A 57,671-nucleotide genomic window follows, 5' to 3' on the forward strand; every position below is an offset into this window, starting at 1 on the left:
CAGGCGGCCATGTTGCGGTTCTGAGTGACGGCGCGCACGTTCAGACCCAGACGGGTCTTGTTCAGCAGCAGCCAGGTCAGGGCCACCACGAACAGCGCGAAGGCGATGATCACAATCCGGTTGTAGGGCAGCACCAGGTTGGGCAGTACTTGAATCCCGCCCGATAGCCATTCGGGGTTGGCGACTTCAACGTTCTGCGCGCCGAATACCAGGCGAACCATCTGGATCAGCATCAGGCTGATACCCCAGGTGGCGAGCAGGGTTTCCAAAGGTCGGCCATACAGATGGCGAATCACCGTGCGCTCTAGCGCCATGCCGATAACCGCCGTGACGAAGAACGCCACCGGCAGCGCGACCACTGGATAGAACTCCAATGCTCCTGGCGCATAACGCTGGAACATCAGCTGCACGACATAAGTGGAATAGGCCCCGAGCATCAGCATCTCGCCGTGAGCCATGTTGATCACGCCCAGCAGGCCGAAGGTGATCGCCAGTCCCAGCGCGGCCAACAACAGAATCGAGCCCAGCGACAGACCGCTGAATGCCTGACCGAGGATCTCGCCGATCAGCAGTTTGCGTTTGACTTGCGCCAGGCTGGTTTCGGCCGCCGTGCGCACACCCGCATCGGTTTCGACGGCGGGGTCGAGCAGGGTTTCCAAGCGTGTGCGGGCCAATGGGTCGCCGGTTTCACCCAGTAAGCGGACGGCTGCCAAGCGTACGGCCGGGTCGCCATCGACCAGTTGCAGATTGGCCAGCGCCAGGCTCAAGGCGGTGTGTACGTCGGCGTTGGTTTCGCTCGCAAGCTGCCGATCCAGGAATTTCAGTTGCGCCGGTTTCGCGCTTTTTTGCAGGTGTTGCGCGGCGCCCAGACGCAGCTTGGCGTCTGCGGCGAGTAATTGGTGACTGGCGAGGGCGGTGTCGACCAGCCCGCGCAGTCGGTTATTCAGACGGAGGGTTTTGGTTTCACCGTCGACGGTAATCTGACCTTGTTGCAGGCTATTGATCAACTCGACACGTGCCGGATCGGGCTGTGCGGCCCACGCTTGAAGCAATTTGGCTTGTTGCCCGGAATCGGCCGCAACGAAGTCGCCAGCATCACTGGCATGGGCTGCAAAGGGCAGCAGCAGCGCCACAGCGAGAATGAAGCGGTAAAAGGCAGTGGGCATATTGGTGTCTCACGTTCATCCACGGACTTTGTAGGAGCGAACTTGTTCGCGAAGGCCAGACAACGCGGTCGGTCAGGCACTCCGCGCCGCATGGCCTTCGCAGACAAGTCAGCTCCTGCAAGGCGAGCTGAATCAGGAATCAAACCGACTTAGTTGCTCTTCACTGCATAGTCCGGCTTCTTGTCGTTGCCAGGGATGTACGGGCTCCACGGTTGCGCGCGGATCGGTTCCTTGGTCTGCCAGACCACGTTGAACTGACCGTCGTCCTGGATTTCGCCGATCATTACCGGTTTGTGCAGGTGATGGTTGGTCTTGTCCATGGTCAGGGTGAAGCCCGACGGTGCGGCGAAAGTCTGGCCGGCCATCGCTTCGCGGACCTTGTCGACGTCGGTCGATTTGGCTTTCTCGACCGCTTGCGCCCACATGTGGATGCCGACATAAGTGGCTTCCATCGGGTCGTTGGTCACCGCTTTGTCAGCGCCCGGCAGGTTTTTCTTCTTGGCGTAGGCTTTCCAGTCCGCGACAAACTTGGTGTTGACCGGGTTCTGTACGGATTCGAAGTAGTTCCAGGCCGCGAGGTTGCCCACCAACGGCTTGGTGTCGATACCGCGCAGTTCTTCTTCGCCGACCGAGAACGCAACAACCGGCACGTCGGTGGCTTTCAGGCCTTGGTTGGCCAGCTCTTTATAGAACGGCACGTTGGAGTCGCCGTTGACCGTGGAGATCACAGCGGTCTTGCCACCGGCAGAGAATTTTTTGATGTTCGACACGATGGTCTGGTAATCGCTGTGGCCGAACGGGGTGTAAACCTCTTCGATATCTTTGTCGGCAACGCCTTTGGACTTGAGGAACGACCGCAGAATTTTGTTGGTGGTGCGTGGGTAGACGTAGTCAGTGCCCAGTAGGAAGAAGCGCTTGGCGCTGCCGCCTTCTTCGCCCATCAGGTATTCAACGGCCGGAATGGCTTGCTGGTTAGGCGCCGCACCGGTGTAGAAGACGTTAGGCGACATTTCTTCGCCTTCGTATTGCACAGGGTAGAACAGCAGGCCGTTGAGTTCTTCGAACACCGGTAATACCGATTTACGCGAGACCGACGTCCAGCAGCCGAAGACCACCGCGACCTTGTCCTGGGTCAGCAACTGACGGCCCTTTTCAGCGAACAGTGGCCAGTTGGAGGCCGGGTCGACAACCACGGCTTCAAGCATTTTGCCGTTGACGCCGCCCTTGGCGTTGATTTCGTCGATGGTCATCAACGCCATGTCTTTGAGTGAGGTCTCAGAGATCGCCATGGTGCCGGACAGTGAATGCAGGATGCCGACTTTGATCGTTTCGGCTGCCTGGATAGTCCAGGTCATGCCCATTGCGGCAATCGAGGCGGACAGGGTGAAAGCTTTGATCAGACTGCGACGCTTCATAGGACCATCTCCATTCACTTGGAATTTTTAGTAGGGCGAATCAGAACACCTGAAAGCTTCTTAGCAAAGGCTATGCCCAGCTCGGGAAATGGAGCATATGCGGGGGGTATGTCGGCTGAATATGGCAGGAGCGCACCACGATGGTGCCGGGAAAAACCCTTGGTGCGCAGTTGCGGGTACAAACAGTGCGTGATCTGGAGGGGATCTGATGGCCCGATGCCAAGGGAGAGCAGCCTGCAACAAGTGTTGCCTGCCATAGCAAAGTGGGCCCTGAAACCGGGCGGGGGAGGAACTCATCAAAATCCCTCCCGCCAGGTATCAGGGCCCACACCTGCAATCTAAGCCGTAGCGACGGATTTGGCAAAGCGCGAAAGAACTATCCGATCGAATAGGCACACCCCCACTAACGAAGCCCCCACCAGTGGAAACGCCACCCCCACGCCAATCATGATGATAATCGCGGTTTTCCAGCGTGGGAGGTCATGGCGCAGCGGCGGCACACCCAGGCCACCTTGCGGACGACGCTGCCACCAGATCACCAGCCCGCTGATGGCGCTGAGCAGCACCATCAGGCAAATCAGGAAAATGATGAGCTGGTTGATCCAGCCAAAGAACTTCCCTTCATGCAGCATTACCCCCATTTCCGTGGCGCGGGAAACCGTGCTGTAGTCCTTCCAGCCCACATCGGCCAGCACCTTGCCGGTGTACTGATCAATGTGCAGGGTGGCATCGTTGCGCGGGTCGTCGGCGAACACTGAGACGGTGAACACGCCATCGGCGGTGGCGGGTTGTGTGATGCTGTAGCCCGGCTCTATGCGATGCTCGGTAGCGATGTCGACGACCTGTTGCAGCGACAGCGTGGGCGCAGCGGGTGCCGACATGCCGCCGCCGTGAGCCATGTGTTCGGCATGGTCAGCGGACCGTGGCATTGGCGTGTTTTCCAGAGCCCAAGGAACGGTCTGGCGGGTCGCGGTATTGAGCTCACCGGCCTGTTTGTCGGACTTGGGGATATCGTTCCACATCGCCGCCGGGAAGGTGTTCCAGACATCGGCGAATTGCTTGCCCCAAAAGCCGGTCCAGGTCATGCCGCTGAGCAGCATCAACAGGCAGCAACAGGGCGCCCCAAAAACCGGTCACCGCATGCACGTCTCGCCACAGCACGCGCCCGCGACTCTTGAACCGCGGCCACAGCACGCCTGACCCGGACTTGCCCCTTGGCCACCACAGGTACAGGCCCGACACCACCAGCAGAATGCCCCAGCCCGCGGCCAGTTCAATCAGCCGGTCACCGACTTTGCCGATCATGAGTTCGCCATGCAGAGCACGGGCGATGGCCTGCACGTTATTCCTGGCATCCTGCTCGCCAAGAATATCCCCGCTATACGGGTCGATAAACACGTTCAGTTCGCGGCCTTCCTGCTGCATCACGAATTGCGCGCTGCCTTGGGCGTTCAACGGTGGCAGGTACTTGCTGACATACGCCTGCGGATAATCGACTTGCACCCACTGTTGCAGTACATCGGCACTGAGTCGATGCTGGCCTGGCGTCACGTACAGCAGATCGCTGTACATCACGGTGTCCAGTTGAGGCTTGAACAGATAAATCATCCCGGTCAGGGACAGTAGAATCATGAACGGTGCGACGAACAGGCCGGCATAGAAATGCCAGCGCCATGCAAGGTTGTAGAAGGAGACGTTTGATTTATTCATGTGTAGCGCTCCCGGCGACATCATTTACAACACGGTTCAGATGGAACAAAGGAGCAGGCATGCCCGCTCCTCTGGAGGCGCAGTGGTCTAGAAGCTCATGTCGACTTTGGTCCACAGCGTGCGGCCCGGTTCGTTGATCGACTGCGGGTTGTCTGAAGGGAAGCCAAAACCGGCGTTGCCGGCCAGGTTCAGGTGCTCGGCATAAGCTTTGTCCAGGAGGTTGTCGACGCCGGCACTGACCTTCAGGTGCTTGTTGATCCGGTAGGCGCCATTCAGCGAGAACACGCCAAACCCTGAGCTGTCACCGAGGTCTTTGCCGACCACGTTGCCTTTGTTCAGGTCGACCCGGGTCTGCGCGCTGACCACTCGCCACAAAGCTCCGGCACTCCAGGCGTCGCGGCTGTAGCTGAGGCCCAGACGGGTCTCCAGTGGCGGCATTTGCGGCAGGGCCGTGCCGTCGCTACTGTTCTTGCCCCAGGCGTAGGCCAGGGTCGCATCGGTTTTCCAGTTGGAAGTCAGCTGGTACGCCGCGCCCAGTTCGCCGCCCATGATCCTGGCGTCGATGTTCTCGGCCTGAGAGGTCGTGCCCATCATGCCGGTGGTGTAGTTGAACAGAATGTAATCACGGACCTGACCGACATAACCCGACGCCCAGGCCTGCAAGTCGTCATGTTGGTATTGCACGCCGAAATCCAGTTGCGTGGTTTTTTCCGGCTTGATCGCATCGAAGGCATTGAGTGATCCGGCCGGGCCTGAGGAGGGGGAAAACAATTCCCAATAGTCCGGAAAGCGCTGCACATGGCCCAGGCCGACGTAGAGCGTGGCAGGCGCTGCGGCAAGGTCGTGCTCATAACGCACAAAGCCACTGGGCAGGGTGTCGGCGCGGGTTTCGTTGGCCGTGGGGTTCGCCTTGGCCGTCATTCCCGAACCGCTGCTTTTCCGGTAATCCTTGGCCGAGGCACGGTCCAGGCGCGCCCCTGTGATCAGTCGATTATCCTGCGCGACGTACCACGTCAGTTCGCTGAATACCCCGTAGTTGTGGAAGTCTGCATCCTTGGTCCACGGCAGCTCCTTATAGACGTCGATACCCATAGCGCTGCGCTGGCGGTGCTCGTTGGTCTGCGCATCAATGCCACTGATCAACTGCACGTCGGCCCAGCGCCACGTGGCCTTGATTCGCGCGCCCAGGGTTCGGCGATCCACGTTCGATGCCATTGGCCCGGCCATCATCCCGGTGCCAGACGGCGTGCGCAGGCTATAGTTGTCCATCACATGGTCGGCGTAGTTGTAGTAGACCTGCGCCTCAACCTTGTCCAGAACATCGCCGATATTGGACTTCTCGAAACGCAGCCCCAGGCTCTCGCGCTTGAACTGCGAACCGTCCATGCCGCGCCCAGCATAACGGGCTTCACCGTCACCTTTGCCCGCCGTCAACTCCACCAGCGTGTCAGCGTCCGGTGTCCAACCCAGCGCGACATCGCCGTTCCACTTGTCCCAGCGCGACGGCACGGTATTACCATTGCCGTCCTTGTAATCGTCGGAGTGGGACTGGTTGCCGATCACCCTCGCGTAACCCAATTCACCGCCGGCTGCGGCGTCTATCAGCTTGTCGAAACGGCCATTGGATCCGGCCAGTACGCTGGCGTTGACCCGGCTGCCCAGCTCACCGAATTTCTCGGGGTCACGTTCGAACAGCACTGTGCCCGCCGAAGCGCCTGGCCCCCAGAGCACGGTCTGCGGACCCTTGATCACGGTCAGGCGGTCAAAGGTTTCCGGGGAAATATACGACGTGGGCGCGTCCATCCGGTTTGGGCAGGCGCCCAGCATCATGCCGCCGTTGGTGAGGATGTTCAGGCGTGAGCCGAACATCCCGCGCAGCACCGGATCGCCATTGGTCCCGCCCGCACGAATGGCGGTAAAACCGGGAATGGTTTTCAGGTAATCCGCTCCGTCGCTGGCCGGAACCGGCTGCCGCGGATCTTTGGGGTTGGTCACTATCGTCAGCGGCGAGCTGGGGGCGATGGCCGTGATCACCGTCGGGCTGATCTCGGTGGCGTCTTGCTGAGGTTCATCAAGGGTCGGCAGTGCAAACGCCAGAGGTGTGAGCATGCAACCGCACAGTACGGCGACTGCGTGCTTCATGCGCAGTTGAGGTTCGTTCAGGGTAAAGCGGGGAGCCACTCGCATCGTAGACAGGCGAGTCTTGGCAGTGGAGCTGGACATAAGCGTTCCATCATCAATCAGTCAGGATCGTCACTCCCTGCAACCGCTTCAGGCGGTGCATGCAGGTGTGAACAATAAGGGTGTCAGAGCAGGACTGAAGAGGGTGGCGCGCGGGTGCGGGCGTTGGGGAAGGTGGTCTGCCGCGCATAACCCTGGCGGGCTGCAGCGGTAAAGAAGCCTGTCGGTTTTGGCGGGGTAGCGGCGATAAAGGCCAGAGCTTGCGGCAGTGCCGGGCAACTGAACAGCAGTGTGCAATAACCGCACTTGGCCCATATGACGTGATCGGTCGCGACCGAGGGTGTGGCCTGTTCTGCGCTGTGGCAGGCGGGGGTGTCTGCCGTCATGTCCATGGACGCGGACATCGGCATCGACATACCGGCGTGCGGATCCATCGGCATCGCTTGGGAGATCAGCGGGCCGATAAAGATCATCAACATGGCGAACAGGCTCAGCCATGCGCCTCGCGTCCCGTTGGGGCGAGGCTGCACGGAGGACCTGAAGCCTGGTGAGCGCCTGTGGTTCAACGCAGGTCAGTCAGTTACTGCATGTGCATATTCATGGGCATGGAGTCGGTATTCTCGTCCGGTGCGTGCTTTTGCACCGCAACCTCGACCGTTACGTCACCGGCTTTTTCGAAATGCAGCGTCAGCGGGAAACGTTGGCCGTCGACGAGCGTCGACTTATCTTTAAGCCCGAGCAGCATGACGTGATAGCCCATGGGCGCAAACGCCACCTCGCCACCAGCGGGGATGTCGACGCTCTGAACCTGCTGCATCTTCATCAAACCGTTCTGATGCTGGTGTTCATGCAGCTCGGCTTTGCCGGCCACGGGCGTGTCGACACTGAGCAGGCGATCGGGGTTTTTACCGTTGTTGTGCACGACGAAATACGCGGCCACGGTGGGTGCGTTGGGCGGTAATTCCATGGACCACGGATGAGCGATGTGCAATTCGCCGACGGCGTATTCGTGGGCATTGGCAAAGCAGGCAGGCAGCAACAGTGCGGCCACAACAAGGATCTTCTTGATCATGGTAATTCTCCAGCGGGATCGATTCCGATGCACCCAGCCTCATGAGGCTATGGCGCTGATTCAACGGCTCGGATCAAACCAGCGGAGAAGCACGCGGATTGAGGCTCGGCCATTGCTGGCGTGGGGACAGCGGGGCAGGGGAATGAATCGAAAGGGTTTTTCGCGTTTCAAGCTGAGAGGCATACCACGCGGCAAAGCTGGCAGGGATTGCCACCAGCGGTGCGGACCCACTGCAGCACCAGCAATGCGGCATGGTCGAGTGATCATCGTTGTGCGGCGCACTGTGATCGGCCTTGCCCAACGAAATCGCCACCAGCTTAGTGCCGCTGGCCGTACAGAAACTGCCCCACAACACTTGCTCGCTGGCCGTCTTTGGCGCCGCCCCGGAAAGCGGCATGGCAAGCATGTTGAACAGCACTGCAAAGCAGGCAATCCAGGCAAATGCCATCCGACGTTGGGACATGGGAGGTGCTTTCCGTGTCAGTAAGCGATTAATGGCGCTATTTAGCCTGAATGAACGGGATAAGTAAAAGAAGCGAGTGTGGTGTGATGCCGCAGTGACTGACATCGATCCTGCGACCCCTTCGCGGTCGATCGCAGGCAATAGAACCTTGGCGCCTCTCAAACTGTAGGCGCTGCCGAAGGCTGCGATAAGGTCGGAACGACCTTCAAATGCGCTCTAACCTTTACAAAAAATGGTGCTCATCCAACGCTGACAGCAATTGGCTGACATCTAAAAACTCCCGATCCACCCCCGGCAACTCCGGCCTGCGCAGTATCAACACCGGCACCCCTCGCTCCCGCGCCACCTCCAGCTTCGGCTCTGTGGCGCTGCTGCCGCTGTTTTTGCTGATCAGGACGTCGATATGCCGACGTTCGAACAAGGCGCGTTCGTCGTCCAGCACAAAGGGCCCGCGGGCGCCGATCACTTCGCAGCGTTCGTTGCCTGGGTAGTCGTCCAGGGCGCGCAAGGTCCAGAACTGGTGGCCGGGGATTTCGTGCAGGTGCTGCAAGGGTTCGCGACCGAGGGTGAATAGCGGCCGTGTGAAGGGTTCGAGAGCGGCGATCAGTTCGGCCCAGTCGCCGACTTCGCGCCAGTCATCGTCAGGTTGTGCCGCCCAGGCCGGGCGTCGCAATGCCCAGCAGGGGACTCCGCTGAGGTGCGCGGCGGTCACGGCATTTTGGCTGATTTGCGCCGCGTAGGGATGCGTCGCGTCCAGCAGCAAATCGATGCGTTCAGCGCGAATGAACTGCGCCAGACCATCAGCCCCGCCGTAGCCACCGACCCGCACCCGGCACGCCAGATCAGTCGGCACCCGACCCACGCCCGCCAGGCTGTAGATATGCTGCGGCCCCAGTCGACGCGCGATGGCAAGGGCCTCGGTGACGCCGCCGAGCAATAGCAGACGCTTCATTCGCAGCCTCCTGCCTGACCGACGATCCCGCCTTGGCGGTCGATGGCAAACACTTCCACGTGAACCTGTGCCGGCACCACACTGCGGGCAAACGCTCGGGCATGACGGCATACCTCATCGCCCAGGGCGATACCGGCCGCGCTGGCCATCGCCAACGCTTGCTGGCTGGTGTTGGCCTCGCGGATGGCCTGTTGCAGCGTCGCATCGGCACCGAGGGTCGCGGCCCACTTGGCCAGTTGTGGCAGGTCGATGCTGGAATGACGGCTGTGCAGGTCCATGTGGCCGGCCGCCAGCTTACTGATTTTGCCGAAGCCGCCGCAAATGCTCAATTTATCCACAGGCACCTTGCGCAGATGCTTGAGCACCGCGCCGACAAAGTCGCCCATCTCGATCAAGGCGATTTCCGGCAGGTTGTAGACCCGGCGCATGGTGTCTTCGCTGGCGTTGCCGGTGCAGGCGGCGATGTGCAGATAACCATTGGTTTTGGCGACGTCGATGCCTTGATGGATGGATGCGATATACGCCGCGCAGGAAAACGGTCGGACAATGCCGCTGGTGCCGAGGATCGACAGGCCACCGAGAATGCCCAAGCGCGGGTTCATGGTTTTCAACGCCAGTGCTTCGCCGCCTTCGACACACAGGGTGACTTCGAAACCACCGGTGTACCCGGTCTTATCAGCCAGCTGCAGCAAATGTTCGCTGATCATCTTGCGCGGCACCGGATTGATCGCGGGCTCACCCACATTCAACACCAGGCCGGGCCGGGTAACGGTGCCCACACCGGGGCCCGCGACGAATTGCACGCCGGTTTCGGTCGTCAGTCGCACCCGTGAAAATACCAGCGCGCCATGGGTGACATCCGGGTCGTCGCCGGCATCCTTGATCGTGCCCGCTTCAGCGCCATCGGCAAACGGTCGGCAGAACTCCAGGCGCATCTGCACCTGCCTGCCTTTGGGCAAGACGATTTCCACTGCGTCGCTCACCTCGCCGTCGAGTAATAAACGGGCCGCCGCCAGGCAGGTGGCTGTCGCGCAACTACCGGTGGTGTAGCCACTGCGCAAGGGAGCGGGCTGTTCGGCGGTTTCGGCGCGCATCAGGGTTTGATCGCTTCAAGCAGGGTGATGGGCAGGGCCTGGCGCCAGGTATCGAATTCGCCCAGTGGCTTGGCGTGGGCGATATGGATGCGGGTCAGTTCACCGCCGTGCTGTTCACGCCAGTTGATCAGCGCGGTCTCGCTTTGCAGGGTCACGGCGTTGGCCACCAGTCGTCCGCCAGAGCGCAGCTGTTGCCAGCAGGTGTCGAGTACGCCGGGACGCGTGACGCCGCCGCCAATGAAAATCGCATCGGGCGCTTCCAGACCTTGCAGCGCCTGAGGTGCCCGACCGCGAATCAATTGCAGGCCCGGCACGCCCAACGCGTCGCGGTTGTGCTCGATCAGTAACTGGCGACCCTCGTCGGCTTCGACCGCCAGAGCATGGCAGCTTGGGTGCGCGCGCATCCATTCGATGCCGATAGAGCCGCAACCCGCGCCCACGTCCCACAGCAGTTCACCGGGTGCCGGGGCCAGGCGGGCGAGGGTGATGGCGCGTACATCGCGTTTGGTCAGTTGACCGTCATGTTCAAAGGCACTGTCCGCCAGCCCGGCCAGCAGGGACAGGCGTGGCGCACCGGGTTCAGCACGGCATTCGATGGCGACCAGATTCAGCGCCGCAATCGGCAGGTCTACCCACTCACTGGCGATGCCTTCGACCCGGCGTTCAGCGTCTCCGCCCAAATGCTCCAGCACGGTCATCCGGCTCGGGCCGAAGCCACGGGCGCGCAACAGCTCGGCGATGGCGGCGGGGCTGCTGCCGTCGTTGCTCAGCACCAACAGGCGCAAACCGTTATGCAACTGCGCGTTCAACGCCGCCAGCGGTCGGGCGACCACCGACAAGGTGACCACATCCTGCAATGGCCAACCCAAGCACGCAGCGGCCAACGAATAAGACGAAGGCGCAGGCAGCACGCGCATTTCATCGACACTGACCTGTCGCGCCAGGCTGGCGCCCACGCCAAACAACATGGGGTCGCCACTGGCCAGCACGCAAATCGGCGTGCCGCGCTGCTCAAGCACCGGACTCAGGGAAAACGGGCTGGGCCACGGGCTGCGCTCGGCACGAATGCAGGCGGGCAGCAGATCAAGCTGGCGCTGCCCCCCAAACACCTGCCCAGCTTGCAGCAGTGCACGGCGAGCCGTCTTGCCCAAGCCTTTGAAGCCGTCCTCACCGATTCCCACGACTGTCAGCCACGGCGACATGTACATTCCTCAGCCCACTAATGAGTACTTCCGACAGACCGGCTTTTCATGCCTGCGGACAAAGCAGGCATAATACCGCGCCCAATGGGCTATAGCGCCTTTTCAAATTCTGCCGGGTGACCCATTGAACGAGCCAATGCCTGCTCGCACGACCTCAATCTCTTTACGCCCCTCGGCTTGTCCGGGGTTGTTGCGCATCGTCCCGGCGCTGGACGGCGGCATTTGCCGGATCAAGCTGGCGGGCGGGTCGATCACGGTCGCCCAGGCGTGCGCGGTGGCCGATGCGGCGCAGCGTTATGCCGGGGGCGTGATCGAGGCGACGAACCGCGCGAACCTGCAGATTCGCGGGGTCGGTGCCGATCAGGACGGTTTGATCGCGATCCTATTGGACGCAGGACTGGGGCCGACCACTGCCGCAAGCGACGATGTGCGCAACCTGATGCTCAGCCCGACGGCAGGCATCGACCCGCAGCAGTTGTTCGACAGCCGGCCGTTGGCCGCGCAGATTCTAGGCACCCTGGAGAACGCGCCTCGTTTCCATGACCTGTCGCCTAAATTTGCCCTGTCGCTGGATGGCGGCGAAGCACTGGCGATGCTCGAGCATCCCCATGATATGTGGTTGTCTGCACGGATGATCGACGACGACGTCTTGATGGCGTTCGGCCTGGCCGGTTGCCCTGCCGAGGATGCGCCGTTGGCCGCTGTGCCGCTGAGTCATGCTCATGAATTGGTGGTGGCGGTGCTGGACGCGTTCCTTGAGCTGGCGCGACCTGAGCAGACGCGCATGCGCCATCTGTTGGCTGAAATGTCGACCGAGGCGTTTCTTCAGGCGGTGGCCAAGCGCATGACTGTTGATTTCTGTAGGAGCCAACGTGTTGGCGAATGGCTTGACACGGTTTGCCTGACACACCGCCTCGCGAGCAAGCTCGCTCCTACAGGGGGCCAATTGCAGTCCCCTGCGAATCGGCATCTTGGCATTTATTCACAGGACGTGGCCGGTCTGGTGGCCGTCGGTGGTGCTGCGCCACTGGGGCGACTTGGCTCGTCGATGTTGCGCGCGGTCGCGCAATTGGCGGCCGAATGGGGCGACGGAACGTTGCGCCTGACACCCTGGCAGAGCCTGTTACTGCCTAACGTTCGCCGTGACCACGCGGCGAACGTGCTGACGGGGCTGCAGGCCGCCGGGTTGATCTGCTCGCCCGAACAACCGTTGGCCCACTTGATCGCCTGCACCGGCTCGGCGGGCTGTGGCAAAGGATTGGCCGACACCAAGGCAGATGCCCTGCTGCTGGCCGCCCGACTCGAACACCTCGACCTGAAACTGGCGGTGCACCTGACGGGCTGTTCGCGTTCATGCGCGGCAGCCCATGTCGCCCCGGTGACCTTGTTGGCGGTGTCCGCCGGCCATTACGACCTCTATTTTCGCGACGCGCAGCAACCGGGTTTCGGTAGCTTGCGCGCGCGTGACCTCACTATTGAAGCAGTCGGCACGCTGTTAGCCGCCGACTCACGGAGCAGCACCGATGATTGATTACATCCGCGACGGTCAGGAGATCTATCGCAACTCCTTCTCGATCATTCGCGCCGAGGCTCGGCTTGATCAAATCCCTGCCGACCTGGAAAAACTCGCGGTGCGGGTGATCCATGCGTGTGGGATGGTCGAGGTCATCGAAGACCTGCGCTTCTCCCCCGGTGCTGGCACGGCCGGGCGCAATGCGCTGGCCGCCGGTGCGCCGATTCTGTGCGATGCGCGCATGGTGTCCGAAGGCGTGACCCGCACGCGCTTGCCCGCCAACAATCAGGTGATTTGCACCCTTAAAGACGAAGGCGTGCCGGAGTTGGCCCGCGAGCTGGGCAATACTCGCTCTGCCGCCGCGCTGGAACTGTGGCGCCCGTACCTGGAAGGCAGCGTCGTGGTGATTGGCAATGCGCCAACTGCGTTGTTCTACCTGCTGGAAATGCTCGATGCCGGAGCACCTAAACCGGCATTGATCCTCGGCTTCCCGGTTGGTTTCGTTGGCGCTGCAGAGTCCAAGGCAATGCTCGCGGCGAACAGCCGGGGTGTGCCGTTTGTGATCATGCAGGGTCGTCGTGGCGGCAGCGCCATGGCTGCGGCTGCGGTCAATGCATTAGCGACGGAGATCGAATGATGCAGCAACCCGGTCGTTTGATTGGCTTGGGCGTCGGCCCCGGCGATCCTGAGCTGATTACTGTCAAAGCCCTGCGCCTGTTGCGTGAGTCGCCAGTGGTCGCGTACTTCGTCGCCAAGGGCAAGAAGGGCAACGCGTTCGGCATCATCGAAGCCCATTTGCAAGACGCGCAGACCCTGTTGCCGCTGGTGTACCCGGTGACCACCGAAGCCTTGCCTGCACCGTTGTCCTACGAGCAAGTGATCAGCGATTTCTACGATGACGCCAGTGAGGCACTGGCCGCGCATCTGGACGCGGGGCGCGATGTTGCGGTGATCTGTGAAGGCGATCCGTTCTTCTACGGCTCGTATATGTACCTGCACGACCGCCTCGCCGAGCGTTATGAAGCCGAAGTGGTGCCGGGCGTCTGCTCAATGCTCGGTGGTGCTTCGGTGCTGGGCGCGCCGCTGGTGTACCGCAATCAAAGCCTGTCGGTGCTGTCTGGTGTATTGCCCCACGACGAGCTCAAACGTCGTCTGGCCGATGCCGATGCGGCGGTGATCATGAAGCTGGGGCGCAACTTCCCCAAAGTCCGGCAAGTACTGGAAGAGCTGGGCATGGCGGACCGCGCGTTGTATGTCGAGCGCGCAACCATGTCCAATCAGAAGATCGTGGCGCTGGACCAGGTCGAGCCAATGTCTTCACCGTATTTCTCCCTGATCATTGTTCCGGGCGAAAGGTGGCAAGGCTGATGATTGTTAAAACACCCGCCATCGTCATTCTGGGCAATGGCAGCCTGGCGACGGCACGCCGCATTCAACAGCTTTTTCCGGATGCCTTGATCCATGGTCTGGCGGCACGGGTTGAAGGTGCCGATCTGACGTACACCGAGTTTGGCGCCACGTTGCGTCAGCTCTATCAGCAGGACACACCGATCATTGCCTTGTGTGCTGCCGGCATCGTGATCCGGACGCTAGCGCCCCTGCTCCTGGAAAAAGGCGTTGAGCCACCCGTGCTGGCCGTGGCTGAGGACGGCAGTGCAGTCGTGCCATTGTTGGGCGGGCTGGGCGGGGTCAACGTCATGGCCCGTGAGATTGCTGCAGGACTGGGGATCGCTGCAGCGATCACCACCAGCGGCGAGTTGCGTTTCGGCACCTGTCTGCTCAATCCACCGAGCGGTTACGCGCTAGGCGATCTGGAGTTGGGCAAACGATTTGTCTCCGACTTATTGTCCGGGCAACACGTGCGGATCGAAGGTGCCGCGCCATGGCTCGCGCAAGCGCAGTTGCCTGAAGATGAGCACGCACAGCTGGCGATTCATGTCGGTTGCGCCGAACGCGAGCCGGCGGCCAACGAGCTGCTGATCTACCCGCGCAGTGTATTGGTGGCTGTCAGCGCGACCGTGCCGGATCTGGTGAATGCTGTGCGCGCCGCTTTGCACAACGCCGGGATTGCCGTTCAGGCGCTGGCCTGCTTGCTGGCGTCCGACCGTGAGATGGCCAACCCTGCGCTACGTGAAGCCGCATGGGCGCTGGGCGTGCCGCTGCGGTTTGCTTCAACAGCAGCGGAGGCTGAAGTCAGCGAGTTGGCGCAACAGGCCGTGCCACAGCTACTGCCCCCCATCAGTGTGGGCAGTGGCATCGCCATTGCTGTCGCCGCGCAGCCGTTGGATGTGCAGCAGATCGGTCGTGGACGCGGGCGTCTGGCGGTTATCGGCCTTGGCCCTGGCGCTGCCGAACTGATGGTGCCAGCGGTCAAAGCCGAACTGGCGCGGGCCAACGATGTGCTGGGTTACGAAACCTACGTGCGCATGGCCGGGCCGTTCCGTGCCGATCAAGTGCTGCACTGCACCGACAATCGCGAAGAAATGCAGCGCGCCCGACACGCCTTCGAACTCGCGGCACAAGGACGCTCGGTGGTCGTGGTGTCGTCGGGTGATCCTGGCGTGTTCGCCATGGCCTCGGCCGTACTTGAAGCACTGCATGAGTCGAGCAACGCCAATTGGCACGCCGTTGAACTGGAAATACTGCCTGGGGTGTCCGCCTCGCTGGCCACTGCCGCCCAGGCGGGCGCACCGTTGGGCCATGACTTCTGCGTGATGTCGCTGTCGGACAACCTCAAGCCATGGGACGTGATTGAAAAACGTCTGGATCTGGCGTCTCAGGCCGATCTGGCGCTGGCGTTCTACAACCCCATTTCCCGCTCTCGCCCCTGGCAATTGGGGCGAGCGCTGGAAATCGTCCGCCAACATCGCACCCCGGAAACCCCTGTCACTCTGGGCCGTGATATCGGCCGTCCAGGGCAAACACTGCGTGTCATCACCTTGGGCGAATTGACCCCGGACCAAGTGGACATGCGCACCATGGTCCTGATCGGTTCGTCGACGACCTGCACCTTCCCCCGTGCCGATGGCGGCAGTTGGGTCTATACGCCGCGATGGTATGGCGTGAAGCCGAGCGGTTGAGTCAACGTCGTCAATATGGGTATTTAGTTCGTAAGACAAGTCTCTGGTTCTGTGGGCTTACGTCGAAGTTATAAAGGCGAAAGTCCACGAATGGCTGTTGAAAATGTACAGGGCTAAGTATTCCGGATGTTTGACGGTATGCACTTGAATAATACCCGGCAGAATGCTCCAGGTAGGCGGCTAGAAGCGATCATCAATGTGCGCTAGTTTGAGTGGTGCCCACGAAGGGTGATCGCTGAATTAGAAAAGGATTTACACATGAATGATTACGTTGAACCAACAATGAGTGTTGAAGCGTGCCGGGCTTATATTATGGGTTGCGAATTTCCGGCAGTAGCGCTGTCTTCGGATGAAGTCGATCATCCTGTACAGGGCAAAATGCTCCGATCCTTGACAGTCGACGAGAAAAAGGAAGGCGCCGCAGTCGTCGCTAATAGTATTGTTTCCTTTGTGGCGGGTATGTCGAAGCAGAATAAGGACGATATCAAGAACTCCGTACTGTTCGCGACGCTGGTTGCCAATCGTGCACATCCCGAGATGGAAGGCCAACGCTGGTATGAGAAGTTCATGGAGGTGATGTCCCGGGCATCTGGATGGCTCCCGAAGCGCAAGGATTACGCCAGGTACACGACGGTCGAACAGCAGTTCACGATGGATCAGGTTGGCCTCAAGATCCTCTCTTCCGCAGTTGCCGCCGCGGCGCTTCCTGGTCAGACCTCGGTATTGCTGCTGGGCGTGGCGAAGCAGGCACTTGATGCCCTTCAGGCCAGCAAAGAGCCACTCAGGTTGTTTGAGGGTAAAAGCCGCTCTCATGCAGGGGGTACCTTCAGTATTGTCTCTTGCACCGAGTCGAGCGATGGCGAAGTGGTAATGGCCGTGGGGACCGTCAGCTTCTCGTCCACTCTGGATGTCACGAACGTCCTGTTCTGGAACTGGAACAATACGTCGGTGAGTATTTCCCGCGCCGAGTCGCACCTGGTGTTGAATCAGGGTGTTTACGCCAACGTGCGGGACGACATCCTTGCAAAACTGGGGAGCAACGCGAAAGACGCCGTTGCAGAATACAGTATTTAATAACCCAGAGAGCCGCAGGTACTGCGGCTCTCTGGCGCAGGTAACGTTATCAAGGAGAGGCCCATGCGCAATGGAATGCAGGATGCTTATGTGAACGCAGGAAGTGTCGTTCTTTTTGATGACGGCGTCGGTCATTCATTTAAAGAGGACGTGCTTGATGCTCAGTTATATATTCAGCTGGCCGCATCGAAGAAGTATTCGAAGTTCGCTGAGTTTGAGGCGTGGCGTACAACATACTTCGCGGCAATGGCTACGTTCGGCTGGATAGTTTCAGGCCGTAAATACGACAGTCACCCAATAGAGAAAGATGAACTGTTTGAACCGTGGTCGTGGATCGAACGTGAACTTGATGACCGTGTACCGGCGTCACTCATCGCTCATGCTAAACGGGTATTGGTACCCGGCCCCGAGCGTGTCCTGAACCCTCCCGCACAGTTGCTTCTCGGAGAGAATACTCTGCAATCTGAACCGTGGCAGGCAGAAGTGAATGAGCGTCTTTCCGGCGATATTTCAGCTCATGTGCTTCAGATACCACCCGCCACCCAATTGTTCAGCGTGGTGTTACAGCTGAGCTTTGTTCATGCCGCCCCTTCGATGAGCTCGGTGTTAATCTCGTTTAAAACCGTAGAACCCATTGAGCCACAGTCATTCCTCCTGACATTCGACCCTGACCGAATCGTGGGCAACATCGCGGTTGCCTCCTACTCGGCCGAATTGTTGGATATTCGTTACGCACAGTTTCGGGAGCCGTTCATTACGGCCCTTGGCGGCCGAAGGACGTCAATGATTCTGCGGCTTGAGGACACGGAACAATGATGGCTAAAAACGCTAGCGCTGCGTTGATAGGCAGCAGCCTGACATCATTTTATTCCGGGATGTCGGAGCAGGAGCGGCAAGATATCAAGGATTGCCTGTTGTACGCGGAGCTGTATGCCAGTGAGAAATTTGACCGGCAACAGCTCTGGACAAGCTGGATGAATCGTTATCAGCGCGGATTGTTGAAGCTCGGGTTCACATTGACGGGTTTCATTGTGGAAAACCCGATACAGATTGAGTCCGCGCGGGATTTCGACCGGGTTACCTTCGACGCGATGAGCAAGGTCGGGTCAGCTCATCTTGTCGAGCTTGCGCAGACCTCGTTCAATGCCATGAAAACCAATGAGCATGCAAAGGTGTTTCTGGACAGTTGGTTCAGTACCGGACGCTCGGAAAGCTTTCAGGTTGTGCCCTGTGAAAATCTGCCCTCGGGAGAGTTACAGGTTCTGGTCTGTGGGCTGAATATGACCTCTCGCGTTGTGGTAGAGGGATCATTTTTTTGGAAGAACATCAACTCGGAGATGACTGTCCGAATCAACGGTGGCAGCTTTGCGTTCAACAGCACTGCCTATGTTGAACACAGGGGGCGCGTGAGGAATGAGTTGGGCGACCAGGCCAAACGCTACATCACTGAAATAGAACTTTAGCGCGGTGGCAGGCTGGCTTCACTACGGCACCAGGTACCCCTTCACCCCGGTAAAGATTATTTGCGCCGCCAGTGCGCACACGAACAAGCCCATCAACCGACTGACGATCTGCAGGCCTTGATCGCCGAGAATGCGTTCAATGCGGTTGGAGAGGTACAGCACAATCCCGACGGTGAGGCTGGCAAGGGCGATGCTGAGGATCGCGGTGACCTTGTCGTCCCAGTGTGGCTGGCTGACGCCCATGACCAGCAAGGCGCCGATGGTGCCGGGGCCAACAGTCAGGGGAATGGTCAGCGGCACGATGGTCACGTCTTGCTGAACGTTGTCGGTCTGGACTGCGGATTTACCTTGAGCCATGCCCAATGCCGAGATGAACAACACACTGCCGGCGCCAATGCGGAACGCATCCACGGTGATGCCGAACACGGTAAAAATCGCCCGCCCGAACAGGTACAGCAGAACACTTGAAACGAGCGTGGCCAGCGCGACTTTCCACGCCAGGCGACGACGTTCCTTGCTGGAATAACCACGGGTCAGGCTGATAAAGCAGGACAGGACGAAGAACGGGCTATAGAGCACCAACATCTTCAAATAAACGCTGAACAACACGTGGAGCATGGTTTTAGCTCGCCCGACAGGTGAATGACGAAAAGAAGTCTATCAGGCGGCGCATGCCGTCTTGTGGAGGAATATCAGTTTCATTTGCGCGTGGGTGAAATCAGCCGGTTTGGGTCTGAGCCTGACGTTGCTCGCGTTTGGCGACCCAGTGTTCAATCAGCTCGCGCAATTGCGACAGCTCTACGGGTTTGGCCATGTGTCCGTCCATGCCTGCTTGAACGGCGCGCTCTTTATGCTCCGTCAGGATATGCGCGGTCAGTGCGACTACCGGCGTGCGTATTCGTTGATTACCGACTTCCCAAGCGCGCAGCTGTTGGGTGGCGGAAAACCCGTCAAGGATCGGCATCTCGCAGTCCATCAACACCAGGTCATAGTGTTGGGCCTTCATCGCGATCAGTGCTTCTTCGCCGTTGCTGGCGGTGTCCGGTTGGAGGTTGAGTTTGCCGAGCATGCCGCGAATCACTTTGGTCGAGATGCTGTTGTCTTCGGCAACGAGGATGCGGAAATCGCTCGGGACGCTGATGGGCTTGCTGGCAGCGGACGGCAAACTGAGCGGGGACGTGCCCTTATTGCGCTGGTTGAGTTCGTCGGCCAGGGTCGTCTTGAGCGTATAGCCCGCTACCGGTTTGGCCAGGATGCGTTTGATGCCGGCGTTGCGTGCGATGATTTTGCTCGGCGCGTTACTGATGCCAGTGAGCATGATCAACAGGATGTCGTGGTTCAGGCTTGGGTCTTCCTTGATCTTGGCTGCCAGTTGCATCCCGGTCATGCCGGGCATGTTCTGGTCGAGCAGGACAGCGTCGAAATAATCACGCAGATGCGCCTTGGTCCGCAGCAGTGCCAGCGCTTCCTTGCCCGACGGCACGGCACTGACATTCAAGCCCCAGGCGCTGCATTGCTGCACCAGGACTTTGCGGCAGGTGTCATTGTCGTCTACCACCAACACACGGGCGCCCTTGAGCGAACTATCGAGGTCTGTGGTGGGTTGTTCCAGTCGATCCGGGTCCAGCGGCAACGTGAGCCAGAGCGTACTGCCCTGATTGGTGCCGCTCTGGATGCCGAATTCACCGTGCATCAGCATGATCAATTGCCGGGCAATCGCCAGCCCCAGGTTGCCGCCGAGCTTGGTGCTGGAGAGGAAATTCTTGCTGTGCAATTCGGTGTGCAGCAGCGCGTCGCGCTCCTTGGCCGCCAAGGGCTCGCCGCTGTCTTGCACGGCAATCCGCAGGCGCGGTTTGCCGCTGCGCGAATCCAGTGCAACCACCAGCAGAACCTCGCCCTGGTCGGTTTTCTTCAGGACATTTTCCAGCAGGCTGAGTAACGTTTGGCGGAGGCGCGTAGGGTCGCCGCTGATCACGCGCGGGACCTGTGGTTGAATAAAACTGATCAGTTCGACGTTCTGCTGTTCGGCTTTGGCCCGGAAGATATTCAGGCAGTCCTCGAGCAGTGCGTTGAGGTCGAACTGCACATCATCGAGCTCGATTTGTCCGGACTCGAGCTTGGTGATGTCGAGAATCTCGTTGATCAGCGTCAGCAGCTCATTCCCGGCGCTGTGGATGGTCTGTACGTAATCACGCTGCTTGACTGAAAGCGGCGTGCCCAGCAGCAGCTCGGTCATGCCCAGCACGCCATTCATCGGGGTGCGGATTTCGTGGCTGAGCTTCGCCAGAAACTCGGCCTTGGCATTGATTTCGGCGGTGCTGGCGGCCAGATCGCGGCTGGCGCTGAAGTTATCTTCGGTGATGCTGCGATGACGCTCGCTGAGGGCAATACTCATCAGCAGCCCCGCGATACAGAACACACCCAGCAGGGTAATGATCAGCCATTGCGGGGCGATCAGAGTCAGACGGAGCAAGGCTGGCAGAATCACCAGGCAACCCAGATTGAACACGACCATCGCCAGGACAAATAGCCGGGCAGGGCTGTAACCCTTGTGCCAGTGGCAGGAGGCAACAAACAGGATGCTCAGGCTCGCCAGCGCCACCACGCCAAAGGTGATGATATTCAGGGGCAGGGCATCGACGAACAATACCAATAGGCCACACAGCCCGATGACCAGCATGTCGGCCAGCAAAAAACGGTTCAGGCGTCTGGACCGCCGAGGCGCGAAAAATCGATAAGCGAACATCAGGCCGCTCAGAGCCGCAAGGATCAATGCCAGGTATGCACCGGGTGTCTGCGCCAGGTGCCTGTTGGGCAGCCAGGGTGCCAGCAGATTCAGGAGCAGCAGCGCACTCAAGGCCAGCATCGCCTCACAGGCCCCCAGCCACAGGCTACTTCGTGCGCGAGTGTGGGCGAAGCGCGTGATGTTTTGCAGGACCAACATTGCCAGGCAGCCGAGGAACAGGCCAAGCAACAACGGCTGCCGCTCGTCTGCCGCGCTGGCTATCGCCGATTGCAGGGTGATGTTGGGGCGCAATTTCTGTTCTGACACCGAGCGCAGGTAGATGTCCAGTGGGACATTGCTTTGTGGCAGTGGCAGGAGGAAGTCGGTGGAGGGTGGCAATTTGTTATCGCGCGGTATGTTATTACCGGCACGTGAGTGGCTGATCAGTGTGTTGCCGTCAAGCACGTACAGGTCCAGGCTAGCCAGGTCGGGCGCGAAGATGCGCAGCAGTTGTTCGTGATCGTCGGGCTGCAGGCGATAGTGCAGCCAGACTGCGCTGTTGCGGTCACCTGCGCTGACTTGATCGAGCTCGATTGGACTGAATTGATTCGAGTAGCGCGCCGAATGGACATCGCTTAATTGCAGGTCGGCCTTTTCATCAAGCAATGTAGACCAGCCACCGCCTTGCTCGGCGTAAGCCGGGGGCATGCAGAGCAGGGTCAGCAGACTGACAGTGAAACCTATGGCGATCCTGAGCCAGCGCACGGCGAAATCCCTTCGTAGGTGAATGCCAGATAACTATGCGCGGGGCTGGAATAAACAGGCAAGCACCTGCTGATAGGTGCCTGCCTGGCTGGCCGTCTAGCCTTATTCCAGGTCTTCACCACGCTCGCGAGCAATGGCACGGTAGCCAATGTCGTTGCGATAGAAACAACCTTCCCAATCAATTTCAGCCGCCAGTCGGTAAGCGTGCTCCTGGGCGCTCGCTACGCTTTCACCTAGCGCGGTGGCACACAGGACACGCCCGCCGGACGTCACGACTTGACCATCCTTCAATGCTGTACCTGCGTGGAATACTTTGCCAGGCAAACCCGCTGCAGCGTCCAGACCTTTTATCACGGCATCTTTGGCGTAATCGCCTGGGTATCCGCCGGCGGCCAGCACGACGCCCAGACTCGGACGCGGGTCCCACTGAGCTTCAACTTTGTCCAGCGCTTGCGCCAGAGCGGCCTCGATCAGTAGCACCAGGCTCGATTGCAGGCGCAACATCACCGGTTGGGTTTCCGGATCGCCAAAGCGGCAATTGAATTCGATGACCTTCGGATTGCCTGCTTTGTCGATCATCAGCCCAGCATAGAGGAAACCGGTGTAAACGTTGCCTTCCTCAGCCATGCCCCGGACAGTCGGCCATATGACCAGGTCCATGACACGTTGGTGGACCTGTGCAGTCACCACCGGGGCCGGGGAGTAAGCACCCATGCCACCGGTATTCGGGCCGCTGTCGCCGTCGCCGACGCGCTTGTGATCCTGACTGGTGGCCATTGGCAATACGTTCTTGCCGTCGACCATCACAATAAAGCTGGCCTCTTCGCCATCGAGGAACTCTTCGATGACTACCCGCGAACCGGCTTCGCCAAACGCGTTGCCAGCGAGCATGTCGCGCACAGCGTCTTCGGCTTCAGTCAGCGTCATGGCAACAATGACGCCTTTGCCTGCCGCCAGGCCGTCTGCCTTGATCACGATCGGTGCGCCGGTTTTTTGCAGATAAGCCAACGCAGGCTCGACCTCGGTGAAGGTCTCATAATCCGCTGTCGGGATCTTGTGGCGGGCGAGGAAATCTTTGGTGAAGGCTTTCGAACCTTCCAGCTGCGCGGCACCTGCGGTCGGACCGAAGCAGTCCAGGCCACGGGCACGGAACAGATCTACGACGCCCGCGACCAGTGGCACTTCCGGGCCAACGATGGTCAGGGACACGTTCTTTTGTGCAAAATCTGCAAGCTGCTCAAGGGCCAGCACGTCGATGGCGACGTTTTCGCACTTGGCTTCAGTCGCGGTCCCGGCATTGCCCGGTGCCACGAAAACTTTCACGACACGCGGGTCCTGTGCGACTTTCCACGCCAGGGCGTGTTCACGGCCACCGCTGCCAATGATCAAAACATTCATTTCAAAAACCTCGATGACGCTGAATTCTGTTTTAGAACCTAAAGCGCTTTTCGCCGTAGGAGGTCGCACTGAAGCACATACCTGCTTCAGTGCGGCCGCTGCCAAGTTAGTGGCGGAAATGGCGCATGCCGGTGAACACCATCGCAATCCCGGCTTCATCGGCTGCGGCGATCACTTCGTTGTCGCGCATCGAGCCACCTGGCTGGATGACGGCAGTGATCCCAGCCTTGGCTGCGTTGTCGATGCCGTCACGGAACGGGAAAAACGCATCCGATGCCATGACCGCGCCCTGTACTTGCAGGCCAGCGTGTTCAGCTTTGATCGCGGCGATGCGTGCAGAGTTTACGCGGCTCATCTGGCCAGCGCCGACGCCGATGGTCTGACGATTCTTGGCGTAGACGATGGCGTTGGACTTCACGTATTTGGCGACTTTCCAGGCGAAGATCAGGTCGTGGATTTCCTGTTCGGTCGGCGCGCGCTGGGTCACGACTTTCAGGTCGTCGCTGCCGATCATGCCGATGTCGCGGCTCTGCACCAGCAACCCGCCATTGACGCGTTTGAAGTCCCAGGCGGGCATGCGCTCGGCAGCCCATTGCCCGGTAGTCAGCAGGCGAACGTTGGCCTTGGTGGCTATAATGGCTTTTGCTTCGGCCGTTACGCTTGGCGCGATGATCACTTCGACGAACTGACGATCGATAATGGCCTTGGCTGTTTCAGCATCCAGCTCGCGGTTGAAGGCGATGATGCCGCCGAAAGCCGATTCGGTGTCGGTGGCATAGGCCAGTTCATACGCCTGGCGAATGCCGCCTTCGTCGTCCGGGCTGACCGCGACGCCGCACGGGTTGGCGTGTTTGACGATGACACAGGCAGGCTTGACGAAGCTTTTCACGCATTCCAGCGCGGCATCGGTGTCGGCCACGTTGTTGAAGGACAGTTCCTTGCCTTGTAACTGGGTCGCCGTGGCGATGCTTACTTCGGCAGGGTGGGCTTCCACGTAGAACGCCGCGCTCTGATGCGGGTTCTCGCCATAGCGCATTTCTTGAGCCTTGATGAACTGGCTGTTGAACGTACGCGGGAAGGCGCTACGGCCTTCAGTGCTGAGGGTTTCGGCGCTCTGGTCGATGCTGCCCAGGTAGTTGGCGATCATGCCGTCGTAGGCGGCAGTATGCTCGAATGCCTTGAGCATCAGATCGAAACGCTGGGCGTACGTCAGGCCACCGGCCTTGAGGCTTTCCAGCACGTGGCTGTAGTCGCTGGCGTTGACCACGATGGCCACGTCTTTGTGGTTTTTGGCTGCCGAGCGAACCATGGTCGGGCCGCCGATATCGATGTTCTCGATAGCGGTCGGCAGGTCACAACCTGGCTTGGCGATGGTCGCTTCGAACGGGTAAAGGTTGACCGCAACCAGATCGATCGGCTTGATCCCGTGCTCGCTCATGATGGCGTCGTCGATACCGCGACGGCCAAGGATGCCGCCGTGGATTTTCGGGTGCAGGGTTTTGACCCGGCCATCCATCATTTCTGCGAAGCCGGTGTAATCAGCGACTTCTACCGCAGCAATACCATTGTCCTTGAGCAGCTTGAAGGTGCCGCCGGTGGAGAGGATCTCGACGCCCAGAGCGGTAAGCCCGCGCGCGAATTCGAGAATCCCGGTCTTGTCGGAGACGCTGATCAACGCGCGGCGGATTGGCAGGCGGGTAGTCTGGTCGGTCATTTCAATTCCCATCTAAAGCAAAGGAGTCAGCAAAAAAAGGCGACCCAATGAGGTGGGTCGCCTCTTCTGTTTTAAATGCTTACAGCAGATCGTACTGCTTGAGTTTCTTGCGCAGGGTGCCGCGATTGAGGCCCAGTAATTCGGACGCTTTGGTCTGGTTACCCTTGACGTAGTTCATCACGCATTCGAGCAATGGCGCCTCGACTTCCGACAGCACGAGGTTGTACACATCCGTGACGGCAGCGCCTTCCAGGTGGGCGAAATAATTGTGCAGCGCTTTCTCGACACTCCCGCGCAGGGTTTGACCCTCTTCGCTCGGGGTGTTGAGGTGCTGTTTCAAATTGACGTTGTCGCTCACGGGTGTTGTTCCACTCACTAAAGTCTCGGTCATCATCGTCATGCGGCCACCTCTTCTTCGTCCCTTGTTTCCGGGCTCTTGTAACGCTCGCTGAAAAAGTCGCGAACGTTGGCGCACTGTGCTTCCGTATCTTCCAAACGATTGAAGTGGGCGCGAAACTCCCTGGCGCCCGGCAAGGTTGCGAGATACCAGCCGACATGCTTGCGCGCAATACGCACGCCCAGCACATCGCCATAGAAAGTGTGCAGCGCCGCCAGATGCTCAAGCAGGATGCGTTCCACCTCACTCAACTGCAGCGCCGGTAATGTCTCGCCGGTGCGCAGGTAGTGTTCTATCTCGCGAAAAATCCATGGGCGCCCTTGGGCGGCCCGACCAATCAACAACCCGTCTGCACCGGTCGCCTGTAGCACGTACCGGGCTTTTGCCGGTGAATCGATATCGCCATTGGCGAAGACCGGGATCGACACTGCCTGTTTGATTTCGGCAATGGTGTCGTATTCGGCTTCGCCGGTGTACAGGTCTGCCCGGGTGCGGCCATGTACCGCCAGCGCCATTATTCCCGCCTGCTCGGCGATTTTCGCCACGGTCAGACCATTTTTGTTCGCCCGGTCCCAGCCGGTACGAATCTTCAAGGTGACCGGTACATCGACTGCAGCCACTACGGCCTGCAGGATCTCGCTCACTAGGTGTTCGTCTTTCAATAACGCAGAGCCGGCAGCCTTGTTGCAGACTTTTTTTGCCGGACAACCCATGTTGATATCAATAATCTGTGCGCCCATTTCGACATTGGCGCGTGCTGCATCCGCCAGCATCTGCGGGTCACCGCCGGCGATCTGTACCGAGCGTGGCTCGGGATCACCTTCGTGGATCATGCGCAGGCGCGATTTGCGACTGTTCCACAGGCTCATGTCACTGGTGACCATTTCCGAAACCACCAGCCCCGCACCGAGTTGACGGCAGAGCTGACGAAAAGGCTGGTCCGTGACCCCGGCCATCGGGGCGAGAATCAAGCCGTTTTGCAATGTATAGGGGCCGATACGTACCGCCGACATAGGTGTGCCTGTTGTGGGGCCGAATCAATGCATGTCATGTGGAAACGACTGCGGGCCTGGCACGCAACGGTTCCACACGGGCCTGCTCGGGTTCTGTCCGTTAAGTGCTTGCGCGACTTTTCAGACCGAACTCAGAGTGTGAAAAAGGGTTGGCATGATACCCGCTCTCGATGACTGGATAAAGGCTGAATTGGATAAAATCTGAACAGTTATTTTCTTGTCGTTGACGGTTCGGTTTTCTGCCACGACGTCATAAAAACGCCGTCAATCCCGGAAGGGTGAGCGCTTCATGCTCAAGCTTGAGGCTATCAGCCTTTTTTACCGGAGCGCTGCTGGCAGGCTGGGCTCTCCGGTCCGCGCGCGCTCACTCGGGTGAGCGGAAGCTCAAGCTGTAATTCACGGCTTTGGTCCCTGGATCGAGGATGTCCAGTGCGATATGAATCGGCGTTTGCGGTGGCATTTCAGCTTTACCGGCCATCTCGCCGCTCAGGTATTCGCTGGGTTTGAATCGACGACTGGCGATCAACTGGCCATTGGGATCGGCGAATCGCAACTCCAGCAGCGGAAACGGCTGAGAAAAGGACGCCCGGTTATAGATGATTGCGTCAACCACCAGTGCGCCCTTGAACTCGGGATGGCTGCGCACCACCAGATTGCTGCTCTTGAGCAGCTTGATATCAACTTTTGACGGTACGGTGCAACCGATCTGCGGACAGATCTGCTGGAACCATGGGCGGTATTGATCCTGGCGCGCCAGCTCGTCGAAGTGATACCAGATGTATTGACCGGCCAATGCGACGCTCGCAAGCACAATCAGCAATCCCCAGAAAAAGCGTCGGCCCCAGCGCGGCTTGGGTTTCTGCCAGTCGAGTTGCAGTGGGTCGTCGGTCAGATCGAGGAGTGGCTTGTCTCGCGTCCCTTCATCGTACAAACCGGGTTCACTGCGACCGAGTTTGAGTCTTGGCTCCTGACGCTCATGCGATTCGTCGAGGGTGTCCGGTTCGTCGCCGTCGATGGCCGACCAACTTCCGGGGTTTTCTTTGGGCGGAGGAGGGCTCTGGCTTTCGCTCAGGCGTGGTCCCTGCGCCTCGGGTTCGTCGTCCAGTGCTGCGCTGTCGAGTGACAACGAAGGCTCGGTACGATGGTGTGAAGTCGGTTCGGACGCTTCGTTCGTTTTGGGCGCGGCGCTGGCTTCAACGTGGAGGTGTTCTGGTGCATCGTCGTTGAGCAGGCTGTCGACCCACTGCTCGTTTTCTATATTGGCGCTGTCGCGACGTGCGCTCAGTGCCGAGTCGTCATGCCTGGAGTGGCCTTCGCGCCCGAACGTTTCAGGCAGCTGGATTTCCCGTTGCTCAAGTCTGGCGAGCTCTTCGTCCAAGTCGAGGTCGTCCAGATCAAGGCTGTCGAGCTCAATTGCGCTGGCCTTCCACTGAGGGGCAGGCTTGACTGGTTCTTCAGTGGGTACGACCACAGGCTCGGGCGGGATGATGGGAGAGGCGGGAAGAGGCGCTTGCGTTTCTGCGGGCGACTTGCCTGACCGTTGTTCGAGCAGTTGTTTTGCCGCATTGAAGACCTGCAGGCAGGAGCCGCACCGGACCACGCCCCGGGCCACGCTCAATTGGGCGTGGCTGACGCGGAAACTGGTCTGGCAGTGCGGACACTGAGTAACGAAACTGTCGGTCATGCGGCTATCCGGTTTAGGCAGGCGCTCATCTTAGTCCATGGTTTCAAATAGCGGTTAACGGCGACGACCTGTGATACGGACCCAGCCATCACGATTGGCGATGGGGTCCAGGTCGAACGTGTCGGCGTAAGCCGCGGCCACTTCTTCGCCTTGCTCAGCGAGGATGCCCGATAACGCCAGGCGACCACCGGTTTTGACCAGACTTGCCAGGGTTGGTGCCAACGACACCAAGGGGCCGGCCAGGATATTGGCGACCAACACGTCGGCTTTTTCTTGCGGCAGGTCTTCCGGCAGGTACAGGGTGAAACGCTCGGGGGCGATAGCGTTGCGGTCTGCGTTGTCGCGCGAGGCATCCAGCGCCTGGTAGTCAATGTCGGTGCCGACGGCTTGTTTGGCGCCCAGCAACAACGCCGCAATCGCCAGAATCCCCGAGCCGCAGCCGAAGTCCAGCACGCTGCAGTCTTTCAGGTCCTGACCGTCGAGCCATTCCAGGCACAGCGCGGTAGTGGGGTGCGTGCCGGTGCCGAAGGCCAGGCCTGGATCGAGCAGCAGGTTGACCGCATCCGGCTCGGGTGCCGCGTGCCAGCTCGGGACGATCCACAGGCGCTGACCAAAACGCATGGGATGGAAGTTGTCCATCCAGCTGCGTTCCCAGTCCTGGTCTTCGATGACTTCGCTCATGTGTTCCGGCAATTCTGCACCGGTGAGCAATTGCAGGTGGGCCAGCACCTGATCGGCATCGGTGTCGGCTTCGAACAGCGCCAGCAAGTGGGTATGCGACCACAGCGGCGTAGTGTTGAGTTCCGGCTCGAAAATCGGCTGATCTTCGGCGTCCATGAAGGTTACGGACACGGCGCCTACTTCAAGAAAAGCGTCTTCGTAGGTTTCGGCTTGTTCTGGGCTGATGGCGAGACGGACTTGCAGCCAAGGCATGGCGGGCACCTTTGAAAAATGACGATGTGCAGCCAGCGGCTGCGAGAAGCGCGCAAGTTTACTTGAGCGCGAAGGGGAAGGGCAAAAAACAACAAAGCCGCGGCTAGGCGGCTTTGAGGGGAAGAGCCCAAGACAGGCTCTTTCTGACATGACAGATCAGATAGGGCTGGGCGACACAATGATTTTGACGTTGTGTTCCTTGTTGTTGACCAGTTCCTCGAACCCGCGACTGACAATGTCCTCCAGGCCAATCCGTCCGGTGACCAGCGGCGTGATGTCCAGGCTGCCGTCGGCGATAAGGGCGATCACATCGGCGAACTCGCCGTTGTAGGCCAAAGAGCCCATGACCTGTTTTTCGGTGGACACCAAGTCGAAGAAATTGAATTGGCTGGGCTCCTCGAAAATACCCACCAGCACGCATTTGCCGGCTTTGCGGATCACATCGATGGCGAGCTTGGCCGTGTGTTTATTGCCGATGCATTCGAAGCTCACATCGGCGCCCAAGCCATGGGTGGCCGCGCGAATTTCGGCAAGCGCGTCGCACTCGGAAGGATCGAAGACCCGGTTGGCGCCGACTTCGAGTGCCTTGGCCTTGCGCGCCGACGACATTTCCAGGGCAATAACCTGTGCGGCACCGGCCGCTTTGGCGCACATGATGGTGCACAGGCCAATGGTGCCAGCGCCCACGACCACCACGGTTTGCCCGTGCAGGCTGCCTGCCTTCTTGACGGCATGCATGCCCACCGCCAGTGGCTCGATCAGCGCACCGGCCTCTTTAGGGAAACCTGCCGGCAATTTGTACAAAAGGTTGGCAGGCACATTGACCCACTCAGCGAAGGCGCCATTGTTCATCAGGCCGGTAAACGCCAGTCGTTCACAGATGTTGTAGAGGCCATGGGTGCAGTAATAACAGGTGCCGCAATGCTGGCAGGCGTCAGCGGTGATCAGGTCACCCACGGCAAAACCCTGGACGTTGGCGCCGAGTTTGATGATTTCGCCGCAGAACTCATGGCCCAGAATGCATTGGCCCTGAATGCCGGTCATCGGGTGCGGAGCGTCTACCGGAATGAACACTGGTCCGGCGACGTATTCATGCAGGTCCGAACCGCAGATGCCACACCAGTCCACGCGAATCTGTACCCAGTCGGCAGGCGGGTCGGAGGGCAGCGGCACGTCTTCTACGCGGATATCGTGGCGTCCATGCCAGACCGCTGCGCGCATGCTGGCGGTGCTTTTCAATGCAGTGCTCATCGTGTGTTATCTCCTCACAACAGTGTGGAAGCTCCAGCGAGCGTCGGGCAGGCCAGAGCCACTGATTTATTGGCCCTGCAGGAAGCCGAGAATCAGGCGGTTGACCTGCTCCGCCGCTTCCATCTGCACCATGTGGCCTTGACCCGCCAACACCTCGACCTGTGCACTGAGCCCTTGAGCATGAGCGGCAGGGATGATGGCGTCGTTGGCGCCCCAAATCACCAGGCTCGGCTGCTGCGCGACGACTGACCGCAGGTCGCTGTGCTGCTGTCCGCCAGCAAACAATTGGGTGGTCAGCAGGCGCAGGGCTGCGTCGACCCCTTCCAGGCGTTTGAACTTGAGCATGTCTTCAAGCATTTGCCGATTCACCAGCGCCGGGTCGGAAAACAGCTGCACTAGTTGTGGCTTCAAGGCGTTGCGGTTGGCGGCGTCGATAAAGCCCTGCAAATACTCGCCATTGATCTGCGAGCCCAAGCCAGCGCTGGCGATCAAGGTCAGTGAGCGGACTCGATTCGGTGCAAGGCGGGCGGCGTTGAGTGCGACGGCGCCACCCATCGAATGGCCGGCCAAGTGTGCGGACTCTATGTCCAGATGATCGAGCAAGCTCAGGACGGTCTGGCTCAGTTCATCCAAGTCGCCGCGTTGCAGGGTTTTGCCCGACTCGCCATGCCCCGGCAGATCGAGTGCGATAACGCGGCGCCCGGCAGCCAGTGCGTCGTGGTTGAACAGCCAGTTGTTTAAATCTCCGCCGAAACCGTGAATCAACACCAGCGGACTGGTGCCTTCGCCACGGTCGAAGAAGCGTAGCGTGCGGCCCTCGAGCTGGATTTTCTGCGGCGCTGGACCGCTGTCTTCTGCAGCATCGCCACCGGGCACGAACTCGGCCTGGAAGCGTTCGATCACCGCGTCGACCTCTGCATCACTGGCATCCCCCTCGACAACGATGGCGAGCAGGGCGCCCACGGACAGGGTTTCATCCTGTTGCGCTATCCGGCGCCGCAACACGCCAGAAAAAGGGGTTTCGACGCTGCTGGAAATTTTGTCGGTTTCGACATCGAGCACCTGATCGCCTTTCTCTATGCGCTCGCCTTCCTCCTTGAGCCACGTGTCGACGCGCCCTTCGGTCATCGACAGGCCCCATTTAGGCATGGTTAGCGTATGAATCTGGCTCATGCAACCTTCCTCCCTTCGCAAATTTTATGCACGGCCGCCTCGATTTTCGCCGCGGTAGGGATGTACAGGTCCTCCAGCGCGTCGGAGAAAGGCACAGGGGTGTGCGGCGCGGTGACCATTTCAATCGGTGCTTTGAGGGCGAAAAACGCTTTCTGAGCGACCAGTGCCGAGATGTCGGTGGCCATCGAACAGCGTGGGTTGGCTTCGTCGATCACCACCAGACGCCCGGTTTTTTCTACACTTTCGAGGATGCTGTCCAGGTCCAGCGGGCTGGTGGTACGCAAGTCCAGAACTTCACAGGCAATGCCCTGGCGTGCGAGGTTGTTTGCTGCCTCCAGCGCCAAATGGACCATGCGACCGTAGGTCACGAGGGTTACGTCATCGCCCTCGCGCAAGAAATTGGCTTCGCCAAACGGCACGGTATACAGCTCTTCCGGGACTTCACCCTGCATGCTGTAAAGCATTTTGTGCTCGCAGAAAATCACCGGGTCGTTGTCGCGAATGGCCTGGATCAGCAAGCCCTTGGCGTCATAGGGCGAGGACGGGCACACCACTTTCAGGCCGGGGATGTGGGTCCACAGGGAGGTGAGCATTTGCGAGTGCTGGGCGGCGGCCCTCAAGCCGGCGCCATACATGGTGCGGATTACCACCGGGGTGACGGCCTTACCACCGAACATGTAGCGAAATTTAGCCGCCTGGTTGAGGATCTGATCCAGACAGCAGCCCGCGAAATCAACGAACATCAGTTCGCACACGGGGCGAACCCCTTGAGTGGCGGCGCCTATGGCGGCACCGACATACCCCAATTCGGACAGCGGCGTATCCAGAACCCGCCCAGGAAACTGGTGATAGAGACCCTTGGTGACGCCGAGCACGCCGCCCCAGGCATCCTGCTCGCCGGGTGCGCCTGCGCCGCCAGCGACGTCTTCACCCATGATGAATACGGTGGGGTCGCGGCGCATTTCCTGGGCAAGCGCTTCGTTGATCGCCTGCTGATAGCTTATTTTTCTCGCCATGATAATTCTCCTGTTGTTCTTGTTTTGAGGTCGGCTCAGGGATAGGACACGTACACGTCGGTCAGCAGGTCGCTTGCCTGGGGTTTAGGGTCGGATTTGGCCCGGCGTACGGCGTCTTCGATCAGGTGCTCGACGTCTAGATCGATCTGGTCGAGTTGAGCGACTTTCAGCAGCCCGGCATTCAGGCTGCGTTCGCGGAACTGCATGAGACAGTCACGGGTGTCGCGAAAGTTCTTGATCTCGTCGGGCGCGCGGTAGGTTTGTGCATCACCTTCGAAGTGGCCGTAGTAGCGGGTGAGTTTCATCTCGATCAGCGACGGCCCTTCGCCGGCTCGGGCGCGAGCGACAGCGGCACCCGCAGCTTCGTGGACCGCGAAGAAGTCGAAGCCGTCTACCGTCACGCCGGGCATGCCGAAACCGGCTGCGCGGTCGGCGATATGGTCACTGGCGACCGACCACACAGACGCCGTGGCCTCGGCGTAACCGTTGTTTTCGGCGATGAACAGGCAGGGCAGGTTCCAGATCGACGCGAGGTTCATGGCTTCGAAAACCGCCCCCTCGTTTGAACCGCCATCGCCAAAGAAGGCCACCGCAACACCCTGCGTGCCTTTGAGCTTGGCGGCCAGGGCGGCACCGGCAGCCAAGGGTGCGCCGGCGCCGACGATGCCGTTGGCGCCGAGCATGCCTTTCTCCAGGTCGGCGATGTGCATCGAACCGCCCTTGCCGCCGCAGACCCCGGTTTTCTTGCCGTAGATCTCGGCCATCATGCCGTACACATCGACCCCCTTGGCGATGCAATGGCCATGGCCGCGGTGGGTGGAAGAAATGCAGTCATCGTCGGTAAGGTGGGCCATGACGCCAGCGGCCGAGGCTTCTTCGCCGGCATACAGGTGGACGAAGCCAGGGATCTCGCCAGTGGCGAATTCGACGTGCAGGCGCTCTTCGAAGACGCGGATCGTGCGCATCACTTTGTAGGCGTGCAACAGTTGCTCATGGGACAGGTGAGTGGACATCTTGTTGTTCTCCTGGGTTGTCTCAACACGGAAGGTTTGCGGGGTGTTGCGGGTGCTCGCGACCTATCGCCAGCAGGCGATGGAGCGCGGCGTAGGCCAAAACGGCTTCGACATCAATGCTGATCGGGCCGTAAGGGTCGAGGGTGACGGTGGGGTGGTCGTTGGCGCTGAACTCGATTTCACGCTCGCCGTCCAGGGCCAGGGTGCCATTGAGCAGACTCGGCGAATAAGCCACCCCAGGTTGCATCGAGCCGCAGGCACTGACGGCGCAGCCCTGGAGCAAACCTGGCGCCAGCGGCACCAGAACGGCATCGTCGGCGTTGGGGTTCAGGCGGACCCAGGCGCCCAGCGGTGATTGGCGCGAAACTGGACACCACAGCCCGCAGAGTGCCGAAAGGCCAATGGCATGGGGCTCGGCAAACGTCACGAAAACTTCCGCCAGGTCTTCGGCGCGGCAGATCGCACGGGCTCCGATGAAAGGTTGCGACGAGACGGCGACATCGACCAGCGCCCATTCACAAATGCCCCGGGCGTGCTCGCGAACCAGCAAACGCTTGTTGCGCCGCAGGCCAACCCCGGAAGGAATACGTCCGCTTGCGCAGAGCCCACCGGCCAGCCCGGCACTGGTGGATTCACGCAGTTCAGGGAAGGCGTTGTTAGTCCCGGTCGAGAGTGTCAGCAGGGGAATGTCACCGACTTCGGCGGCAACCGCCTTGTGCGTCCCGTCGCCGCCCAACACTGCGATCAGTGCGACCCCTTGTTCGGCCATCATTCGTGCGGCCAGACGTGTGTCTTCGACGGTCTGGCGCAAGGGCATGTCGAGAAAGGTCAGGCGTGGCCAGTGGCTTTCACGAGCGTTACGTCCCTGGCTGGCTTTGAGCACAGCGGCGGCGATGCCTGTCATGTCGGGCGCCAGCAAGACGTGCTGGATGCCGGTGGCGCCGAAAGCGCCGAGCAGACGCTGGACCACGGAGGCCTTCTCGGTACTCGAATAAACGCCAGCATTGGCCGTCAGGCGGCGCACATCGCGACCCGACGCCGGGTTGGCGATGATCCCCACGGTCAGCGCGGGTTCAGTCATGGCACACCTCTGATTATTGTTTGTCTGTGTCAGAGCAAGGCCGGTGCCAACCCGGTTGATATGGCCGCAGAGGGCCGGTGCAGAGCGCTTCGTGCAACAGCGTCGAGTGCCTGGCGGAGGGGCTGGGCGAGACGCGTGGTTGCAGATGACCGGGGGTTTGAGCGAGACGCTGAGACGCTCCGTCTCAACGACGGCTCGCTCGCAGGAAGGGTTGTCGTGGGTAGGCAAACGGCGCTTAATAACGCGCATAACAACAATACGCCCAGAGGTGGACAGGCCATGTTTGCCGCACACTCCAAAGCTCATGTGGACTGCGTCAGCCGCGTGCTGAGGCATGCCGGTCGCCTGCGACAAGCCCCCGTCCCGGACTTGATTCTCGATTCCTGGCGACGCTCGATGGACCAATACCATTTGGACCCTGCCTCGCAGCAAGGTCCGCGCATCCTTTCTCACACTGTCCTCAAGGAATGCCGCGAGCGTGCCGACCTGTTCCTGCGAATTGCCGGCGAGGAAGTCGCGAGGCTACACGGACGGGTTCGCGAAGCCGATTATTGTGTGCTGCTGACCGACGCGCAGGGCCAGACCATCGACTATCGGGTCGAGTCGGGCATCCGCAACGATTGCCGCAAGGCCGGTTTATACCTGGGAACCTGCTGGTCGGAAGGCGAGGAAGGGACCTGCGGGGTTGCCGCCGTGCTCACGGGCAAGGCGCCGGTGACGGTTCATAAACGTGATCACTTTCGGGCGGCCTTCATCGGGTTGACCTGTTCTGCGGCGCCGGTGTTCGATCCCCAAGGTGAGCTGCTCGGCGTGCTGGACGTTTCGGCGCTGCAATCGCCGGATGATCGGCGCAGTCAGCATTTGATCCGGCAGATGGTCGTGCAGAGTGCCCGCGTTATAGAAAACGCGTTCTTCATGCACAGCGCTCAGGGGCATTGGTTGTTACGTGCGCACAGCGCGCCGGGGTATGTCGACAGTCAGCCCGATTACCTGTTGGCGCTGGATAACGACGGCCGCTTGTTGGCCCTCAACAGCATGGCGCGACAGGCTTTGCGTCAGCGTTTTGGTCGCTTGCCAGAGCACATCAACGAGGTGTTCGGCCCTGATGCCTTGCAGGCGGTAACGGATGAAACGCCGCAACTGCTGCGCTGGGGAGGCGATGACGGCGAATTGCATGTGCGACTCAGCGCGCCCCGCAGGCAGCACCCGATGCGAGCCGTGCCGACAGAGGAAAGCGCCGCCACCCAACTCGATCCGCGCATTGCCCAGAGCTTGCAGTTGGCGGTGCGGGTCAAGGATTGCAACTTGCCGGTCCTGATTCAGGGTGAGACCGGCTCAGGCAAAGAGGTGTTTGCCCGGCAGTTGCATGACATCAGCGCCAGGCGCAGCGGGCCGTTTGTCGCCCTCAACTGTGCGGCTATTCCGGAAAGCCTGATCGAGAGCGAGTTGTTCGGCTACGTCGCCGGTGCGTTCACGGGGGCGTCGAGCAAGGGCATGCGCGGGCTGTTGCAGCAGGCTGACGGTGGCACGTTGTTCCTTGATGAGATCGGCGACATGCCCTTGAGTTTGCAGACCCGTCTGCTGCGGGTCATGGCCGAAGGCGAGGTCGCCCCCTTGGGCGGTGCGCGGCGGCAAACGGTGGATATTCAAGTGATCTGTGCGACACACCGCAATCTTGCGGCGATGGTGGCGGACGGTAGTTTTCGTGAGGATTTATATTTCCGCCTCAGCGGTGCGCGATTCCAGTTGCCGCCTTTACGCGAGCGCAGCGACCGCCTGGTGTTACTCAATCGACTGTTCGAAGAAGAAGCGCGTTTGTGCGGCGGGCGGGCGGGTTTGAGTGCGTCGGCACTGGAATGCCTGCTCAGCTACGCGTGGCCGGGCAATGTCCGCCAATTGCGCTATGTCTTGCGTTACGCCTGTGCGGTGTCCGCAGGCATGACTGTCCAGTTGAGTGACCTGCCGGAAGATGTCCGTGGGGCACCTGGCACCGAGCGTTCGTTGACTCATTCGGTTGAAGAACGCGTCAGTCCGCAACGTCAGCTATTACTGGATGCGCTCATCCGTCATCGCTGGAAACCCGGTGATGCCGCCCGATCACTGGGGATATCGCGGGCGACGTTGTACCGGCGGGTAAACCTGCACGGTATCGAGATGCCGGGTAAAAGGCGCATTTAGGGCCAAAAAAAAGACCCTTGCCGCGAGGCGAGGGTCTTTTTCAGGTGCTGCGAGTGGCTCGAGTAACGGAGACCGTTATTCGTTAGCCAATTTGTGTTCCAGGTAGTGGATGTTGACTCCGCCTTTGCAGAAGCCTTCATCACGAACCAGGTCACGGTGCAGCGGGATGTTGGTTTTGATCCCGTCTACCACAATCTCGTCCAGCGCATTGCGCATGCGCGCCATGGCTTCGTCACGGGTTGCGCCCCACGTGATCAGCTTGCCGATCAACGAGTCGTAGTTCGGCGGTACTTTGTAGCCACTGTAAAGGTGGGAGTCGACCCGTACGCCATTACCGCCCGGCGCATGGAAATGCTTGACCAGTCCAGGGCTCGGAATGAACGTTTTCGGGTCTTCGGCATTGATCCGGCACTCCAGTGCATGCCCGCGAATGACTACGTCATCCTGGGTATACGAGAGTTTGTTGCCGGCGGCGATGCTGAGCATCTCCTTGACGATGTCGATGCCGGTGACCATTTCCGATACCGGATGCTCTACTTGAACCCGAGTGTTCATCTCGATGAAGTAGAAGTTGCCGTCCTCGTAAAGGAACTCGAACGTGCCGGCACCACGGTAACCGATGTCGATGCAGGCCTTGACGCAACGCGCTAGAACTTCCTGGCGAGCCTTTTCGTCGATGCCCGGTGCCGGTGCTTCTTCAAGCACCTTCTGGTGCCGACGTTGCAGCGAGCAATCACGGTCGCCCAAGTGGATCGCGTGACCCTGGCCATCGGACAGCACCTGAACTTCCACGTGACGTGGGTTGGTCAGGAACTTTTCCAGATAGACCATCGGGTTGCTGAACCAGGCTGCCGCTTCGGCACGGGTCTGCTTCGCCGCTTCGATCAGGTCTTCTTCGCGGTGCACTTCGCGCATACCACGACCACCACCGCCGCCAGCGGCTTTGATGATCACGGGGTAACCGACTTCGCGACCGATGCGCAGCGCGGTTTCTTCGTCTTCGGGCAGTGGGCCGTCAGAACCTGGAACCGTTGGCACGCCAGCACGCTTCATGGCGTCCTTGGCAGAAACCTTGTCGCCCATCAGGCGGATGGTTTCGGCGGTAGGACCAATAAAGGCGAAACCGGATTTCTCCACCTGTTCGGCGAAGTCGGCGTTTTCCGCAAGGAAGCCGTAACCCGGGTGAATCGCCGTGGCGCCTGTCAGTTCGGCAGCCGAGATGATGGCTGGAACGTTCAGATACGACAGGTTGGCAGGTCCAGGACCAATGCAGACGGTTTCGTCTGCCAGGCCCAGGTGCATCAACTCGCGGTCTGCCGTTGAGTGTACGGCGACGGTCTTGATGCCCAGTTCTTTACAGGCACGCAAGATGCGCAGGGCGATTTCGCCGCGGTTGGCGATCAGAACTTTTTCCAACATCGCAGGCTCTCCGTGGTTCAAACGATGGTGAACAGCGGCTGGTCGTACTCAACCGGCTGACCGTTTTCTACCAGGATGGATTCGATCACACCGCTGGTTTCAGCTTCGATGTGGTTCATCATTTTCATCGCTTCAACGATGCAAATGATGTCGCCCTTCTTCACGGTCTGGCCGATTTCGACAAAAGCTGGCGAAGTCGGAGCAGGCGTGCGGTAGAACGTACCGACCATCGGCGAACGAGCGATCGTGCCGTTGAGTTTTGGTGCGGCAGGTGCTTCTGCAACAACGGCAACGGGCGCGGCAGCAACAGGTGCAACCGGCGCAGCCATTGGAGCAGGTGCGTAGTACTGCTGAGCAGGGGTTTTGCTGTGACGGCTGATGCGTACGGACTCTTCACCTTCACGGATCTCGAGCTCGTCGATGCCGGATTCTTCCAGCAGTTCGATCAGTTTCTTAACTTTACGGATATCCATTAATCATCAACTCCCAAGGGTCGGTCAGGGGCGTATAGCTTGTTGTTCAAGCTGTTCCAGGGCGGCCTCCAGGGCCAGTCGGTAACCGCTGGCGCCAAGGCCGCAGATCACTCCCACCGCTACATCCGAGAAGTAAGAGTGATGGCGGAAAGGTTCGCGTTTGTGCACGTTAGAGAGATGCACTTCGATGAATGGGATGCTCACGGCCAGCAGCGCGTCACGTAATGCGACGCTGGTGTGCGTAAAAGCTGCTGGATTGATCACAATGAAGTCCACGCCTTCATCGCGTGCGGCGTGAATGCGATCGATCAGTTCATACTCGGCATTACTTTGCAGGTACATCAGATGATGGCCACGGTCTCGGGCCTGTTTTTCCAGATCCTGATTGATCTGCGCCAAGGTCACCGCGCCGTAGAGGCCCGGTTCGCGTGTGCCGAGCAGGTTCAGGTTAGGTCCGTGGAGAACCAGTAAGGTCGCCATCTGTTGTTCCTTATTGTGTATGCGAGCATCGATGCGCAGCGACTATGCCGTAAACCCCTGCGTACTGTCCAGTTAACTGCAATAGCCAGCACGATGACCGATGTTCGCGCGAAGTTTGTGACTCGTTTATTGAATTTGGTCATTTGCCCTGGCGATGCGTGCCGCGAAGGCTGTCGCATTGATTTCGCCGACCACCCGAAGATCCGCAAGCTCCGTGCCCTTTTTGCCGAAGAACAGCAGCGCAGGCGGGCCGAACAGCTTGTAGCGGTCGAGCAGGGCGCGTTGTTCTGCGTTGCTGTCGGTCATGTCGAAACGAATCAGGCGATAACCGGTCAGCTTGCTCGTCACGCGGGGATCGGGCAGTACGTCATGTTCGATGACTTTGCAGCTGATGCACCAGTCGGCGTACCAGTCCAGCAGCAACGGTTGACCGGCATTTTTTGCGTCGATCAGGGCGCGGTCCAGTTCGGCCGTGGTGCTGATGGTCTGCCATGGGCTGGTGGGTGCCACGGCTTCATTGGCCATCAATGCCGCTTGTGGTCGGCCCAGCGGACGCAAAGGATCGGTCTGGCCGCTCAGTGCGCCGTACCAGCAGGCCACTGCGTAGACCAGCAAAAACAGGCCAAGCAACTGATTAAGGCGTTGTGGACCGGACTTGTAGGTGAACTCCAGTGCGCCAAGAAACAGGGCAACGCCGGCCCCCAGCAAGCCCAGCAGGAGCAGGGTGATCTCGCCTGGGATGACCCGGCTGAGCAGGCCGATGGCCACGGCCAGCAGCAAGACACCGATAATGTTTTTTACCGAGATCAGCCACTCGCCGCTTTTAGGCAGCCATGCCGCGCCGCCCGTGGCGACCAGCAGCAAGGGCGTGCCCATGCCGAGTCCCAGCGCAAACAGCTTCAAGGCCCCACCCAGCGCATCGCCGCTGGCGCTGATATAAAGCAGCGCGCCTGCCAGGGGCGCCGAGACACACGGCGAAACCAGCAGGCTGGAGACCACGCCGAGGACTGCAGCGCCCCATAACGAGCCGCCTTCAGTGCGTCCCGCAACCCGGTGCAGGTGAAAGCTGATGAAGTGCGGGAGACGCAGTTCGAACAGACCAAACATCGCCGCAGCGAAAATCATGAAGAACAGCGAAAAAGGTACCAGCACCCAGGCTGATTGCAGGCGCGCCTGTAAGTTCAGCTCTGCGCCGAACATGCCCATCAACGCCCCGAGCAGGGAAAAACAGATGGCCATCGGGAGCACATACGCCAGCGACAAGCTGAAACCGCGCAACCCGCCGACCTGCCCGCGTAGGACCACGCCGGACAGGATCGGTAGCATAGGCAGTACGCACGGGGTGAATGTCAGGCCGATACCCGCAAGGAAAAACAGCGCCAGTTCCTTCCAGCCCCAGGTGCCCTTGGTTGGTGGTGTGGCAGACAAGCCTGTACTTGCGGCCGCAACGTCGCCGATGTCCAGGCGCTCGGTTTCAGGCGGATAGCACAGACCCTTGTCGGCACAGCCTTGATAGGTGACGGCCAGGGTGAACGGTCGGTTGTCGCCGGGTTTGCGTGGCAGGTCGACATCGAGAATGCCGTGATAGACCTCTACGTCGCCAAAGTACTCGTCGTGTTTTTGCTCGCCCTGAGGCAGCTGCGCGGCGCCCAGGCCTATATCGGCAGGCTCGGTGCGGAACTGAAAGCGATGGCGGTATAGGTAATAGCCTTCGCTGGCGACGAAACGCAATTTGATCGATTGCGGTGTGGTTTCGATCAGGCTCAGGCGAAATGCTTCGCGGACCGGCAGGAAGTCAGCGCTGTTGTTTAGCGATGCTGTGCCTAGTGTGGTGCTGGGGCGATTGTCCAGGAGGCTGGCACCCGAGGCGGGCAGGGCGAGGATCAATAACATCAGGCAGAGCAGGCGGCGCATAGCGGTCTCGCATGTCGAAAGTCCGCGCATGATAGCGGACTGCTCCCTGTCTTGCATGACACAGACCTTGTAGGCGCTTGCGCCTACAAAAGGCGGATCTACACCCTGAACGCTTGCACGGCGGTGTTCAGTCGCCCGCCAAGTTGTTGCAGGTGCTGGCTTTGGCTGCGGCCTTCGCCGATGCGCAGGAGGTTATCCCCGCCCAATTGGTGGATGCCTTCGCTGTGATCGCGAATTTCGCTGACGGCACCGCTTTGTTGGGCGGTAACGTCGGCGATGCGTTCTGCGGTGTTGGCGATGGTCTGGATCGCACCGACGATTTCATCCAGCGCGCCATCGGCGGCTTGTGCCTGATTGGCGGTGGCTTTGGCGTGCTCGACCTGAGCACGCATGCCTTCTACCGACTCACTTGCCGCTTTTTGCAAGCTGGCAATTAGTACTTGAATCTCGCCCGTGGCCCCGGCGGTGCGCTGGGCCAGTGAGCGTACCTCCTCGGCGACCACCGCAAACCCCCGACCCATTTCCCCGGCGCGAGCGGCCTCGATGGCGGCGTTGAGGGCCAGCAGGTTGGTCTGGTCGGCGATAGAACGGATCACGGTCAATACGCTGCCAATGGTGGCCGACTCCACAGCCAGGATTTCTATGGCCTGAGCGTTGTGTTGCACTTCGCCCACCAGGGCATGCAGCCCGGTCAGGCTCAGGCCGATCACCCGTTGACCCTGTTCTACGGCGCGACCGGCATCGCGGCTGGCCTCTGCGGCTTGGCTGGCGTCCCCGGCCACCTGTTGAATGGTGGCTTCCAGTTCGCCCAGCGAGTCGCGAATCAACGCGGTATCACTGGCCTGGCGTTCTGCGCCGCCATGCAGGCCGGTGCAGAGTTCGGCCAAGGCATGACTGCTGCCCTCAACCTGCTCGGCGTTCAAGCGGATAGTGCCGACCAGGTCCACGAGGTAGGCCCGCAGACGATTCAGCGATTCTTCGATGTCGCGCAGTTCGCGGTTGGTCGCGCCCAGCTGGATGTCCTTGGCGAAATCCCCCTCGGCCCAGGTCGATAACGCGGGCGCAAGATTGGTCAGAACGCGGGACAGGCGCCGTTGCAGGGTGTCGATCAACAGCGCGATCAACAGGATCAGGCCGATCATCAGGCCTTGCATCATCCGCACATCGCCCTGGATAAGTGCGTGCTGTCCGCGCACCTCCGGTTCCAGGCTGGTGATTGCTTTTTGCAGCGTGTCGATTTTGAGTTGAGCGCTGGCGCTGAGTTCTGCGCGGCGCTGAATCTGATCCCGGGTACGGTTCAGCTCGGCAGGGTAACGGTTAAGCAGGCTGCTCAATTCACGTTTGTAGCCCACGCCGCTGTCTTCGGCGACGGCTTTCTCGCTGTTGCCCAGGCCCATCATGGCGGAGAAGTCTTCGGTGCTCGACTCGGCACTGGCCGTGACGCCGAGCAATGGCAAGGCATCCAGTGCTTGCGCCTGGGTGCTGATGGCGGCGACTTCACGTTCGACATCGGCGGCCAGCTCACTGCGGCCGCTGCTGACCAGTTTGTCCCGGGCCAGACTCAGGCGTCCCAAGTGTTGTGATGCGCTCAGTAGCGGGCCTTGGTAGCTGGGCGCCGCAGGGTTGGTGTTGCTGGAAGCATAGTGCGTGAGCTGTTCAAGCGCGGCGCCCAGTTCGCGTTCAGCCTGTAACAGCAGGCCTTGCGGATCACCCGCCAGCTTACCGGCGGCCAGCAGGTCGTTACTGCTGAACTCGCGCAGTTGGGAGAGGCTCGGGCGCAGGCTGTCGGCCATCTGTGGCGGCAGCGCATCGAGCTCATGCTGGAGCTTGTCGATGGCCTGAATGGCATCGCTTTGGCGCAGCGCATCGCCGCTGGAGAGGTAATCCTCAATGCTGCGCGCGACTTGGTTTTGAAACGCTTGAGACAGGCTCAGGTAGCGCTCCATCAGTTGATAGGGGCGTTCCAGTGCCTGCTGTGACCACCAAAGCGTTATTCCTAACGCGACACAAACGGTGACCAGCAGTAACGTATTGAGATTGGTAAGCAGCTTCAGGCGCATGTGGTCTCGACCCGACGACTAAGGGTAAGCGCTTGAAGTTATTGCGTTTTGGTTACAGTGTTATGACCGAATCGGTCGATTCATGAATAAAAGTGGCACTTTGCCTCTGGCGGCCCGCGTGCACCTGATTACGTCCCGCATCTTTAGCGTGGTACAGCGCATCATCTGCCAGTGACGACAGCGTCAGGCTGTCGGCGCTTTCGTACAATTCCACAACACCTGCACTAAAGGTGCACGACAAATCCACCGGTTGCGCCGGGTAATGAATCTCAGCAAAGCGCTGGCGGATCTCGTCCAGCACTCGGTGCGCGTTGTGCAGGTCGGTGTCAGGCATCACGATGGCAAACTCTTCGCCACCGTAACGGCCAATGTAGTCGGTCTTGCGCAGGCGTTGTTTGAGGAACAGCGCCAGGCTTTTGATCACCCTGTCGCCCATGGGGTGACCATGGCTGTCGTTGACGCGCTTGAAGTGATCGATGTCGAGCATGGCAAAGCTCAGCGGCTTGCCTTCGCGGCGTGCGCGGAAGCTGCAATCTTCAAGCAGTTGCAGGATATGTGTGTGGTTATACAGGCCGGTCAGACTGTCGCGAACCATCCGCGCTTTGAGGTTGCGCGCTCGCGCCGCGCGGTTGCGCACGGTGGTGATCAAATGCCGTGGCTTGATCGGTTTGGTCAGGAAGTCATCGCCGCCTTCACTCATGGCATCGAGTTGCTTGTCCAGATCGTCTTCGGCCGACAGGTAGATGATCGGTACGCTGACATAACGGTCGTTATGGCGGATCACCTTGGCCAGCTCGGTACCTGTGCAGCCCGGCATGTACATGTCGAGGATGATCAGGTCAGGTTGGAACTCCGCGAGTTCGGCCATGGCCTGGATCGGGTCAATCAATGTGCGGGTGATGATTCCGGCACTGTTCAGCAGGCGCTCGGTGTGAGTGGCCTGAGCGCGGGAGTCATCGATGATCAGCACTTTATAGGGCTCGTATTGCGCCACACAGGTGAGGACTTCGATTTTTTCCAGAAGGCTCGATGCGTCTAGCGTGCCGGTGAGAAACTCCTGACCGCCAGCGCGTACGGCGGCCAGTCGGGTCGGGGTGTCAGTTTCGTTATGGCTGAAAAACAACAGCGGCAGCTTGTGCTCCAGTCCGTCCTGCACCTTTGCCGCCAGGATCAGGCCTTCGCCGGGGCCGCAGAAGTCGACGTCCATCACGATCGCTGCCGGGTAGCGCTCAGCCATAGTGGCGTGGAACGCGGCAATACTGTCCAGCGACAAGGCGCTCAGACCGAAGAACTCAAGTTGTTTGGCCAGTCGCTCTGCGCGCTCGTGGTCCTGAAGCATCACGTAGATTGGCTTACGCAGGGGCGGCAACGACGTTTGGTCCAGGTGGTCACCGTGGCGCAGGCCGGTGCGCGACAAGCGTTGCATCAACCGGTTGAGTTCGGTGATCAGGCTGCTGCTCAGGCGTCCACGGTTGGCTTCGACGTCATCAAGTGCCACGCTGATACTGCGTGCCAATTGTGCGTGCTCAGCCTGTTCAAAGCGCTCGGCGAAACGCAGCAGGCGCAAGGTGGAATCGGTGAGCTCTGCCATGTCTGCAGTTGACCATTCACTTTGCTGCAGGCGTTGCCAGACCTCAAGAATTTGACGTGCCTGATGAATTACCCGCTGGGCAAAATGATGCTTGAGACGATCACGACTCGGATCTTCTGGCTCGGTCATATCCTGGCTACTAGTGAGGGTGCAAGCGTAGGTAGGCTGGTGGCTCTATGCTAGCACCTCTCGTCATCCCCCAGCGTGCCGTAAGTCAATTAGCCCCTAAAGTATTGAGCCTTCTAATGACCAATCCGTTTGCGTGGGTAGTACAGAATTACAGGGGTTGAATTGGCGTTTTTTTGCAGATTTTGTATCCGAAACAGGATGTGAGCAGGCAAGCCTGCGAACGGCTGAGAATCGGACGCAACAGGGTGGCGAAAACACCGGGATAGATAGGTAAGAAAGTTCTGATTTTTTGGCTCGGTGCTCTGAATGATTTGTGAGCTATCGCTGTAAGAACATTCTGAATTTTTAGCTCAAGGCTTCGGGCAAGCCTGCGCCTGATAGGGTTTCGACATCCAATCAGGGGCCACCTCAATGACTCAGTGCTTTAAAGATCACGAATGCGACAAACAGGTCTTGAATCAAAACACCAAGCCCATCGCTGAGTGCGCGAGCCACGTCGTCGAACTGTACGGATGCAAAACCAGGGTCACTGAGGTGCCGGTTCTGACCTGTGAGGGTGTCTGGCGCGTTTTTCAGCGGGAGGCCGAAGAGGTTGTGGCCCCCGGCGGCATCCTGATTGCCGACCCCATCGAACGAAACCGCGCCATCAACGCCGCCTACGCCAGACTGTGGCTGCACGAGCCGCGCTTCCAGTGGGCCGGACTGGCGGCCTTTGCTTCCAAGCAAGTCGGTTGCGGGTTGTTGCATGCGGCGGGCTCTGTCGACGGCGTCCAGGCGGAGTACGACGCAGGGCAGAGATTGCTGGCCGGTAGTTCGGTCTCAAGTTCTGGCATTCCGGGCGTGTACACCATCAGCGATATGGATAAGCAAACGCTGCGCGATTACCAGCAAGCGAAGGACAGCAACCCTGTCCCATCCCCCGATATTCGCCTCGAGGGAGAATCGTTATCCCTGATGCAGCAGCAGTTCCAGCACGTCTACGAAATGATGGCACTGGGCAACACCACGTTGTTCCTCGATATCTTTCCGTTGCATGCGTTTTATAAAAAACGCGGGTTCGCGGAATTGAAGACGTGCCTGAAAACACGCGCGAGCATTTATGGTCATCCCAAATTCCCGGTGCTGTGGCCGGTAGGGCAGGAAATACTCCGTTTTGGGAAGTCTTATTCTGAAATTCTACGAGCCTTTGAGGCAATAGAGGCTGGGGATATTGCCGAGAGCGTGAAACGATTTGCCGCTCACGAGCAGCGGAACATCCTGCAACCATCAATCTACGAGGATCGGCAACTGATCGCTCTGTTGCGCGGTAACCACGCGTCCTATGTCACCGGCTTCCCCTCTGGCGTTGCCCAAGCTATCGAGTTGACTCTCGCCAGCCAATGTCAGGGGGTCGAGGATGGCCGCACTATCGGCTTCGGCAGCAACCCGTTGGCGGACCTGTCTGACGTTGAACAGCGGATGGTCTTCGTGCTCAGAGCGGCGGCGCGCTTCGACGAGATGCTGAATGACAACAATCGTGGTGCGCTGGAACAGTCGATCAAGGACATCGCTGCGGGTGAGGGCGTGCGATGAGCTTGCAATCACGCGTCGGTGGCCGGCGTCGGCGACTGGGCATTGTCCTGCTCGCCCTTTTTGCTGTTGCGCTGTTGCGCTGGGGTTTTCAGGCGCTAGCGGATGAACCGGAACTCGCGTTAGTGATCGGTGAACCCTGGGAAGACATGCGCAAGCGTTCAAGTGCGGCCATTAGTCCGGCGATACCTGGAGAGGTTTGGTTTGGCATGCCCAAGTCCGATGCGCGATTGCGGTTCAGCGACCCGCAGTACGGGTTCGTCACGCCGCTGGCTCGCTTCTTCACTATTGGATTTGAAAACGAGCGAATTGATGGCATTCGCATGTCCCCCCAAATCGAACCGCTGCTGCTCGATGACGCCCTTAAGGTCGTGCTGGACTTACAGGATCAATGGCGCCAGAGCGGCTGGGTCGTCATCTGGCCGAAAGACGATCCACCCTTCGCCGATACGCCCGAATGGCGCGCCCAATTGCGGGACGTGAACAAGGGCGGAACAACCTATTGGCAGGCTGGCGACAAATATCAGGTCATGTTGTTGATGAATCGCTTCAAAGATAAAAAGCGCCCCAGCGAAGAGCGCTACCTGATCACCCTTGATCTAGCTAAACCGTGGCTACCCACCCATACGGAGCCACCCGTGCTTGCACGCTGAGTACTCGCCCCACGCCAGTCACCCGAATACTTTTTCTCGCAACAATAATGGAGCATCCGAATGCCAACACCTGCTCTGGAAATCCTGCAAGCCATCGAGCTGACCCTCGCCAGCCAATGTCAGGGGGGCGAGGATGGCCGCACTATCGGCTTCGGCAGCAACCCGTTGGCGGACCTGTCGGACGTTGAGCAGCGGATGGCCTTCGTGCTCAGAGCGGCGGCGCGCTTCGACGAGATGCTGCACGACGACAACCGCAGTGCCCTGGAGCAGTCGATCAACGAGATCGCCGCTGGCGAGGGCGTGCGATGAAACTGCAATCACGCGTCGGTGGCCGGCGTCGGCGACTGGGCATTGTCCTGCTCGCCCTTTTGGCTGTTGCGCTGATGCGCTGGGGTTTTCAGGCGTTAGCGGACGAACCGGAAATCGCCTTGGAGATGGGGGGCACTTACGAGGACCTGCGAGAGCGCTCTACGGCGAACTTTAGTCAACTGATACCTGGGCGTGTGTGGTTCGGCATCCCTAAGTCCGATGCGCGATTAAGGTTCATCGACCCGCAGTATGGGTTCTCAACGTCTCAAGCTCGTTTTTTCACGGTCTCATTTGATGACAATTTGATTGTCGATGTTCGCATGTCCCCGCAAATCGAACCGCTGCTGCTCGATGACGCCCTTAAGGTCGTGCTGGACTTACAGGATCAATGGCGTCAAAGCGGCTGGGTCGTCATCTGGCCGAAAGACGATCCACCCTTCGCCGATACACCCGAATGGCGCGCCCAATTGCAAGACGTGAACAAGGGCGGAAGAACCTATTGGCAGGCTGGCGACAAATATCAGGCAATGCTGATCATGAATCGTTTCAAGGACAAAAAACGCCCCAGCGAAGAGCGCTACCTGATCACTCTCTCGCTTGCCAAACCATGGCTGCCCATCGATACCGAGCCCCCTGTGCTTGCACGCTGAGTACTCGCCCCCCGCCAGTCATCCGAATACTTTTTCTCGAAAAAAAATGGAGCATCCGAATGCCAAGTCCCGCCTACATGACCATTCACGGAACCCAGCAAGGCCTTATCACTGCCGGTGCGCTCGGCAAGGACTCGGTTGGTAACGCATGGCAGTTGGGCCATGAAGATCAGATTCTGGTGCAGGCATACGACCACGGAGTCGTTATTCCTGGCGGAGTAACCGGTCGTCGTATGCACAAGCCGCTGATCATCACCAAGGCGGTCGATAAGTCCTCGCCTTTGCTCTTTAATGCAGCCGCCAACGGTGAAGCGATCAAAACGTGCCGATTAGACTTGTATCGCCCCGCTGGCAACGGTGTCCAGGAACACTTTTACACTATTGAATTGGAAGGCGCGATCATCGTCGCCTTCAATGTGACCATGCCCCACTGTCAGAACTTGAGTACTGCCCATTTCACTCAATTGGAAACGGTGCACTTTGCCTATCAGTTCATTGCTTGTCGACACGAAATCGGTAAAACCAGTGGCTATGACGAATGGCACGCAGGGTCTCAGCAGTGAAGTTGATCAGCGCGTTGTACCCGTCATTGTCGGAGGTGAAACATACCTATCCGGTTGACGAAGCGCTGGATATCGTCAAGCAGCATCTTGAAAGGGGGGCCGATATCGATGGGATGGCGCCGCTTCGTAACGTTCTGATGCTCCCGTTTGACAGCGAGGTGGTGAAACGGGTCGAGAGTGGCGAATGGTTGTTGGTGAGGGACGAGGCATATTACTTTGATGGCGGTCAAATTGACGAATCAGTGGGTGCGAAGTTGTTTGATCATCGGGTGATGGAGTTGATGGATGCCCCTCCGCCCCAGGAAAAGCATCATCGCCGGATATTTCGCGTCACCGATAGCCAAACGGGGGAGCCGCTTATTAATCGGGGCTATATCGCCACCGTTGAAGGTGAGACGAGTAAGCGACGAACCGACGTTATTGGAATAGCCCATATACCCGCGCCGCCAGAGGGCGCAAAGATTTCCCTGCACGTGGTGCCTAACTAACTAGCGAATGTATGTCTTTCGGCGTGCCGTAGGTCAATTAATTGCTATTGATAGGAGAATTGACGCCGAAATATTATGATTGTCATCTAAAGCGGGTTTGAAATTCTGAGGAAGGGCGGTAGGACGCTTTGCGGCTGCCCTGTATCTCCATACGAATGGATCTTAGGTGGCAGCCGACTAAGGCCCCTGTCACTGGTCGCTCGAGTATTTCTCTTGTTCAAGACAAGCCCAAGTAGGCCGACAGTCATGGAGTTACAATGGTAACAAGAGCAGTAGTAATCGTGAAGGCGGACAATTGTATATAGGCAGTTGGAAGGGTATAGCCAAATCTGACCATTTAAATAATAGATTACCTATTTTGAAATAAGCAATATAAGTATGCTCAATATAATGCATAAAAAAATTAACACCGCATCACCTAAAAACCGCCGGGAGTATCCGAGTCGGAGAGGAGATGACAAGTATTGCCTTGGTAATACGGGTATGGAGCTGGTGGCAAAATTAAGACGTTCGACTGGACTGAGCGAGCCCTCTGTCCTATGAAACTGATTGCAATAACTACGTCACTGGCAATGCTCCTCTGTCTAACCGTGGGGTATTATAAGTCTGCGGGAATGCATGGTCCGGTGCAATGGCATTTTTTTATTAAAAAGTCGCCAACCTTTAAAGTTGAATTTACTAACCTATTTGCCAAATCTGGAGATTATCCAAGGTTTCAGTACTTGAGTGATTCTGAAAGGCGCCAGATTATTGATTATTGTAAATATCGACTAGGGATTGAAACCAACCTTCAGAGTCAACAGGAGATGTTACGGTGCAGCGCTCGATAGGGTTTTGCGGGATTTTGATTCCGGTAGTGATATTGAATGTTGGTTATTACAACGACGTCGAAGAGCAAGGTTTCGCTTCAATCACTTTTTTTGGAAAAAAATCACTCACGCTCCAAATGAAATTCGTTAACCCGTACGCAAGTGGGGGCATAACGCGTTGGGTGGCAAGCAACAAAAACTTATTGATTATTATAAGGAACCGCATCGGATCGCGAACAATAGCTTGTCGAGCCTTTAGACTACGAAGCGAATGCCCCCGGCTACCCCCCTCAAACCATTTCCACGCAACCTCCCTCCCACACCCAAGGCACCTTGCTGTAAGGTTGTGGTCGAACCATTGAATTTCGTGATTGAAAGGATATAGCCATGCTGGACTGGAAGAACCGCGCGGGCCGCGCACAGGACCGTGTCGATGACTCAGCGGTTGGAACCCGCCCCCGAAGCTATTGGGGTGGTGTTTTTTTTAGCCGTGCTCTAGGTGTTCTGGTCGGCTTGTATTTGCTGGTCACGCTAGTGATTGGCTGGTACTGGAGCCAGGAACCGGCGCTGTTTCCGGTTCAGCAAAACGCGCAGTTGGCCGCTGAGAGCCAGGGCAAGCAGATGGTCATCGGCTACACCACGGTCGAAACGCTCAAGACCGTGGCATCGACGCTGCTCGATAAGCGCGGTGGTTATATTTCCAACGACCGCTTCCCGCCGGGCGTGTGGCTGGACAACATCTCGCATTGGGAATATGGCGTACTGGTGCAGGTGCGTGACCTGAGCCGTGCTTTGCGTAAGGACTTTGCCCGCTCGCAATCGCAATCGGCAGAAGACGCCGACTTGGCCAAAGCTGAGCCGCGTTTCAACTTCGACAATAAAAGCTGGGTCTTGCCGTCGAGTGAGTCCGAGTACCGGGAGGGGATCAATTCGTTGAGCCGCTATCAAGCGCGCTTGTCCGATCCTAGCCAAAAAAGTGCACTATTTTATGCCCGCGCCGATAACTTGAATAACTGGTTGGGTGACGTCGCCACCCGTCTTGGTTCGCTGTCGCAGCGGCTGTCGGCCAGCGTCGGCCGGGTGAAGCTAAACAGCAGCTTGAAAACCGAGTCTGTTCTCCCAGGCCAAGTACCGAAGGTCGATGAAGAGATCGTGGAGACACCGTGGCTGCAGATTGACGACGTGTTCTACGAAGCCCGGGGTCAGGCGTGGGCGTTGTCGCACCTGCTGCGCGCTATCGAAGTAGACTTTGCCGATGTGTTGGCGAAAAAGAACGCCACGGTCAGCGTGCGCCAGATCATTCGTGAGCTGGAAGCTTCGCAGGCACCGGTCTGGAGCCCAATGATTCTCAATGGCAGCGGCTTCGGCGTGCTGGCTAACCACTCGCTGGTCATGGCCAACTACATTTCCCGGGCCAACGCTGCGGTGATCGACTTGCGCCAACTGCTTTCGCAGGGTTGATCGATGCCGTTCTCCTCTCAGGAGGCCGCGCACCGCGCCGCCTCCGACGCCGAACAGATTGCCTGGGTCGATGAGCAGGACAAACAGCTGGGTTCTATTGAGCGGGCTCAGCTACGCGAGCGCGGTCTGATTGGACGTGGCACCTATATATTGCTGTTCAACTCTGCCGGTGACTTGTGCGTGCATCGGCGCACCTTGAGCAAGGCTATTTATCCGGGTTATTGGGACGTGGCCGCTGGTGGCATGGTGCTGGCCGAAGAAACGTACGCCGAATCAGCGGCCCGCGAACTCGAGGAAGAGTTGGGCGTCAGTGGTGTATCGCTGAGCGCGCATGAACATTTCTTCTTCGATCAACCGGGCAATCGCCTGTGGTGCGCGGTGTTCAGCGCTGTCTGGGACGGGCCGCTGACGTTGCAGCCTGAAGAGGTGCTGGAAGCACGCTTCATTCCGGTGGCCGAGGCCTTGAGTGAAACGCTGCACAAGCCTTACTGCCCGGACTCTCTGGCGGCACTGAAGCGTTATTTGGGGCAGACGGAGTCTTAGGCGCAAATGTTCAAGAAATTGGCGCATATTTGCCCTTAGCATCTGCACTTTTTGCCGTTACACTGCGCGACCTTTTCAAGCTGAGCCATTATTGGCCCAGTAGCGCTGCCCCTGCCTGAGTGGGGCTTCGCGGTCGGTTACCCGCTACGCCGGAGCCGGCCCATCTTTGTCCTCAAACAAGAGGATTGCTGGTGGCCAAAAAAGCCGCATCCTTCGCCGCCTTGGGCGGTCTGGTATTTTCCACCGACGCAGGACGGCATTGCCCCGACTGTCGTCAGCCCGTGCATACCTGTGTCTGCAAACAAACCGTTATCCCCGATGGAGATGGCATCGCCCGTGTGCGCCGCGAAAGCAAAGGTCGTGGCGGTAAAACGGTGACCACTGTCACGGGGGTACCGTTGGCCGAAGACCCGCTCAAAGAGCTGGCAACTGCGCTCAAACGGCGTTGCGGAACTGGCGGTGCGCTCAAGGACGGGGTGATCGAGATTCAGGGCGATCATGTCGAACTGCTGTTGGCGGAGCTGGTGAAACTTGGGTTCAAAGCAAAGAAGTCCGGCGGTTAAGCCTCCACGTCTAAACTCTGTGCCTTGATCCGGGTCTACTTCTCAACGCAGACGGGCGCCTGTCGACACAGTGCCAAATCGTCACTTCCATTCTTTACACTGCGCCAGCCCTGTTGCGGCTGACGCTATTTGACTTCTTTATAGGGGACTTCGATGTCCGTACGACGCACACGCAAAGACGATGGCAGCCAATGGACAGTTGCGGACAGCCGCAGTGTTTATGGGATTCGTCATTGGGGAGCCGGTTATTTTGCAATCAACGACGCCGGCCGCGTTGAAGTTCGCCCCAACGGTCCGAGCAGTGCGCCTATCGATCTGTATGAACAGGTCGACGAGCTGCGCAAAAGTGGTCTCTCCCTGCCGCTGCTGGTGCGCTTCCCCGACATCCTGCAAGACCGCGTTCGTCAGTTGACTGGTGCGTTCGACGCCAACATCGAGCGTCTGGGCTACCAGAGCAAATACACTGCGCTGTACCCGATCAAGGTCAACCAGCAAGAAGCCGTGGTGGAAAGCATCATCGCCACGCAGGACGTCTCCATCGGCCTGGAAGCGGGTTCCAAGCCGGAGTTGATGGCCGTGCTGGCCTTGGCGCCCAAAGGCGGGACCATCGTTTGCAACGGCTACAAGGACCGCGAGTTCATCCGTCTGGCATTGATGGGGCAAAAGCTGGGTCACAACGTCTTCATCGTGATCGAAAAAGAATCCGAAGTGGCGTTGGTCATCGACGAGGCTGCCGATCTCAAGGTCGCGCCACAGATTGGCCTGCGTGTGCGCCTGTCTTCGCTGGCATCAAGCAAATGGGCTGATACCGGCGGTGAGAAATCCAAGTTTGGTTTGTCTGCAGCGCAGCTGTTGTCCGTGGTCGAGCGTTTCCGCGCGGCGGGCCTTGATCAAGGCGTGCGCCTGTTGCACTTCCACATGGGGTCGCAGATCGCCAACCTGGCTGACTACCAACACGGGTTCAAAGAGGCGATCCGCTACTACGGCGAACTGCGCAATCTGGGCTTGCCGGTCGACCATATCGACGTGGGCGGTGGCTTGGGCGTGGACTACGACGGTACTCACTCGCGCAATGCCAGCTCGATCAACTACGACATGGACGATTACGCCGGTGTCGTGGTCGGCATGCTCAAGGACTTCTGCGACGAGCAGGAGTTGCCGCATCCGAACATTTTCTCCGAAAGCGGCCGCTCGCTGACGGCGCATCACGCGATGTTGGTGGTGCAGGTGACTGACGTCGAAAGGCACAACGACGAAATCCCGAAGATCGCTGACAAGGAAAGCCTGCCGGAGACCGTGCAATGGCTGGTAGACCTGCTCGGGCCGACCGACATCGAGATGGTTACCGAAACCTACTGGCGTGCCACGCACTACATGAGTGACATTGCCACGCAGTATGCGGATGGCAAGATCACGCTGGCGCAGAAAGCCTTGGCCGAGCAGTGCTACTTCGCGGTCTGCCGCCGTCTGCACAACTCGTTGAAGGCGCGCCAGCGTTCGCACCGTCAGGTGCTGGACGAACTCAATGACAAGCTCGCCGACAAGTACATCTGCAATTTCTCGGTGTTCCAGAGCCTGCCGGACACCTGGGCGATTGGCCAGGTACTGCCGATCTTGCCGCTGCACCGTCTCGACGAAGAGCCGAATCGCCGTGCGGTCCTGCAGGATTTGACCTGCGACTCCGACGGCAAGATCAAGCAGTACGTCGACGAGCAGAGCATCGAGACCAGCTTGCCGGTTCATGCCCTCAATGAAGGCGAAGATTATCTGCTGGGGATTTTCCTGGTGGGCGCCTATCAGGAAATTCTCGGTGACATGCACAACTTGTTCGGTGACACCGACTCGGTAAACATCTATCAGAAACCGGACGGCAGCGTGTACCACGGGGGCATCGAAACTCACGACACCATCGAGGACATGCTCCGCTACGTGCACTTGTCTCCGGACGAGCTGATGACGCATTACCGCGACAAGGTTGCCAGCGCCAAGATCAGTCCGCGCGAACGTACTCAGTACCTGGACGCGCTGCGTCTGGGTCTGACGCGGTCGTCGTACTTGTCTTCCTGATCGGATCGCCGGCGGCTGAGCTGTACACGAACGGGCCCTGAATGTGGCCCGTTCGTTTGTCCGGCTATCTGTCTGCCTTGTCGTTTTTTTTTGTAGGCTCTTTCCTGTTCTGCGTTCCAGCCCTCTACTCGGAAGGTTCTCTCGGCGAGAATCCCCGGTCGTACCCACGTAGAGGAGCCGCCGATGTTGGATCCAGTCACCGAGCCTTTTTTTCGCCTGGATATCCCGAACCTGTCCCACAGGCTCAACGTGCTGTCGTTTACCGGCACGGAAGCGATCAACCAGCCTTTTGCGTTTGAGCTGGAAGTGGTCAGTGAGTCCTCTGATCTGAACCTGCAAAGCCTGATGTACCGGTCGGCATGGTTGAGCTTTGTGGACACTAAAACCGGGATCAACGGGCAGATCCATGGCGCCGACCAAAGCCGTCGAGGGCCGCATCTCGGCCACTATCGTTTAAGCCTTGGTCCTCGGCTCGCGTGCCTTGCCGGGCGTTCTAACCAGCGGATCTTTCAAGGCCTGTCGGCCCCGCAAATCATTGCCAGGGTGCTCAAGGAGCATGGCATTCGCGCCGATGCGCACCGCTTTGAACTCAGCGGCACCTACCGTGAACGCATGTATTGCGCGCAGCACCATGAGTCGGATTTGCAATTCGTTCAGCGCCTGTGTGAGGAAGAGGGCATTCATTACCATTTTCAGCATTCAAGGCGCTGCCATATGTTGGTGTTCGGGGATAGCCAGGGTGGCTTTCGACGTGCGCCGACCTGTCCTTTCCAGACGGAATCGGCGCAAATAAAGCCCCGCAAGGTCCCTGCCGCACAGCATGCAGTTACTCGCTTTTCCGTCAGCACCGCTGACGGTGGGCAGGACAGTCGCCGCGCTCTGGAGCAGGCCGAGGGCGAAAGTACGGCGCCTTATCTGGGGGCCGGACTGCTATTGCCGTTGAGTGAGCATCCGCAAAAAGAGTGGAATCATCTCTGGCTCCTGACCGAGGTTCAGCACCGGGGTTATCAGCCGCAGGAGCTCGATGAGCTGTTGGCCGCCGTCATCAGCTCCGACTCGCCGTACAGCAATCATTTCCAGGCGACGCCGTGGGAGGTTGGCTTCCGCCCTTCGCCCGTAACGGCTCGGCCGCCCATGCGGGGTGTGCAGCGCGCGCGGGTGGTGGGCCCTGTTTTCGATCAGGTGTACTGCGACTCGATGGGCCGGATCAATGTGCAGTTCGACTGGGGGCTTCAAGGCGAGGGCGCGCAATACGCCAGCTGTTGGGTGCCGGTGTCTTCGGCGCTGGTCGGCGAGGGCGATGATGAGAGTGCCCAGCCGAGGGTCGGCATGGAGGTGATGGTGAGTTTTATCCACGGCGACCCCGATCAGCCAGAGGTAACCGCGTACTTGCAACGTCAGGGGGCGGAGGGCTTTGACCGCGCAGACAGTGCCCATCCCGAGTCTGTTTCTGACCTTGCCGGGTCAGACGCGAGTGAGGTACCGCGTCAGGACGAGCAGGTTCTGCGGATGCGCCTCGATCCGCGAACGTTTGTCAGCGAAGGGCAAAAAATCGAATTGTCTGGCGGGATCACGCTGACGTTCGAAAAAGACAGCGAACTGTTGTTTAGCGTTGGCAGTAGCTCGGTCCTCCTTAGGCATGACGGTTTGAAACTGAGCAGTGCGCAGATCATGTTTAACGCGGACCCTGCGCCGCAGTCTGCAGCGGACAAGCTCCGCGATGAAGCCGAACTGCACGCGCGAGCCAACGAACTGCTGGAGCTGTTGCAGGCCGGTCATCCGTTGGTCCTGCTGTGTCAGTTGCCTTCGGGTGGAAGTTTTGCCCACTGCCAAAGGACGCCTTGCGCCTGTCGGGCGATGACGCGAATCGACGGGGAGGGAGCGCCATGAAAGAGTCCGATTTCAACGGGTTTTACAGGCCTGACAATAAATGGTTATTGCTTGATACGCCGAGCGTGCCCGGCCTGGCCAGTCAGCTTAAAAAGCGCTTCCCTCGCACCCGCTGCTACGAACTGTTTGCGGACACGGAGATGCACCTGATCCGCAAACAGGGCCCGCTGCTGGTGTCCCTGCGCCCCGACGACCCCTTCAACGTTGTCTGCGAGAGTGAGACGGCGGCCTGGCCAGGTCTGACTATTTTTTGCTCGGCGCCCAAGAACGAATTGTTGGCCCATTTGCGGCGCATGCTCACTGTTCGTTTCAGCGATCACTACAAAAGCCTGATCACTTATTACAACGCCCAGACCGCCTCCTATTTTTTCGACTCGATGGACGTGCAGGCGTTGAGCCGCTGGTTGGGGCCGATAGACTCGATCAGTTGGGTCGGCGGCACTTGGGCAGACAAAGCCGACGACTATCAGGACCGGCTGTACCTGAACAATCCGAAGCTGGACGTTGTGCCGTTGACGGCCGAACCCCAACTCAGCGTCCAGCAAGAGAAAAAGCTGCAACAGTGCCTGCTGGAACGCCATGCGTATTTCTGGAGCCGTGCGACAGACAACAGCTATCGCAAGACCCTGCGTCATCTTCAGGAAGGCCTGCGCCTTGGCTTCAATGATCCACAGATTCTTGATGAATGGCTCGGGTTGAGGGCCAGGTTTCCGACGGCCTCGTTGCCCTCGAACCTGGCAGACATGGGGCAGCAGGTGCGTTTCGACAACGTGCGTAATTATTGGGAGGGCGGACGATCGTAGTTTTACGCGCGCGGTCAGCTCAATGAGTAGGGGTCAATGTCCAGCGTTGGCAAACCAGCCATTGCTGCGGTTCAGGCGCCAGGCAAGTATGCCCAGCGTCGCGCCGCGCAGCAGCATGAACACCATGAACGTCAGCCACAGCCCATGATTGCCCAGGCCTTGGGCGAACCAGGCCAGCGGCGCCACGAGCACCACGCTGAGGACCATGGCATTGCGCATCTCCCGCGCACGGGTCGCGCCGATGAACAGGCCATCGAGCAGATAGCTCCAGACCGCAACCAGCGGCAGCGCAGCCAGATAAGGCAAGTAGATAAAAGCGGTCTCACGCACGGCCGGGATATCGGTTTGCATCTGGATAAACAGATGCCCTGCGAACATGAACACTACCGCGAACGCGACACTGGCTAGCAGGGACCAACCGGCAGCAATCGTCAGCGAACGGCGCAACGCGGCTCGGTCATGGGCGCCAATGGCGTGACCGCACAGGGCCTCCACGGCGTGGGCCAGTCCG

The 57,671-nt window shown here is 59.3% G+C and carries 48 protein-coding genes and 2 pseudogenes (2 of these 50 running past the window's edge); 20 read left to right on the forward strand and 30 right to left on the reverse strand.

The annotated features are described in order from the left end of the window. The 10 genes and pseudogenes from urtB to cbiE form a co-directional block, all read right to left on the reverse strand. Positions 1–1,166: the 5' portion of an urea ABC transporter permease subunit UrtB gene (gene urtB / locus QN399_RS04405; RefSeq protein ID WP_330200600.1), read on the reverse strand. It extends 337 nt beyond the left edge of the window; the window shows 1,166 of its 1,503 coding nt (coding positions 1–1,166); it begins with the start codon at positions 1,164–1,166; its stop codon lies beyond the left edge, outside the window. 149 nt (positions 1,167–1,315) lie between these two features. Then, a complete protein-coding gene (urtA, locus tag QN399_RS04410; protein WP_219062494.1) occupies positions 1,316–2,581 on the reverse strand; it encodes an urea ABC transporter substrate-binding protein in 1,266 nt (421 codons plus the stop codon). Positions 2,582–2,919: 338 nt separating this feature from the next. Continuing rightward, a pseudogene (locus tag QN399_RS04415) lies at positions 2,920–4,291 on the reverse strand (PepSY-associated TM helix domain-containing protein). An 87-nt stretch (positions 4,292–4,378) separates the two neighbouring features. Beyond that, complete coding sequence (locus QN399_RS04420) at positions 4,379–6,514, reverse strand: TonB-dependent copper receptor (RefSeq protein ID WP_330200601.1); 2,136 nt, start codon at positions 6,512–6,514, stop codon at positions 4,379–4,381. A gap of 83 nt (positions 6,515–6,597) precedes the next feature. Continuing rightward, a complete protein-coding gene (locus QN399_RS04425; protein WP_330200602.1) occupies positions 6,598–7,002 on the reverse strand; it encodes a DUF2946 domain-containing protein in 405 nt (134 codons plus the stop codon). Positions 7,003–7,052: 50 nt separating this feature from the next. Beyond that, on the reverse strand, positions 7,053–7,544 hold the full coding sequence (locus QN399_RS04430) for a copper chaperone PCu(A)C (protein ID WP_322177629.1): 492 nt from the start codon (positions 7,542–7,544) through the stop codon (positions 7,053–7,055). 73 nt (positions 7,545–7,617) lie between these two features. After that, positions 7,618–8,007, reverse strand: a complete 390-nt coding sequence (locus QN399_RS04435) for a DUF2946 domain-containing protein (RefSeq protein ID WP_330200603.1) — start codon at positions 8,005–8,007, stop codon at positions 7,618–7,620. A gap of 223 nt (positions 8,008–8,230) precedes the next feature. After that, positions 8,231–8,959, reverse strand: coding sequence for a cobalt-precorrin-6A reductase (locus tag QN399_RS04440; RefSeq protein WP_322177631.1), 729 nt, complete (start codon positions 8,957–8,959; stop codon positions 8,231–8,233). Next, positions 8,956–10,053, reverse strand: a complete 1,098-nt coding sequence (locus QN399_RS04445; protein ID WP_322177632.1) for a cobalt-precorrin-5B (C(1))-methyltransferase — start codon at positions 10,051–10,053, stop codon at positions 8,956–8,958. The genes QN399_RS04440 and QN399_RS04445 overlap by 4 nt, the downstream gene beginning before the upstream one ends. Continuing rightward, positions 10,053–11,255 carry a precorrin-6y C5,15-methyltransferase (decarboxylating) subunit CbiE gene (gene cbiE / locus QN399_RS04450; RefSeq protein ID WP_322177633.1) on the reverse strand — a complete coding sequence of 401 codons (1,203 nt, stop codon included), beginning with the start codon at positions 11,253–11,255 and terminating at the stop codon, positions 10,053–10,055. The genes QN399_RS04445 and cbiE overlap by 1 nt, the downstream gene beginning before the upstream one ends. Before the next feature lie 124 nt (positions 11,256–11,379). Between cbiE and cobG the strand changes: the two genes are divergently transcribed. The 7 genes from cobG (at position 11,380) to QN399_RS04485 (ending at position 18,385) form a co-directional block, all read left to right on the forward strand. Further along, positions 11,380–12,786: a precorrin-3B synthase gene (cobG, locus tag QN399_RS04455; RefSeq protein WP_330200604.1), complete on the forward strand. Its 1,407-nt coding sequence runs from the start codon at positions 11,380–11,382 to the stop codon at positions 12,784–12,786. Then, a complete protein-coding gene (locus QN399_RS04460; protein ID WP_330200605.1) occupies positions 12,779–13,405 on the forward strand; it encodes a precorrin-8X methylmutase in 627 nt (208 codons plus the stop codon). Before cobG ends, QN399_RS04460 begins: the two co-directional genes overlap by 8 nt. Next, positions 13,405–14,136 carry a precorrin-2 C(20)-methyltransferase gene (locus QN399_RS04465; RefSeq protein ID WP_322183008.1) on the forward strand — a complete coding sequence of 244 codons (732 nt, stop codon included), beginning with the start codon at positions 13,405–13,407 and terminating at the stop codon, positions 14,134–14,136. Before QN399_RS04460 ends, QN399_RS04465 begins: the two co-directional genes overlap by 1 nt. Continuing rightward, entirely contained in the window at positions 14,136–15,848 is a 1,713-nt protein-coding gene (cobJ, locus tag QN399_RS04470) for a precorrin-3B C(17)-methyltransferase (protein WP_322177636.1), read from the forward strand. Before QN399_RS04465 ends, cobJ begins: the two co-directional genes overlap by 1 nt. Positions 15,849–16,106: 258 nt before the next feature. Then, positions 16,107–16,922, forward strand: coding sequence for a hypothetical protein (locus QN399_RS04475; RefSeq protein ID WP_330200606.1), 816 nt, complete (start codon positions 16,107–16,109; stop codon positions 16,920–16,922). A 63-nt stretch (positions 16,923–16,985) separates the two neighbouring features. After that, positions 16,986–17,738 carry a hypothetical protein gene (locus tag QN399_RS04480; protein ID WP_322177638.1) on the forward strand — a complete coding sequence of 251 codons (753 nt, stop codon included), beginning with the start codon at positions 16,986–16,988 and terminating at the stop codon, positions 17,736–17,738. After that, positions 17,738–18,385, forward strand: coding sequence for a hypothetical protein (locus tag QN399_RS04485; RefSeq protein WP_322177639.1), 648 nt, complete (start codon positions 17,738–17,740; stop codon positions 18,383–18,385). The genes QN399_RS04480 and QN399_RS04485 overlap by 1 nt, the downstream gene beginning before the upstream one ends. Before the next feature lie 21 nt (positions 18,386–18,406). On the opposite strand, the gene QN399_RS04490 is transcribed toward QN399_RS04485, so the two are convergent. From QN399_RS04490 to QN399_RS04550, 13 genes are all read right to left on the reverse strand, one after another. Further along, positions 18,407–19,003: a MarC family protein gene (locus tag QN399_RS04490; protein ID WP_322177640.1), complete on the reverse strand. Its 597-nt coding sequence runs from the start codon at positions 19,001–19,003 to the stop codon at positions 18,407–18,409. A 100-nt stretch (positions 19,004–19,103) separates the two neighbouring features. Next, positions 19,104–21,875: a response regulator gene (locus tag QN399_RS04495; protein ID WP_330200607.1), complete on the reverse strand. Its 2,772-nt coding sequence runs from the start codon at positions 21,873–21,875 to the stop codon at positions 19,104–19,106. Between the two features lie 102 nt (positions 21,876–21,977). After that, positions 21,978–23,273, reverse strand: coding sequence for a phosphoribosylamine--glycine ligase (purD, locus tag QN399_RS04500; protein WP_322177642.1), 1,296 nt, complete (start codon positions 23,271–23,273; stop codon positions 21,978–21,980). A 106-nt stretch (positions 23,274–23,379) separates the two neighbouring features. Continuing rightward, positions 23,380–24,987, reverse strand: coding sequence for a bifunctional phosphoribosylaminoimidazolecarboxamide formyltransferase/IMP cyclohydrolase (gene purH / locus QN399_RS04505; protein ID WP_330200608.1), 1,608 nt, complete (start codon positions 24,985–24,987; stop codon positions 23,380–23,382). Between the two features lie 79 nt (positions 24,988–25,066). Continuing rightward, the gene (gene fis / locus QN399_RS04510; RefSeq protein ID WP_007907419.1) at positions 25,067–25,387 is read right to left on the reverse strand and encodes a DNA-binding transcriptional regulator Fis; all 321 of its coding nucleotides are present in this window, start codon (positions 25,385–25,387) and stop codon (positions 25,067–25,069) included. Continuing rightward, positions 25,384–26,397, reverse strand: a complete 1,014-nt coding sequence (dusB, locus tag QN399_RS04515; protein ID WP_322177644.1) for a tRNA dihydrouridine synthase DusB — start codon at positions 26,395–26,397, stop codon at positions 25,384–25,386. The genes fis and dusB overlap by 4 nt, the downstream gene beginning before the upstream one ends. A 364-nt stretch (positions 26,398–26,761) precedes the next feature. Further along, positions 26,762–28,081: a DUF3426 domain-containing protein gene (locus tag QN399_RS04520; RefSeq protein WP_330200609.1), complete on the reverse strand. Its 1,320-nt coding sequence runs from the start codon at positions 28,079–28,081 to the stop codon at positions 26,762–26,764. 54 nt (positions 28,082–28,135) lie between these two features. After that, on the reverse strand, positions 28,136–29,014 hold the full coding sequence (gene prmA, locus QN399_RS04525; protein WP_322177646.1) for a 50S ribosomal protein L11 methyltransferase: 879 nt from the start codon (positions 29,012–29,014) through the stop codon (positions 28,136–28,138). A 156-nt stretch (positions 29,015–29,170) separates the two neighbouring features. Further along, a complete protein-coding gene (locus QN399_RS04530) occupies positions 29,171–30,235 on the reverse strand; it encodes a 2,3-butanediol dehydrogenase (RefSeq protein WP_322278493.1) in 1,065 nt (354 codons plus the stop codon). Between the two features lie 96 nt (positions 30,236–30,331). Beyond that, entirely contained in the window at positions 30,332–31,438 is a 1,107-nt protein-coding gene (locus QN399_RS04535) for an acetoin dehydrogenase dihydrolipoyllysine-residue acetyltransferase subunit (protein WP_330200610.1), read from the reverse strand. Further along, positions 31,435–32,454, reverse strand: coding sequence for an alpha-ketoacid dehydrogenase subunit beta (locus tag QN399_RS04540; RefSeq protein ID WP_219062518.1), 1,020 nt, complete (start codon positions 32,452–32,454; stop codon positions 31,435–31,437). The genes QN399_RS04535 and QN399_RS04540 overlap by 4 nt, the downstream gene beginning before the upstream one ends. A 35-nt stretch (positions 32,455–32,489) precedes the next feature. Next, the gene (locus tag QN399_RS04545; RefSeq protein WP_330200611.1) at positions 32,490–33,467 is read right to left on the reverse strand and encodes a thiamine pyrophosphate-dependent dehydrogenase E1 component subunit alpha; all 978 of its coding nucleotides are present in this window, start codon (positions 33,465–33,467) and stop codon (positions 32,490–32,492) included. 22 nt (positions 33,468–33,489) lie between these two features. After that, positions 33,490–34,548: an NAD(+)/NADH kinase gene (locus QN399_RS04550; protein ID WP_330200612.1), complete on the reverse strand. Its 1,059-nt coding sequence runs from the start codon at positions 34,546–34,548 to the stop codon at positions 33,490–33,492. A 279-nt stretch (positions 34,549–34,827) separates the two neighbouring features. Between QN399_RS04550 and QN399_RS04555 the strand changes: the two genes are divergently transcribed. Next, the gene (locus tag QN399_RS04555) at positions 34,828–36,726 is read left to right on the forward strand and encodes a sigma-54-dependent Fis family transcriptional regulator (RefSeq protein WP_330200613.1); all 1,899 of its coding nucleotides are present in this window, start codon (positions 34,828–34,830) and stop codon (positions 36,724–36,726) included. A 75-nt stretch (positions 36,727–36,801) separates the two neighbouring features. Here the strand turns inward: QN399_RS04555 and accC are convergent, their stop codons facing one another. The 6 genes from accC to QN399_RS04585 form a co-directional block, all read right to left on the reverse strand. Further along, positions 36,802–38,145 (reverse strand): acetyl-CoA carboxylase biotin carboxylase subunit, encoded by a 1,344-nt coding sequence (gene accC, locus QN399_RS04560; RefSeq protein WP_322177651.1) that lies wholly within the window; start codon positions 38,143–38,145, stop codon positions 36,802–36,804. 17 nt (positions 38,146–38,162) lie between these two features. Then, complete coding sequence (accB, locus tag QN399_RS04565) at positions 38,163–38,618, reverse strand: acetyl-CoA carboxylase biotin carboxyl carrier protein (RefSeq protein WP_219062523.1); 456 nt, start codon at positions 38,616–38,618, stop codon at positions 38,163–38,165. A 24-nt stretch (positions 38,619–38,642) separates the two neighbouring features. Further along, positions 38,643–39,098, reverse strand: coding sequence for a type II 3-dehydroquinate dehydratase (aroQ, locus tag QN399_RS04570; protein WP_322177652.1), 456 nt, complete (start codon positions 39,096–39,098; stop codon positions 38,643–38,645). A 126-nt stretch (positions 39,099–39,224) separates the two neighbouring features. Further along, entirely contained in the window at positions 39,225–41,012 is a 1,788-nt protein-coding gene (locus tag QN399_RS04575; RefSeq protein ID WP_330200614.1) for a protein-disulfide reductase DsbD, read from the reverse strand. A 98-nt stretch (positions 41,013–41,110) separates the two neighbouring features. Further along, positions 41,111–43,072 carry a methyl-accepting chemotaxis protein gene (locus QN399_RS04580; RefSeq protein ID WP_322177654.1) on the reverse strand — a complete coding sequence of 654 codons (1,962 nt, stop codon included), beginning with the start codon at positions 43,070–43,072 and terminating at the stop codon, positions 41,111–41,113. A gap of 52 nt (positions 43,073–43,124) precedes the next feature. Continuing rightward, positions 43,125–44,792, reverse strand: coding sequence for a PleD family two-component system response regulator (locus QN399_RS04585; protein WP_322177655.1), 1,668 nt, complete (start codon positions 44,790–44,792; stop codon positions 43,125–43,127). A 411-nt stretch (positions 44,793–45,203) separates the two neighbouring features. On the opposite strand from QN399_RS04585, the gene QN399_RS04590 reads away from it, so the two are divergent. From QN399_RS04590 to QN399_RS04645, 12 genes and pseudogenes are all read left to right on the forward strand, one after another. Beyond that, the gene (locus QN399_RS04590; protein ID WP_322177656.1) at positions 45,204–46,364 is read left to right on the forward strand and encodes a hypothetical protein; all 1,161 of its coding nucleotides are present in this window, start codon (positions 45,204–45,206) and stop codon (positions 46,362–46,364) included. Further along, a complete protein-coding gene (locus QN399_RS04595; RefSeq protein WP_322177657.1) occupies positions 46,361–47,014 on the forward strand; it encodes a hypothetical protein in 654 nt (217 codons plus the stop codon). The genes QN399_RS04590 and QN399_RS04595 overlap by 4 nt, the downstream gene beginning before the upstream one ends. An 87-nt stretch (positions 47,015–47,101) precedes the next feature. Then, positions 47,102–47,323: pseudogene (locus QN399_RS04600) on the forward strand (hypothetical protein); the annotation flags it as partial. Beyond that, entirely contained in the window at positions 47,320–47,973 is a 654-nt protein-coding gene (locus QN399_RS04605; RefSeq protein ID WP_330200615.1) for a hypothetical protein, read from the forward strand. The pseudogene QN399_RS04600 and the gene QN399_RS04605, both read left to right, overlap by 4 nt. Positions 47,974–48,032: 59 nt before the next feature. Continuing rightward, on the forward strand, positions 48,033–48,536 hold the full coding sequence (locus QN399_RS04610) for an Hcp family type VI secretion system effector (RefSeq protein WP_322278044.1): 504 nt from the start codon (positions 48,033–48,035) through the stop codon (positions 48,534–48,536). Next, complete coding sequence (locus QN399_RS04615) at positions 48,533–49,024, forward strand: hypothetical protein (RefSeq protein ID WP_323565882.1); 492 nt, start codon at positions 48,533–48,535, stop codon at positions 49,022–49,024. Before QN399_RS04610 ends, QN399_RS04615 begins: the two co-directional genes overlap by 4 nt. A 1,196-nt stretch (positions 49,025–50,220) precedes the next feature. Further along, positions 50,221–51,294, forward strand: a complete 1,074-nt coding sequence (locus QN399_RS04620) for a DUF2333 family protein (RefSeq protein ID WP_322177661.1) — start codon at positions 50,221–50,223, stop codon at positions 51,292–51,294. Between the two features lie 3 nt (positions 51,295–51,297). Beyond that, the gene (locus QN399_RS04625) at positions 51,298–51,837 is read left to right on the forward strand and encodes an NUDIX hydrolase (protein ID WP_322177662.1); all 540 of its coding nucleotides are present in this window, start codon (positions 51,298–51,300) and stop codon (positions 51,835–51,837) included. 191 nt (positions 51,838–52,028) lie between these two features. After that, positions 52,029–52,400 carry a translation initiation factor Sui1 gene (locus QN399_RS04630; protein ID WP_330200616.1) on the forward strand — a complete coding sequence of 124 codons (372 nt, stop codon included), beginning with the start codon at positions 52,029–52,031 and terminating at the stop codon, positions 52,398–52,400. Between the two features lie 153 nt (positions 52,401–52,553). After that, complete coding sequence (speA, locus tag QN399_RS04635) at positions 52,554–54,467, forward strand: arginine decarboxylase (RefSeq protein WP_322177664.1); 1,914 nt, start codon at positions 52,554–52,556, stop codon at positions 54,465–54,467. Between the two features lie 183 nt (positions 54,468–54,650). Further along, complete coding sequence (gene vgrG / locus QN399_RS04640; protein ID WP_323565883.1) at positions 54,651–56,357, forward strand: type VI secretion system tip protein VgrG; 1,707 nt, start codon at positions 54,651–54,653, stop codon at positions 56,355–56,357. Further along, positions 56,354–57,160 (forward strand): DUF4123 domain-containing protein, encoded by an 807-nt coding sequence (locus QN399_RS04645; protein ID WP_322177666.1) that lies wholly within the window; start codon positions 56,354–56,356, stop codon positions 57,158–57,160. Before vgrG ends, QN399_RS04645 begins: the two co-directional genes overlap by 4 nt. A gap of 33 nt (positions 57,161–57,193) precedes the next feature. On the opposite strand, the gene QN399_RS04650 is transcribed toward QN399_RS04645, so the two are convergent. Beyond that, a protein-coding gene (locus QN399_RS04650) for an MATE family efflux transporter (protein WP_330200617.1) crosses the window boundary here: on the reverse strand, positions 57,194–57,671 show its final stretch. The gene runs 872 nt beyond the window's last position; 478 of the gene's 1,350 nt are visible here — the last part of the coding sequence; its start codon lies beyond the right edge, outside the window — the gene reads right to left on this strand; its stop codon occupies positions 57,194–57,196.

Origin of the sequence: Pseudomonas sp. 10C3 (genome assembly GCF_036346185.1) — a bacterium.
Taxonomy (GTDB): Bacteria; Pseudomonadota; Gammaproteobacteria; order Pseudomonadales; family Pseudomonadaceae; genus Aquipseudomonas.

Excerpts from the sequence above, each read along its gene's own strand:
- urtA (WP_219062494.1), bottom strand. The coding sequence starts at position 2,581 with ATGAAGCGTCGCAGTCTGATCAAAGCTTTCACCCTGTCCGCCTCGATT.
- QN399_RS04420 (WP_330200601.1), bottom strand. The coding sequence starts at position 6,514 with ATGTCCAGCTCCACTGCCAAGACTCGCCTGTCTACGATGCGAGTGGCT.
- QN399_RS04430 (WP_322177629.1), bottom strand. The coding sequence starts at position 7,544 with ATGATCAAGAAGATCCTTGTTGTGGCCGCACTGTTGCTGCCTGCCTGC.
- QN399_RS04435 (WP_330200603.1), bottom strand. The coding sequence starts at position 8,007 with ATGTCCCAACGTCGGATGGCATTTGCCTGGATTGCCTGCTTTGCAGTG.
- QN399_RS04440 (WP_322177631.1), bottom strand. The coding sequence starts at position 8,959 with ATGAAGCGTCTGCTATTGCTCGGCGGCGTCACCGAGGCCCTTGCCATC.
- QN399_RS04445 (WP_322177632.1), bottom strand. The coding sequence starts at position 10,053 with ATGCGCGCCGAAACCGCCGAACAGCCCGCTCCCTTGCGCAGTGGCTAC.
- cbiE (WP_322177633.1), bottom strand. The coding sequence starts at position 11,255 with ATGTCGCCGTGGCTGACAGTCGTGGGAATCGGTGAGGACGGCTTCAAA.
- QN399_RS04460 (WP_330200605.1), top strand. The coding sequence starts at position 12,779 with ATGATTGATTACATCCGCGACGGTCAGGAGATCTATCGCAACTCCTTC.
- QN399_RS04465 (WP_322183008.1), top strand. The coding sequence starts at position 13,405 with ATGCAGCAACCCGGTCGTTTGATTGGCTTGGGCGTCGGCCCCGGCGAT.
- cobJ (WP_322177636.1), top strand. The coding sequence starts at position 14,136 with ATGATTGTTAAAACACCCGCCATCGTCATTCTGGGCAATGGCAGCCTG.
- QN399_RS04475 (WP_330200606.1), top strand. The coding sequence starts at position 16,107 with ATGAATGATTACGTTGAACCAACAATGAGTGTTGAAGCGTGCCGGGCT.
- QN399_RS04480 (WP_322177638.1), top strand. The coding sequence starts at position 16,986 with ATGCGCAATGGAATGCAGGATGCTTATGTGAACGCAGGAAGTGTCGTT.
- QN399_RS04485 (WP_322177639.1), top strand. The coding sequence starts at position 17,738 with ATGGCTAAAAACGCTAGCGCTGCGTTGATAGGCAGCAGCCTGACATCA.
- QN399_RS04490 (WP_322177640.1), bottom strand. The coding sequence starts at position 19,003 with ATGCTCCACGTGTTGTTCAGCGTTTATTTGAAGATGTTGGTGCTCTAT.
- purD (WP_322177642.1), bottom strand. The coding sequence starts at position 23,273 with ATGAATGTTTTGATCATTGGCAGCGGTGGCCGTGAACACGCCCTGGCG.
- purH (WP_330200608.1), bottom strand. The coding sequence starts at position 24,987 with ATGACCGACCAGACTACCCGCCTGCCAATCCGCCGCGCGTTGATCAGC.
- fis (WP_007907419.1), bottom strand. The coding sequence starts at position 25,387 with ATGACGATGATGACCGAGACTTTAGTGAGTGGAACAACACCCGTGAGC.
- dusB (WP_322177644.1), bottom strand. The coding sequence starts at position 26,397 with ATGTCGGCGGTACGTATCGGCCCCTATACATTGCAAAACGGCTTGATT.
- QN399_RS04520 (WP_330200609.1), bottom strand. The coding sequence starts at position 28,081 with ATGACCGACAGTTTCGTTACTCAGTGTCCGCACTGCCAGACCAGTTTC.
- prmA (WP_322177646.1), bottom strand. The coding sequence starts at position 29,014 with ATGCCTTGGCTGCAAGTCCGTCTCGCCATCAGCCCAGAACAAGCCGAA.
- QN399_RS04530 (WP_322278493.1), bottom strand. The coding sequence starts at position 30,235 with ATGCGCGCAGCGGTCTGGCATGGACGCCACGATATCCGCGTAGAAGAC.
- QN399_RS04535 (WP_330200610.1), bottom strand. The coding sequence starts at position 31,438 with ATGAGCCAGATTCATACGCTAACCATGCCTAAATGGGGCCTGTCGATG.
- QN399_RS04540 (WP_219062518.1), bottom strand. The coding sequence starts at position 32,454 with ATGGCGAGAAAAATAAGCTATCAGCAGGCGATCAACGAAGCGCTTGCC.
- QN399_RS04545 (WP_330200611.1), bottom strand. The coding sequence starts at position 33,467 with ATGTCCACTCACCTGTCCCATGAGCAACTGTTGCACGCCTACAAAGTG.
- QN399_RS04550 (WP_330200612.1), bottom strand. The coding sequence starts at position 34,548 with ATGACTGAACCCGCGCTGACCGTGGGGATCATCGCCAACCCGGCGTCG.
- QN399_RS04555 (WP_330200613.1), top strand. The coding sequence starts at position 34,828 with ATGTTTGCCGCACACTCCAAAGCTCATGTGGACTGCGTCAGCCGCGTG.
- accC (WP_322177651.1), bottom strand. The coding sequence starts at position 38,145 with ATGTTGGAAAAAGTTCTGATCGCCAACCGCGGCGAAATCGCCCTGCGC.
- accB (WP_219062523.1), bottom strand. The coding sequence starts at position 38,618 with ATGGATATCCGTAAAGTTAAGAAACTGATCGAACTGCTGGAAGAATCC.
- aroQ (WP_322177652.1), bottom strand. The coding sequence starts at position 39,098 with ATGGCGACCTTACTGGTTCTCCACGGACCTAACCTGAACCTGCTCGGC.
- QN399_RS04575 (WP_330200614.1), bottom strand. The coding sequence starts at position 41,012 with ATGCGCCGCCTGCTCTGCCTGATGTTATTGATCCTCGCCCTGCCCGCC.
- QN399_RS04580 (WP_322177654.1), bottom strand. The coding sequence starts at position 43,072 with ATGCGCCTGAAGCTGCTTACCAATCTCAATACGTTACTGCTGGTCACC.
- QN399_RS04585 (WP_322177655.1), bottom strand. The coding sequence starts at position 44,792 with ATGACCGAGCCAGAAGATCCGAGTCGTGATCGTCTCAAGCATCATTTT.
- QN399_RS04590 (WP_322177656.1), top strand. The coding sequence starts at position 45,204 with ATGACTCAGTGCTTTAAAGATCACGAATGCGACAAACAGGTCTTGAAT.
- QN399_RS04595 (WP_322177657.1), top strand. The coding sequence starts at position 46,361 with ATGAGCTTGCAATCACGCGTCGGTGGCCGGCGTCGGCGACTGGGCATT.
- QN399_RS04605 (WP_330200615.1), top strand. The coding sequence starts at position 47,320 with ATGAAACTGCAATCACGCGTCGGTGGCCGGCGTCGGCGACTGGGCATT.
- QN399_RS04610 (WP_322278044.1), top strand. The coding sequence starts at position 48,033 with ATGCCAAGTCCCGCCTACATGACCATTCACGGAACCCAGCAAGGCCTT.
- QN399_RS04620 (WP_322177661.1), top strand. The coding sequence starts at position 50,221 with ATGCTGGACTGGAAGAACCGCGCGGGCCGCGCACAGGACCGTGTCGAT.
- QN399_RS04625 (WP_322177662.1), top strand. The coding sequence starts at position 51,298 with ATGCCGTTCTCCTCTCAGGAGGCCGCGCACCGCGCCGCCTCCGACGCC.
- speA (WP_322177664.1), top strand. The coding sequence starts at position 52,554 with ATGTCCGTACGACGCACACGCAAAGACGATGGCAGCCAATGGACAGTT.
- vgrG (WP_323565883.1), top strand. The coding sequence starts at position 54,651 with ATGTTGGATCCAGTCACCGAGCCTTTTTTTCGCCTGGATATCCCGAAC.
- QN399_RS04645 (WP_322177666.1), top strand. The coding sequence starts at position 56,354 with ATGAAAGAGTCCGATTTCAACGGGTTTTACAGGCCTGACAATAAATGG.